35 protein-coding genes (1 of these 35 running past the window's edge) are annotated in these 57,671 nt (G+C 43.3%); 10 read left to right on the top strand and 25 right to left on the bottom strand.

Annotation, left to right across the window (positions count from 1 at the left end):
- On the top strand, positions 1–58 hold the end of the coding sequence (locus NDI42_RS09830; RefSeq protein WP_190423311.1) for an ABC transporter permease. The gene continues 911 nt to the left of window position 1, outside the view; only the last 58 of its 969 coding nucleotides appear in the window; its start codon lies beyond the left edge, outside the window; its stop codon occupies positions 56–58.
- Positions 59–158: 100 nt separating this feature from the next.
- Here NDI42_RS09830 and NDI42_RS09825 read toward each other — a convergent pair whose 3' ends face one another.
- The 9 genes from NDI42_RS09825 to NDI42_RS09785 form a co-directional block, all read right to left on the bottom strand.
- A complete protein-coding gene (locus NDI42_RS09825) occupies positions 159–2,153 on the bottom strand; it encodes an iron uptake porin (RefSeq protein WP_190454904.1) in 1,995 nt (664 codons plus the stop codon).
- A gap of 269 nt (positions 2,154–2,422) precedes the next feature.
- The gene (locus NDI42_RS09820) at positions 2,423–3,124 is read right to left on the bottom strand and encodes a cysteine hydrolase family protein (RefSeq protein ID WP_190454901.1); all 702 of its coding nucleotides are present in this window, start codon (positions 3,122–3,124) and stop codon (positions 2,423–2,425) included.
- A gap of 52 nt (positions 3,125–3,176) precedes the next feature.
- Complete coding sequence (locus tag NDI42_RS09815; protein ID WP_190423317.1) at positions 3,177–3,536, bottom strand: cupin domain-containing protein; 360 nt, start codon at positions 3,534–3,536, stop codon at positions 3,177–3,179.
- Between the two features lie 71 nt (positions 3,537–3,607).
- Positions 3,608–5,176: an ABC transporter ATP-binding protein gene (locus NDI42_RS09810; RefSeq protein WP_190454900.1), complete on the bottom strand. Its 1,569-nt coding sequence runs from the start codon at positions 5,174–5,176 to the stop codon at positions 3,608–3,610.
- A gap of 51 nt (positions 5,177–5,227) precedes the next feature.
- Complete coding sequence (gene biuH / locus NDI42_RS09805) at positions 5,228–5,911, bottom strand: biuret amidohydrolase (protein WP_190423329.1); 684 nt, start codon at positions 5,909–5,911, stop codon at positions 5,228–5,230.
- 162 nt (positions 5,912–6,073) lie between these two features.
- Positions 6,074–6,454 carry an allophanate hydrolase-related protein gene (locus NDI42_RS09800; protein WP_190423332.1) on the bottom strand — a complete coding sequence of 127 codons (381 nt, stop codon included), beginning with the start codon at positions 6,452–6,454 and terminating at the stop codon, positions 6,074–6,076.
- Positions 6,455–6,518: 64 nt separating this feature from the next.
- On the bottom strand, positions 6,519–7,439 hold the full coding sequence (locus NDI42_RS09795; protein ID WP_190454897.1) for an ABC transporter permease: 921 nt from the start codon (positions 7,437–7,439) through the stop codon (positions 6,519–6,521).
- Between the two features lie 57 nt (positions 7,440–7,496).
- Entirely contained in the window at positions 7,497–8,606 is a 1,110-nt protein-coding gene (locus NDI42_RS09790) for an ABC transporter permease (protein ID WP_190454894.1), read from the bottom strand.
- Positions 8,607–8,759: 153 nt separating this feature from the next.
- Positions 8,760–9,944 (bottom strand): BMP family ABC transporter substrate-binding protein, encoded by a 1,185-nt coding sequence (locus NDI42_RS09785; RefSeq protein WP_190454892.1) that lies wholly within the window; start codon positions 9,942–9,944, stop codon positions 8,760–8,762.
- Positions 9,945–10,343: 399 nt separating this feature from the next.
- Between NDI42_RS09785 and NDI42_RS09780 the strand changes: the two genes are divergently transcribed.
- Positions 10,344–14,210, top strand: coding sequence for a WD40 domain-containing protein (locus tag NDI42_RS09780; RefSeq protein WP_199311139.1), 3,867 nt, complete (start codon positions 10,344–10,346; stop codon positions 14,208–14,210).
- A 251-nt stretch (positions 14,211–14,461) separates the two neighbouring features.
- Here the strand turns inward: NDI42_RS09780 and NDI42_RS09775 are convergent, their stop codons facing one another.
- From NDI42_RS09775 to NDI42_RS09760, 4 genes are all read right to left on the bottom strand, one after another.
- Positions 14,462–16,183: a M23 family metallopeptidase gene (locus tag NDI42_RS09775; RefSeq protein ID WP_348231399.1), complete on the bottom strand. Its 1,722-nt coding sequence runs from the start codon at positions 16,181–16,183 to the stop codon at positions 14,462–14,464.
- Positions 16,184–16,281: 98 nt separating this feature from the next.
- The gene (locus NDI42_RS09770; RefSeq protein ID WP_190439297.1) at positions 16,282–16,719 is read right to left on the bottom strand and encodes a hypothetical protein; all 438 of its coding nucleotides are present in this window, start codon (positions 16,717–16,719) and stop codon (positions 16,282–16,284) included.
- A gap of 175 nt (positions 16,720–16,894) precedes the next feature.
- Positions 16,895–17,266, bottom strand: coding sequence for a hypothetical protein (locus NDI42_RS09765; protein WP_199311138.1), 372 nt, complete (start codon positions 17,264–17,266; stop codon positions 16,895–16,897).
- Between the two features lie 222 nt (positions 17,267–17,488).
- The gene (locus NDI42_RS09760; protein ID WP_190423345.1) at positions 17,489–17,680 is read right to left on the bottom strand and encodes a hypothetical protein; all 192 of its coding nucleotides are present in this window, start codon (positions 17,678–17,680) and stop codon (positions 17,489–17,491) included.
- Positions 17,681–17,915: 235 nt separating this feature from the next.
- Between NDI42_RS09760 and NDI42_RS09755 the strand changes: the two genes are divergently transcribed.
- On the top strand, positions 17,916–19,286 hold the full coding sequence (locus NDI42_RS09755) for an AAA-like domain-containing protein (protein WP_190454879.1): 1,371 nt from the start codon (positions 17,916–17,918) through the stop codon (positions 19,284–19,286).
- Complete coding sequence (locus NDI42_RS09750) at positions 19,273–21,195, top strand: AAA-like domain-containing protein (protein ID WP_206755921.1); 1,923 nt, start codon at positions 19,273–19,275, stop codon at positions 21,193–21,195. The genes NDI42_RS09755 and NDI42_RS09750 overlap by 14 nt, the downstream gene beginning before the upstream one ends.
- A 163-nt stretch (positions 21,196–21,358) precedes the next feature.
- On the opposite strand, the gene NDI42_RS09745 is transcribed toward NDI42_RS09750, so the two are convergent.
- Both NDI42_RS09745 and NDI42_RS09740 read right to left on the bottom strand, forming a co-directional pair.
- A complete protein-coding gene (locus NDI42_RS09745) occupies positions 21,359–28,573 on the bottom strand; it encodes an ATP-binding protein (protein ID WP_190454874.1) in 7,215 nt (2,404 codons plus the stop codon).
- 73 nt (positions 28,574–28,646) lie between these two features.
- Entirely contained in the window at positions 28,647–29,924 is a 1,278-nt protein-coding gene (locus tag NDI42_RS09740; protein ID WP_190439325.1) for a class I SAM-dependent methyltransferase, read from the bottom strand.
- A gap of 1,177 nt (positions 29,925–31,101) precedes the next feature.
- On the opposite strand from NDI42_RS09740, the gene NDI42_RS09735 reads away from it, so the two are divergent.
- Positions 31,102–33,114: an SBBP repeat-containing protein gene (locus NDI42_RS09735; RefSeq protein WP_190454872.1), complete on the top strand. Its 2,013-nt coding sequence runs from the start codon at positions 31,102–31,104 to the stop codon at positions 33,112–33,114.
- Between the two features lie 97 nt (positions 33,115–33,211).
- Here the strand turns inward: NDI42_RS09735 and NDI42_RS09730 are convergent, their stop codons facing one another.
- The 10 genes from NDI42_RS09730 to NDI42_RS09680 all read right to left on the bottom strand — a co-directional run bounded on the left by NDI42_RS09730 (position 33,212) and on the right by NDI42_RS09680 (position 50,488).
- A complete protein-coding gene (locus NDI42_RS09730; RefSeq protein WP_190454870.1) occupies positions 33,212–33,487 on the bottom strand; it encodes a hypothetical protein in 276 nt (91 codons plus the stop codon).
- Between the two features lie 84 nt (positions 33,488–33,571).
- Positions 33,572–34,072, bottom strand: coding sequence for a 3-hydroxyacyl-ACP dehydratase FabZ (fabZ, locus tag NDI42_RS09725; RefSeq protein ID WP_190423358.1), 501 nt, complete (start codon positions 34,070–34,072; stop codon positions 33,572–33,574).
- Positions 34,073–34,485: 413 nt separating this feature from the next.
- Positions 34,486–35,259: a class I SAM-dependent methyltransferase gene (locus NDI42_RS09715; RefSeq protein WP_199311137.1), complete on the bottom strand. Its 774-nt coding sequence runs from the start codon at positions 35,257–35,259 to the stop codon at positions 34,486–34,488.
- 260 nt (positions 35,260–35,519) lie between these two features.
- The gene (locus NDI42_RS09710; protein WP_190454863.1) at positions 35,520–36,773 is read right to left on the bottom strand and encodes a glycosyltransferase; all 1,254 of its coding nucleotides are present in this window, start codon (positions 36,771–36,773) and stop codon (positions 35,520–35,522) included.
- Between the two features lie 189 nt (positions 36,774–36,962).
- Positions 36,963–39,257 carry an SBBP repeat-containing protein gene (locus tag NDI42_RS09705; RefSeq protein WP_190423364.1) on the bottom strand — a complete coding sequence of 765 codons (2,295 nt, stop codon included), beginning with the start codon at positions 39,255–39,257 and terminating at the stop codon, positions 36,963–36,965.
- A gap of 107 nt (positions 39,258–39,364) precedes the next feature.
- Positions 39,365–45,334: a type I polyketide synthase gene (locus tag NDI42_RS09700; RefSeq protein ID WP_190454860.1), complete on the bottom strand. Its 5,970-nt coding sequence runs from the start codon at positions 45,332–45,334 to the stop codon at positions 39,365–39,367.
- Positions 45,335–45,451: 117 nt separating this feature from the next.
- A complete protein-coding gene (locus NDI42_RS09695; RefSeq protein WP_190454856.1) occupies positions 45,452–46,828 on the bottom strand; it encodes a hypothetical protein in 1,377 nt (458 codons plus the stop codon).
- A 102-nt stretch (positions 46,829–46,930) separates the two neighbouring features.
- Positions 46,931–47,245 carry a phosphopantetheine-binding protein gene (locus NDI42_RS09690; protein WP_190454989.1) on the bottom strand — a complete coding sequence of 105 codons (315 nt, stop codon included), beginning with the start codon at positions 47,243–47,245 and terminating at the stop codon, positions 46,931–46,933.
- Positions 47,246–47,701: 456 nt separating this feature from the next.
- Complete coding sequence (locus NDI42_RS09685; protein WP_190454854.1) at positions 47,702–48,499, bottom strand: response regulator transcription factor; 798 nt, start codon at positions 48,497–48,499, stop codon at positions 47,702–47,704.
- A gap of 150 nt (positions 48,500–48,649) precedes the next feature.
- Positions 48,650–50,488, bottom strand: coding sequence for a fatty acyl-AMP ligase (locus tag NDI42_RS09680; RefSeq protein WP_199311135.1), 1,839 nt, complete (start codon positions 50,486–50,488; stop codon positions 48,650–48,652).
- A 1,575-nt stretch (positions 50,489–52,063) separates the two neighbouring features.
- On the opposite strand from NDI42_RS09680, the gene NDI42_RS09675 reads away from it, so the two are divergent.
- The 5 genes from NDI42_RS09675 (at position 52,064) to NDI42_RS09655 (ending at position 57,551) form a co-directional block, all read left to right on the top strand.
- Positions 52,064–53,272: an ABC exporter membrane fusion protein gene (locus NDI42_RS09675; RefSeq protein WP_190454851.1), complete on the top strand. Its 1,209-nt coding sequence runs from the start codon at positions 52,064–52,066 to the stop codon at positions 53,270–53,272.
- A gap of 59 nt (positions 53,273–53,331) precedes the next feature.
- On the top strand, positions 53,332–54,483 hold the full coding sequence (devC, locus tag NDI42_RS09670) for an ABC transporter permease DevC (RefSeq protein WP_190454848.1): 1,152 nt from the start codon (positions 53,332–53,334) through the stop codon (positions 54,481–54,483).
- Between the two features lie 30 nt (positions 54,484–54,513).
- Complete coding sequence (locus tag NDI42_RS09665; RefSeq protein WP_190454844.1) at positions 54,514–55,212, top strand: DevA family ABC transporter ATP-binding protein; 699 nt, start codon at positions 54,514–54,516, stop codon at positions 55,210–55,212.
- Positions 55,213–55,333: 121 nt separating this feature from the next.
- Positions 55,334–56,635: a glycosyltransferase gene (locus NDI42_RS09660; protein ID WP_190454840.1), complete on the top strand. Its 1,302-nt coding sequence runs from the start codon at positions 55,334–55,336 to the stop codon at positions 56,633–56,635.
- 145 nt (positions 56,636–56,780) lie between these two features.
- Positions 56,781–57,551, top strand: coding sequence for a thioesterase II family protein (locus tag NDI42_RS09655; RefSeq protein ID WP_313931028.1), 771 nt, complete (start codon positions 56,781–56,783; stop codon positions 57,549–57,551).
- Positions 57,552–57,671 lie beyond the last annotated feature (120 nt).

Here is a 57,671-nt window from a genome sequence, read left to right as displayed (position 1 = left end):
CCCTCGCAGTGATGTTCCCGCTGCTTTGGGCGTGCCGTATTTTAAGGGGAAACGTTGACACTAGAAAAATTGTAGATTGGGTTTTGCGATCGCGAAACCCAACCTACTTGCTTGCGGGGTAGGATGCTTTTGTCAAAGGCAATAAGGAGTAAACAAAACTAGAAGCTAAATTGCGTTCGCAAGTTACCCACATAGATATTGGGGTTGTCGCTGAAGTTGTTCGGGTTGCCAATGAAATAAAAGGCGGGAACAATCGCTATATTCTGAGTTATGGGGAAGAAATATGCGGCTTCAACCTCATACTGAACGCCACCATCACCGCCACCAGCAGCCAAGAATCTACGACCATCCAATACGGAGAACGGTATCAGGTAAGATATTGTTGCCAACGCACCTCTTCTACCTAAATCGGGGAAAGCAAGCCCTAATTGCAAAGACTGGGCGTTAACATCTCCACCGCCACGACCTGGGGTTTTGGGGTCAATGTTGGTACTCCCGTAGCTATAGCGTCCAAAGACACCAATACCACGGGTAATTAACCAATCAAAGTTTAGTCCAAAGGTGTGCGCGATCGCATTATTAATCGAACCACCAAAACCATCATCAGCTACCCCATAAATTGGTTCTCCCGGCGCACCACCAATTCCAAACCCAGTGATGTTGCCGTTTTGGTCGAAAATTGGGAAAGACGGGTCGATATTGGAATAGTTGTAAATTAACCTGAGATTAATTCTCTCAGTAGGCGAGAAAGTTAACTCAGCAGTAGCGGTGTTAGTAGGACTAAATACACCTTTACGCGGGTCGGATGCGGTGTTAAATATCCCACTGGGTAAAAATTCATCACTCTCACCTAAATAAGCAACGCGCAGCTTGAACTGCCGATTAATATCCCACAAAACAGCTGCACCTGCACCCCGGTCAATGGTATTTAATAAAGTGCTGCCGTTAGAGTTAAAGGTAGTTGCACCCGTCAAGAAAAAGCTGAAAGCATTGTTGTCAAAGTAGCGATACCAGTTAATCCGAGGCCCTACCACTACCTGAATATTCTCCCTGAGAGGGAAGCTGTAAAACAATTCCCGCACGATGACATCATTGTTGTCTCCTTGGACACCCGCAGTTTGGTCAAGAAATGGTGTTCCAAATGTGTTATAAAGTCCCGCAGAAGCAAAGGCGTTAGCTGGTGAATCTCCATTACCCGCAGCTAACTGAGTAACCAAGCTATCTCTACCAGTAAAAGACGTTTCTAGCGTTAGCCATACCAAATTGCTAAGAGTGATATTAGGATCGTCTTTTATTTTTTGCTGAATTGGTCTAAATTTCGCATCTCGTCCGGGACTTCTGAGTACCAAAGGTGTAAGTGAACCTGCGGCTTCAACTGTAATATCATCACTAGCAGAGGCTCCAGTAACATTAAACCAGGCAAGTCCGCTGAGTTTAGTAGTAGTAGAAAACTGATTTTCTTCTAAGAATTTGGTGCGACCTTCCAAATTATCCACGCGAGTGCGTAGCGTTGCTAATTCTGTGCCAAATTCACTAATTAATCGTTGCAGTGTTGCTAAATCTTCTTTGGTGACAAAATCAGCCGTACTAACAGCAATTAATTTCTCAATTTGCTGCAAACAAGCATTTACACCAGCAGCAAATTCATAGCGACTTAAAGCTCTATTGCCGCGAAAGGTGCCATCAGGATATCCTGCTATACAACCGTAACGTTCTACAAGGCTTCGCAATGCTTCATACGCCCAATCTGTCGGTTGCACATCTCGCAATTGCGAAACATTGGTAACTTGTTCCATCGCCGCATCGATGTTTTCCGCTTCCGACTCCAAATTAAAATCGGTAGGGGAATTTACATCATCAATTGGCAATGGTTGGGCTACATTACCAGCAGGAGTAACCTCTTCTAATGCGGACTGCGATATTACAGTCTCTGAAATGTCTGTATCAATTTTTACTTCATTTATCGTAGGTTCGGCAACCGGGGTAACTTCATCAGTTGTTGATGCTTCCGGTGACACCCCAGCCTGTTGAACTTCACTTGCGATCGCTGGCGATGGCACGAAAGGCGTTACAGCGCTAGAAAGTAACAAACCCAACCAGAAATTACTTGCAAGCGATCGCAGGTAGTCACAGGTATTTGCAGCCTTAACCATAGTTCCTCACACCAATTCAACCTCCATATATTGTTATCAATTTTACAAATTTAATTATGTAACCTAAGTAACAATGCGTAAAAATAATAAGCGATCGCATATAGTTCAGAGAATATTGCAATCCTCGCTAGAGTTCAGATACCCGACTTCTTAAAGAAATCGGGTATCTTGCCTTCACGAATCATTTAGGACTGCTATAGCAAAGTTAGGAGTTATGAATTAATAACTCCTAATTCTTGACAAATTCCAAATCATTGTAAATAAATACGCTAACTCCTGATGCCTAACTTTTCACGCGGTTTCCACTTTTCCAAAGCTGGGAAAATATTCGCAGCAGGTGCAGTCCAACCAACAATTCCACCTTGAGCGCGAATCATTTCCAAAGTGGATTGTTTAAAATCAGGAAAGTAGCTTTCCGTCGCATCTTCTACCAGCAAACACTCATAACCTCGGTCATTCGCCTCGCGAATCGTCGTCTGAACGCAAACTTCAGTAGTTACCCCAGTAACCAACAGATGAGTAATCTTCTTTTCCCGCAGTAATAACTCCAAATTAGTATGATAAAAAGCACCCTTCCCTGGTTTTGGAATCACCGTTTCACCAGGTAAAGGCGACAATTCTGGAATAATTTCATTTCCTGGTTCTCCCAAAATTAAAATGCGCCCCATAGAAGCAACATCGCCAATTTTTAACTTACCTTGGCCTCGATGCAACTTCGATGGCGGACAATCAGATAAATCAGGTTTATGACCTTCAACCGTGTAAAAAATCGGCAGGTTTCGCGCCCGAAACGCGGACAATAATTCTCTTAAAATAGGGACAATTGCCTGTAGACGGCTGACATCATTTCCCAAAGCATCCCCAAAGCCCCCCGGTTCCAAAAAATCTCGCTGCATATCAATAATTAACAGCGCCAAACCATCAGAGGTAGGCAATTCATAATCGTAAGGTAAAGCAGAAATTAATACCATAATTGAAGGATTGCTAATTGAATGATTGCTAATAGGTAGTAGAAAAATCCCATTACCCATTAGCTACTAAAGAGACAGGCTTCTCCCAAATTGCCAAAACAATGCAACCAGACACGCTAATAACACTGTGATTACTGCTAGGTGGATTAATCACCAGAGTTCCCGCCTGATATTCGCCATTTTGGTCAGTTTGCGAACCAGATAAGACGAAGATGTGTTCAAACCCCGTGTGATCGTGTTTTGGAACACTTGCTCCCGGCTGATATCGAAGCAAAGCAGCAGCAGCGCCTTTACCATCTCCATAAAGTCGGTAAATATCAACACCAGGGTGGAAGGGTTCCCAAAGCAAATCATCCTGTCGCGTGGCGATATTGAGTAAATCCTTGAGGAGCAATTGGTTGTCATTGGTCATTGGAAATCGGGGATTAGGGATTGTTCAAAAGCTATTAGCCATCCAGACCTTAGCCAAAGATTAATAACTATTCAATGTCCTGCCATCCGCTTACCTAGTTCGCTAAAATCAGCATCTTTTGTCTCACTTTCATAAACAAATTTTCCTTCACTGACTACCACAATTCGGTCAGTTAATTTCAGCAATTCATCCAAATCTTCGCTCACCAACAACACCGCTACGCCGCGATTTCTCGCCTCAATTATTTGACCGTGAATGAACTCCACAGCCGCAAAATCCAGTCCAAAGCAGGGATTAGCAGCAATTAGCAACTTAATATGTTCAGCAGAAAGTTCCCTTGCTAAAACAGTGCGCTGCACGTTTCCCCCCGAAAGATTGCCAACAGGCGTTTCTGGCGAGGGTGTTTTCACTGAAAATTGACTAATTAAACTCTTAGCCGCATCTCGAATAGCGTCAAGGACAAGCAACACACCCCCTTTAGCTTGCGGCGCACGGTCAAACGTCCGCAGAGCCATATTTTCTGCTACGCTCATGTGAGGCACGCAGGCATTGCGTAACGGTTCTTCCGGTAACGCAAAAACTCGATGACGATACATTTGCGATCGCGTTGCGGTATAAACTTCCCCATTCACCAAAACTTTTCCTCCGGTAGCCTCCCGCTGTCCCGCCAGCACCTCCACCAGTTCCCCCTGACCATTACCAGAAATACCAGCAATACCCACAATTTCCCCACTGTGGACTGTCAGATTTACCCCTGCAACTGCCTCCAGTCCATTATCTTTATTAGCATGGATATCTTTAATTTCCAGAACTGGAGTTATAGAGGGGAATGCTATCTTTTCAACCTGTTGCGGTTCCCGCTTTTCACCCATCATCATCTCAGACATCTCTGAGATAGTTAAATCCTTCACTCCTCCAGAACCCACAAGTTTACCTTTACGCAGTACAGTTATTTCATCCGCAAAAGCCATCACTTCGCGGAATTTGTGGCTGATCATCAATACGCTTAACCGTTTCGCCGTCACTTCCTCCCGCAATAACCCCAAAACTTCATCAGCTTCTTGCGGAGTCAGCACAGAAGTAGGTTCGTCTAAAATCAAGATGCGACTCTGAAGATAAATTTGTTTGAGTATTTCTAATTTCTGTTTCTGTCCGGCGGCTAATTGAGTAATGGGGATGTCTAAAGGAACCTGAAAAGGAGCTTTTTGCATAAACGCATTTAAGCGATCGCGTTCTTGTTTCCACTTAATTAGGTTGGAATTATCGAAGCGAGATAAAACTAAATTTTCAGCTACAGTCATAGCAGGTACAGAGGTAAAGTGTTGGTAGACCATACCTATGCCATATTTGTGAGCATCGCGGGGGCTGTCGATGGTGCGAGTTTGTTTATCAATCAACACCTCGCCAGAAGTAGGAGTGTAGAAACCCATGATGCACTTAACTAGGGTACTTTTCCCCGCTCCATTTTCCCCCAGCAAGGCATGAAAAGTTCCCGGTTTTAGGTGCAGCGAGACGTTATCTAAAGCGGTAAAAGTACCAAATTGTTTGGTCATACTCACCACTTCTAGTTCGGGTGGCGGCTCAGAATATTGAAGTTTAGATTTTGAATTTTGGATTAAAGACTCTGTTGCTTCTGTCATTGCATGTACGCCTTATAGTTGGTTTTAGACTTGTTAATTAATAACTAATAACTATTCCTCGATTGCCTCGATAAATGCCCATGAATCTGCAACTGCTCCAAAAACGCCGCCTTGCATTTTAATCATCTTCAGCGCTGCTAAATGGTTGCCGTAGTCGGTGGCACCTGTACAATCAGATAACATGAGGCATTCATAACCCCGGTCGTTAGCGTCGCGCATCGTAGTATGAACGCAAACATCTGTGGTAATTCCTGCTAAGACAATATTTTGGATGTTTCGGCGTTTTAGTAATAGGTCTAAATCTGTGGCATAAAATGACCCTTTTCCCGGTTTATCGATAACAGCTTCTCCGGGAATTGGCGCGAGTTCAGGAATAATTTCCCAACCTGGTTCACCTCTTACTAAAATTTTTCCACAGGGGCCGGGGTCGCCAATTCCGGCTCCAATTTGGCGACTGCGCCACTGTTTATTTTCTGGCAAATCTGACAAGTCGGGTCGATGTCCCTCGCGGGTGTGCATTACGTGAAAACCTTTTGCACGCACCGTTTTTAAGACCCGTTTTATCGGCTCAATTGGTGCGCGAGTCAGGGATAAATCGTAGCCCATTTTGTCTACATAGCCGCCATGTCCACAGAAATCACTCTGCATATCGATGATTAGCAGAACGGTGTTTTCTGGGCGCAATTCGCCGTTGTAGGGATAGGGATAGGGGTCTGCTTCAACAAATTTGCCCATAATAGTATAAGAAGGAATAAACTGCATTAGCTCTCGCCATGCGCGTTAGCGATAGCGCTTAGAAAAGAGGAAGAAGAAAAACGAACCGCACAGATGCTCCCGGACGCAGAGAGAAGACAAGTTTTGACAGAAGCCGGATAAGCAATTTAATGTTTTTGCTTTTTACGTTTTTTTGTATTCCCGCCAACCGCCCCATTTAGTAATTTCTTGTCTGTTTTCGCATAGGTAAGGTTCTGCTAAGACTCCGAGAACTATTTCACCATCCCAAAGGTGGATTTTACCGATGCACAATCCGGGAGGTTCTTGTAATAAGATTGTGGACAGGCTAGGGATAGGAACTTCCCAAATTTCGAGCGCGATCGCGTTCCCTCCAGTCGTCACTCGCAGCATTGCTGGATAGCTGTCATCAATTGACCAAAGCCTATATGTTGGTTCTGTGATGGACTCTCTCACAAATGTTGCTCCAACTGCTAGGAGATTTCCATTTAACTCTAATCCCCTCATCAATGTTCCATTTACTGCCAAAGGTATAGCTTGTTGCATCCTATTTCCCTAAATGCTAATAGAATAATCAAGGGTTATTCTATTAGCCATCAGCCCTTAAAATTTATTGTCCTAATGCTCCTGGCGCACCCGTTAAAGTTCGTTTTGGCGAACAGGTGATGATCATAATTAGCAGTGTCAGAATGTAGGGAGAAGCATTGAATAAGTAGTAGTAAGAATTTATCCCGACTGATTGCAAAGCAGGGCCAATCGCTTGCGCTCCTCCAAACAACAAAGAAGCATACAAACATTGAACTGGGTTCCAACGGGCAAAGATTACCAGTGCTACGGCCATTAAACCTTGACCGCTAGAAATACGCTCGTTCCAACTACCAGGGTAGTAAAGTGATAGGTAAGCGCCACCAATTCCTGCTAAACAACTCCCGGCAATAATGCAGATCATTCGCACTTTGTTGATAGAAATTCCCATCGCTTTAGCCGCATCAGGACTATCGCCAACTGCGCGGATAAATAAACCCCAACGAGTTGATTTAAAAAACCATTGCATCAAAGGCGCGATCGCTACCCCAATCAAAAACAAAGGACTGATTTTTAAAGCTGATTGTATCGCTGAAATACTGCTCCAAGTTCCTAAATCTATAGTCGGTAATTGTGGTGCTGAAGGTTGAATAAACGATTTACCGAAGAAAAAGGCAATACCACTACCAAAAATAATCATCGCAATGCCAACAGCAACATCATTTACCCTTGGCTGTTGAGAAAGCCAAGCATGAATAAAACCGAGTACCATTCCCGCTAATCCTGCTACTAAAACCCCTAACCAAGGCGAACCAGTCAGATAAGAAATAGCATAAGCACTCATCGCACCTGTAAGTAGCGTTCCCTCAAGTCCCAAATTAATTTTCCCGCTTTTTTCCGTCAAACATTCGCCCAAAGATACAAACAGAAACGGAGCGCTTCCCCGCAAAGTTCCCGCTGCGATCGCTAACGGTACGCCCCACCAGCCTAATGCTTCTGTAGTCATTTCTAGATTCCTCCTACCTACTAAACCTTTGCGTTACGAGAGCGTTCAAAAATATCTTTAACTAGGAATCGGTGCTTGCGGATTCGGAATTGGAGGTAAAGAATCTGTTCCTTTCCCAGGTTCCCTTTCTTTGAAAATTGGCAACCGTCCATAAAGCGATTCGCTATACAGAACCACCAAAAAAACTAACCCTTGAAAAACCAAAACAGTTGCATCTGGTAAATTATGCGCTCGTTGCAAAATGCCGCCACTGGCAAGAATACCGCCGAGTAAAATTGCCACTAAACTTGCAGCTAACGGGTTATGTCGAGCAATAAATGCTACCAAAATCCCACCGTAACCATAGTTTGCATTTAGGGATTCGTTAGCTCTACCATGCACAGCAGCTACTTCCACCATCCCAGCTAACCCAGCACACGAACCAGCCAAAAAACAAATTGCCATAGTCAGCTTACCTACCGGGAGTCCAGCAATTCTAGCGGCGCGGATATTACCTCCGGCGGTGCGGGCGGCAAAACCGAAAGTGGTACGCTGAATCAGGAAATATGCGATCGCACACGCAATCAACCCATAAATCAAACCGTAGTGAACTCGCGTTCCCGGGATACTCCCAATCATGTTGATGTCAGCAATCGGGTAGCTGGAAGGCTTATTTAAGGAACTAGGATCGCGCATCGGGCCGCCGACTAGATGATTGAGGAGAGCGATCGCTATATAATTCAACAGCAAACTACTAATCGTTTCATTCACAGCTCGGTAGTGACGTAACGCTCCTACCGCCCCAATCCACAAACCACCGCAAATTATCCCAGCCAGCGCCATCGCAATTTGCACAATTGTTGGCGGTGCAGTAGACAAGGCTAAACCAGCAGCTACAGCCCCCAGTCCCCCAACTACCAGCGCCCCCTCATTACCAATAATCACCAGTCCCAAACGAGCCGGAAGCGCCGTACAAAGGGAACTTAGCATCAAAGGAGCCGCCCGTAGCAGAGAATTCTGAAAAGAACGCCAACTGCCAAAAGCTGCTTTGTAAATTGAAGCATAGACGGCGAAGGGATTAGCCCCCGCCAATGCACAAAAAATTCCAAACAGTAACAATGAAAAAAATAAGGCGGCGACCGGAATGCAAATTGCTTCTATCCCACGCCAATTGCGACGGTTAATCATAAACTCCTTCGCTAATTGCTGCTTACACTAATTCACTTTTTTACTGCTACGCTTTAGCTGTTTATTTCCCCCTTAAACAGAGGTTAGGGGGATTTCATCCGTACACTCACAAATAGGAAATGCTATTACAATTAACCATCTTGACCTAACCAGTTAACTGCTGACACTACCGAGAACTCCTTCCGCCAACCAATTCATCTTTTCTAGTTCCCCGTCCTGCTGTTTTAAATCCTTACCTGGGGGAATGACAACTTTGCCTGTATTGTCTTTAATTCCGCCCTTGTAAACCACCATGTTGCCCTCCATAAACTTCTCTTTAGCCGCATCAGCATCCTTTTTTGCATCCGCAGAGACGACAGAACCGTAAGGCGACAATTTTAAAAAGCCTTCCTTCAAACCACCGCGCACTAAATGCGGAATTCCCCCATTCATCAAAGTTTTGCCAGCCTTGATCATTTGGGCATAATCTGAATAAAGTTTCGCCCAGTCCCACTCCGCACCCGTCAAATATCCTTTAGGTGCTAACGTGGCTTGATTCGCGTGGTAGCCAGTACAGAAAATACTGCGTTTTTCAGCCGTTTCCATGACGACTTTTGGGCTATCTACGTGACAGGTGAGTACATCAATACCCTGGTCTGCCATACTATTAGCAGCTTCCGCTTCTTTAACGGGAACCGCCCAATCTCCGGTGAAAAGTACCTGGGTCGTAATCTTCGGATTGACGCTGCGTGCGCCTAATGCAAAGCTGTTAATATTGCGGAGTACCTGGGGAATTGGCTTAGCAGCAATAAAGCCTAATTTGCCAGATTTGGAAGTATGAGCAGCCACGATACCTGCTACATATTCAGCTTCATCAATGTAGCCATAATAGCTGCCAACGTTCTTGGGATGTTTCCCTTCTTCATAACGTCCGCCGCAGTGGAAAAATTGAACTTCTGGATACTCTTTGGCAAGTTTCAAGATATGCGGATCGTAGTAGCCAAAAGATGTTGGAAACACCACCGTTGCGCCATCCTGTTCAATCATGTTCCGCATCGTTTCTTCTACTGATGTAGTTTCCGGAACGCTGGCTTCTTCAACGGTTTTTACCCAATTTAATTTAGCAACGCCTGTTCTCCCTTCAGCATGAGCTTGGTTGTAGCCATAGTCATCTTTTGGCCCCACATAAATAAATCCCATGACTATTGGCTTGGCTTCTCCACTTGAGGTGGCTTGAGTTTCCGGTGCAGAAGAACTGCATCCAGTCCCAAATTTCGCTGTGATACCAAATGCTGTGGTGGCTAATATTCCGCGAATGACTTGACGGCGGGGTAGGTGGAAAGACTTTTTAGCGTTCACTGTTCTCTCCTGCGCGAATGTCTGTTGTCAGTTGTCCGTTGTTGCTTGCGTCGCTTACCAATGGCTGCTGACTAATAGGTTATTTTTGTTTAGTCTTGCTTTAAAAAAGAGTTTAGCAGCGTTCGTCAATTTTAAAGGTTCGGAAAAAGTTCGTTAAAGGTTACATCCCTCTGCGAAAAATGTAATCAAAGTAACAAAGGCCAGGTTAAGAAAACTCTAATATCTGCATCTAAGCAAAAAAACAAAGCATTTCCAGGGATAGTGCTAAATAATCAAGCAGGCTGCGGACAGATAAGGAAAATATTGAGGTGCCTCAATTTAAGACAGGTGCAAGATATAAATTCACTTTTGTGAAATAAAAACTGAATCAAAAATTACTTTTTTGCTTTTTTAAATTTTATGAATACTGAAGAAGCACTGCTATTTGTTGAAAAAGCCTTAAGCGAAGAACGTTTAAGCAAGCTGCAAGTAACGGTATTTCGGTATGCCTGGGAAGAACAATCATATCAGGACATTTCGAGGAAACTTGGCTATGAGGTTGGTTATCTCAAGCAGACGGGTTCCCAGTTATGGCAATTGCTTTCTAAGGCGTTTGGGGAAAAGGTGACTAAAAGTAATGTGCAGTTAATTCTGAAGCGGAAGGCGAGAGTGGGAGAGAAAGAGAAAACCAATTCCCAATTCCCAATCCCCAAAACTGACTGGGGTGATGCGACGGATGTATCAGTTTTGAGCGATCGCACTCAGGAACTGGCGACGCTGGAACGCTGGATTTTAAGCGAAAGCGTCCGCTTTATTGGTTTGTTTGGTATGGGTGGAATTGGCAAAACATCTTTATCGGTGAAGTTAGCCAAACAAATTCAGCACCAGTTTGAGTATGTTATCTGGCGCAGTCTCCGTAATGCGCCACCAATTTTAGATTTGTTGGCAGATTTGCTCCAGTTTCTTTCAAATCATCAGGAAACTGATTTGCCAGAAACTCTGGATGGTCGCATCTTGCGTCTTTTGGATTACTTACGCTTAAGTCGTTGTCTTCTGGTCTTAGATAACGGCGAGACGATTATGCAACCAGGCGATCGCAATAGTGGCTACCAAACTGGGTATGAAGGTTACGGTCAGCTGTTGCGATGCGTTGGGGAAACCAACCATAAAAGCGTTCTGGTGTTGACGAGTCGGGAAGAACCTAGAGGAATCGCTGCAAAAGTTGGGGAAATAAGCCAGATGCGATCGCTACGATTAACTGGTTTATCGACTTTTGGTGCACAAAATATATTTAATGTCAAGGGTAATTTCTCAGGTTCAGAGTCGCAATGGAAAATCTTAATCGGACACTATGCAGGCAACCCTTTAGCTTTAAAAATGGTAGCACCCGTCATCAAAGATTTCTTTGATGGCAGTATTGGCGATTTTCTCGAAGTTCTGGGCCAGGGAAGCTCAGTTTTTGGCGATATTCGGGATTTGTTAGCACGTCAGATCGAACGCCTGTCAGAATTAGAGCAACACGTGATGTATTGGCTGGCAATTGACCGGGAACCAGTTACTTTATCAGAATTACGGGCGAATTTCGTCCCCCAAGTATCGCTGGGTAACTTGCTGGAGGCGCTAACATCTCTGGAGAGGCGATCGCTTATTGAAAAATACCGCACCCAGTTTACCCTGCAACCAGTGGTAATGGAGTACATGAGCGATCGCTTAATCGAACAAATTTGCCAAGAAATCGGGGGTGGGGACTGGGGACTGGGAATTGGCGATTGGGGATTGGGGACTGGGGACAAGGAGGACAAGGAGGACAAGGAGGACAAGGAGGTCAAAGAAGCTTTTCCGAAGTCTACCCAATCCCTCTTCCCCAATCCCTCTTCCCCAATCGCCAATTCCCAATTACCCCTTAGCCTTTTCAAAAGCCATGCTTTAATCAAAGCTACGGCAAAAGACTATATTCGGGAAACTCAAATTCGCCTAATTCTCAAGCCAGTTGTAGATAAGCTGCTAAATGTCAACAACACTGGAAACTTGGAAGACAAATTTAGACAACTTTTATCTAACTTACGCGGCAAATCTCCCAAAGAAACAGGTTATGTCAGCGGTAATATCCTAAACCTACTTTGCCAAATTTCCTCAGACTTGAAAGATTGGGATTTTTCTCATCTGACAGTTTGGCAGGCATATCTATGTCACGTCAATCTGCATCAAGTTAACTTTGCTGGTGCGGATGTGTCTAAATCAGTTTTCACAGAAACCTTCAGCCAAATCTTATCTGTAGCTTTCAGTCCAGATGGCAAGTTATTAGCGACTGGCGATGTCAATCATGAAATTCACGTTTGGCAAGTAGAGAACAGCAAACAATTGCTAACCTGTAAAGTAGATTCTGGCTGGATTTGGTGCGTTGCATTTAGTCCCAACGGTCGTCTTTTGGCAAGCAGCGCCAATCGAATTGTCCAGCTGTGGGATGTGAGAACCGGGGAATGTCTATATACACTAGAAGGATATACCGACCGGGTGTTTTCTTTGGCATTCAGCCCCGATGGTCGTCTTCTCGCCAGTGGCAGCGAAGACCACTTAGTGCGAGTATGGGATGTGAAAAAGGGTGAACTCGTCAGCACTTTGTCAGGACACGCTGATGAAGTTCGTTCTGTTGCCTTTTCTCCACAAGCATACTCAAATACTCCCGCTTCAACTCAAAACTCAAGAGGCGATACATCGCGTCTCTACAATTCAAAACTCTTACTTGCCAGTGGAAGTTACGATTGTACCGTGCGATTGTGGGATGTGAGTACAGGTGAGTGTGTGAGAATTTTGCAGGGACACACTCAAAGAGTTTGGTCAGTTGCTTTCAGTCCCGATGGTTGTGTCTTAGCGAGTGGAAGTAGCGATCGCGCTGTCAAACTTTGGAATGTCAGCAACGGAAACCTTCTAAAATCCTTAGTAGGACACTCCAAACAAATCCGAACCGTAGCTTTTAGTGCTGATGGACAATTTCTCGCTAGTGGTAGCGATGACCAATCTGTACGACTCTGGAATCAGCGTACAGGTGAAGTCTTGCGAGTTCTCAAAGGTCACACTAGCTGGATTTCATCTGTCGCCTTCAGTCCCGATGGCGGTCTTTTGGCGAGTGGCAGCGAAGATCGGTCTGTGCGATTGTGGGATAGTCGCACCAATCTCTGTCTCAAGACTTTGCAGGGACATAGCAATGGAATTTGGTCTGTAGCTTTCAATCCTAACTCTCCTTACCAAGGGGAGTTAGGGGGGATGATTGCCAGTGGTAGCCAGGATCGGGGAATTCGGTTTTGGGACGTTAAAACTGGTAAATGTAGAGACGTTACAAGTAACATCTCTACACAAAGACACACCAGCTGGATCTGGTCTTTAGCTTTCAACCCTCAAGGTTCAATTCTTGCCAGTGGTAGTGAAGACCGGACAATTAAACTCTGGGACACCCGGACAGGAGAACATCTGCGAACTCTCAAAGGACATACAGATGCAGTATTTTCCGTCATCTTTAGTCCCGACGGGCAAACCCTTTTGAGTGGTAGTCTCGACGGAACCATCAAAATCTGGCATATCCCCCAAGGTTTCTGTCGCCAAACATTGCAGGGACACAATGGCGGCGTTTGGTCAATTTCCCTAAGTTTAGATGGGCAAATCCTCGTTAGTGGCAGTCAAGATCAAACCCTCAGACTTTGGGATGTCCGCACAAGTCGCTGCATCAGCACTTTGTCGGGACATAATAGTTGGATTCGTTCTTGTGCCATCAGTCCGGATGGACAAACCATCGCCAGCGGTAGTGCTGATGGAATTGTCAAACTTTGGCACGTCAATACAGGGAAATGTCGCCAAATTTCAGCACACACTGGCCCAGTTTTGTCAGTTGCTTTCGATCCTAATGGGAAAACCTTCGCCAGTACTGGTGCTGATGCAGTAGTGAAACTCTGGGATGTTTCGACTTTGCAGTGCTGCCATCTCCAAGGACATACTAAATGGGTTCGGTTTCTCGCCTATAATCCGGATGGGCAAATCCTCGCCAGCTGTAGCCAAGATGAAACAATTAAACTTTGGGATGTTAGCGATCGCTGGTCAAAAACAATTAACAACGGACAACGGACAACCAACAGTAAGTGCATTCAAACCCTACAAGTTCCTAGACCCTACGAGGCACTAAACATAACTGGCGTTACTGGTTTAACAGAAGCGCAGAGATCTACACTTAAAATGTTAGGGGCTATTGATGAAAGCCTTTTTGCTGATATTCCACAGCTTGCCACACTTAGCTAACTTTAAAAGCACTGTAGATAGTTGCCCTCTGTGTCGCTACTTATTAATAAATTAGACAGCAACATACTGTTTAGGGTTGCTCCTGCGCTGATTGTCTCACCGTTTCAACATCTAGCTCTAAAATCTCTGGTACTTGCTCCATACTTAATCCTTTTTGTAGTAGCCGGAGCATCATTTCTAACTTAGCTTGTAGCTGACCTTGCTCAAAACCCTCCTGGCGACCCTCTTCTAAGGTTCTTGATAAACTCTGGTTATTTATTAGATGGTTTAGGCGACTTTCCAGTTAACACCCATGATAATTGTCCTTTGTTGGGAGAGATTTTCTTACCCGTCTTCAAGTCGCGCACCTGGAAATGTAGATGCGGGCCAGTGCTGCGCCCTGAGTTACCAGTACCGCCGATAATTGACCCAGCATCGATTTTAATCTTAGGTCCATTGGTAATAGATTTGCACCAAGATAGGTGGAGAGCATCAAACTTCAAAGACGGGAAAGATGGAGAGGTCATCGTCGCCACCAGCCCCCCACCATTAGCATCTATCCAACACCACAAACCTGTTTTTGTTCCAGGTCTACCAATGGCATAAATCGGTGTATTCATGGGAGTTCCCAAGTCCACTCCGCCATGAAAATGTACTTTTCCAGTGACCGGGTGAACCCGTCTGCCATAAGAAGATGTTACTCCATAACCTGCAAGATAATCGCCTCTTTTGGGTGTCTTTTCCAGGTTTGGTGTCCACTGATCAATGCTGGAAAAAGTTGTATAATCTGTAACTTTTTGGGCGTTCGATTGTTGGGCGGGCGAGATAGGAACTTGTTCTACGAAAGGGTCAAATAGAAGTACAGACGAGTTATTTGCTGCGTTTTGCTCTTTGACGTTTAAATCTATCTGGTTTTCATCGGTAGCGATCGCATCTTCACTAGATACTATCGTCGATGCAATGGGAACCGCTTCCACAGCAGGTTCAAAGCTTAACGCTACAGAATTTGGATCGCTAGGCTGTTGTAAAGAAGGCGGGTTTACTGAAGATATCTTTTGGCGGCTGATATTATCGGAAGAACTCGCCGCTACACCACTTTTTTGTCTTTCTTCACTTTTGCCTTTTACAGCCTCCCTTTTTAAAGGAGGTTGGGGCGATCGTATTGTAGCCTTCTGAATGTTCTGCCTTAAAGCTTTGCTAACTATTTTGACTCGCCGTTCTTGATCCAGAGCAATGCAATTCCATCGCCAAGATTCTGAGTAGGGAGGATACCCGATAAGTCGGTTTCGATAGTAAGGTTCTCTAGTGCAGATACCAAATAGTCCACTAGCATCAAGAACTCCATTTTTCCTACGGAACGCTTCGACTCGTGCGTATGTATAGGCACGCCTTCCCGTCAGTCCTTTATTCAAAGCTTTCTGGTATGCTAAAGCAAACTTGGGGCCAGCAGAGTTAGATTGGTTCCACAAATCAGTTCCATTTACCAAAGCTTCAGTGTGGGCTGATGCGTCAATTGAGAGTGCTTTGAGTTTTCGTTCTGTGGATGCTCCTTGACGTTGCAGTGCCTTGAGACAACGCCGATTTGCCTCTTGCAAAGTTAGATTTTTGGCGCGATTCCAGCTGCAAAATCCCCTATTTACAACATGGTTGCCCGGATCTGTGTGACCAAAATACAAGGATGTGGTTTCGCCAGTCAGAGTGAAGTTGCCCTCTGCGGCTCCTATAGCGATGCTACCAGGAGATTTTTTAGTAGCAAATAGCTTTGATGCAGTTTTGGAAGCGATCGCATTTAAGTTCTCTGCATCATCACTTGTCGTATCAGTCTTAGCTGTAGGTTCAGTAGCCTCAACCCCAAAATCTAGGGTGACAGGCGTTGGGTTAAAAGCAACACTTTCTGACATCTCCTCAGATAGCACCTTTAAACCTACAGCAGCTTGACTTCCCAGCAGCAACATTAAGAAACTGCCGATCAATTTAGCAAAATGAAATTTCATAGCCCTGTGTAATTAATTAGCGAAATTAGTCAATATGCAACTTGAACAAAGCCCCCAATTTATGGGCAGTTGGGGAATCAAACGTTACTGACATTGACTTACCGCAACAACATTTGCTCGATAATCTTCTTAGAAGGCTCAACCAAAGCCCAGCGACCATCCGGTTGCCGTGTTAGCACCGCAATCTGCAACTCTTTACCACTACCGATAGTGTCACCTGCACTGAGGAAACCAAAATTAAGCGATCGCAACCCACACAAGCGAAACAAATAAACTGGAATTTCCTCACTGGAAAAAATCACGCAACTTGAGTTGTGGGGTTGCACCCGACCATCAAACGGCGCATACACCGCATCCCCCTTCAAAGCAATGGATAAATCACCCAAACCGCTAACCACCGCATGCCCCCCCACAACTTGACCCGGTTGCAGTTCCCAGTTTTGGTAAAGCTTGATCTCCCTAGGCGCTTCCGTAGGAGGTTTTTTTGTGCAACCAACAATCAAAAGTAATATTGATGCGTAGCGAAGCGACTGCATTAGCAGTATCGCTACCCAACACCTCTGGGTTAAAGCTTTATCTCCCCTGGCCCCCCTTAAAAAGGCGAGAGAAAAGCCCCCCTTAAAAAGGGGGGTTGGGGGGATCTCCTGAGACGGGGTTGGGGGGATCTCCTGAGATTGAACATTACTAGCCCAGAAGTATTGAATCGCCACCCTAAAAACGTTTAAATCCATAGCCTACGTAAGTTTGTCCCTCATAGAGAACAAGTAGCGATGTCTGCGGGTCAAACGACAACGGATAAAGCTCCCGTTCAGTCGTCGCCCCCACACGAATACTCAAACCCGGCAACCTGCAATAAGGCTGCTTGACAATCTCCTGCACCTTGCTGCGTTGACTGCGTTCAGGCACAGTCATCAATTGCGCCAACTGCTCCCGCGATAGCACCGCCTTCGGCTCTACAATCTCAGAACATAAGAGGCTGCGCTCTTTGGTGTTAGGTTTTGGCACAGAAGACGGTAAATTGAACGGCAAACCGAAAGCAGCTAACAGATAGCCACCGGCCAGCAGACTACCACCGACCACCACATATATTGGTTTGAATGATGGCGCTTGAAGCGGCTGGCGACCCGACGCGCCTTGAAGTGGCATATTAGGGAAGGTTTTCATTCCAAAAACGCGAAAATCACGCCCAAAACACAGCAAACTAAGCTTTTAAAGACCAACCATTTATCCTCGTTCCCAAGCTGGCTCTGGGAATGAAAGCTGGGAGAAGCCTCCCATTCTTCCCAATGCTGCAAAATATAAAACTTACGCACCATTTCCAGTTTCCGGAACCCAACCCCTTCCAATCCCCTTAAACGTAGAGGTTGGCTTTCTCAACGGCACCCCTTCAATCTCGTTAGACTGTTTAATAGTTCCCTCTTGCAGAGTGTTGCTTTCGGCATTCCGAACCCAACCATACCTACAAGACGCTTTCATGGTGCAGAACAAAAAATCCATCGTTTCCTCTGTGAAACCATCGTGGAGTTGATAACTCTATTCATAAACAAAATCCGGGAAAATTACCTTAGTTCATTACTTCATTTTGGCGACGCATTAAAGCAATCATTGAAGCAATCAGAGGTATTAATAAAGCATAATTTTCAAAATTTGAAGCATTACCTGAAGCATTAGTATAAAAAATTTTAATTTAAGCCATTTACAATAGTTTAAGTGAAATATCCGCTCAAAGCTTATGCCCACCCCGAAAGCCATAAAACCCTTAACCACTGAAGAAGAAGAATATTGGAAAATTTTGGAAAATGAATTAATAGATGGCAAAGGAAGTGCCTATCTAAGTCAAAATGACTTTGCCCAACTTTGCCAAAAAAATGCCCTTAATTGTTCCACTGCCACAGCTCGAAGAAAACTCCTGAGACTTCAGGAAGTCGGGCGCATTTCTATGGAGCGTCAAGGTAAAGGTAACAATCCCTATAAAATTACTTGGTTAGAATACAGTCATTACAAAAAAGTTGATGAAACAAAGCAAATTGCTCCTCTGACAGGAATTGTCCCTCTTGATTCCCCACTATATTTGAAACGAGAAGCAGATGAAATTTGTATCCAAAATTTGAAACTCGGCGCAAGTAGAGAAGGCTCTAGACCCTTTATCAGAATTAGAGCGCCTAAGCAGATGGGGAAATCTTCCCTACTACGGCGAATCCAATACTTTTTAGAAAAGCAACAAAATCATATAGTTGGCTTTGTAGATTTAGGAGGAGACGAATATTTTTATACAGATGTATTCAACGACCTAGATACACTCTTGTATCAGTTCACAAGTGCGCTCATCAAAACCTTTAGCGATGCACTGCAAAGACGCGGACTCAACGATTTAAAAAATTTGCCCGATTTAAAAGAGCATTGGAACGCAAATTTAACCCCACAACTAAACTGTGCTAACTATTTGCACGACCATATTTTTTTACCCATAAAACAGCCGAAAACTTTACTAATAGATGGCATAGATGAAGTTTTAGGCAAACCTACTCAAGACCCATTCCTAAAATTTTTGCGCTCTTGGAATGAAAAAAGGATGAAAGTCGTAAGTCAAGCCCCAATTATTTGGCCTAGTATTGTGATTGCCTACTCCACAGAACCATACTCTATCCTGGGAATCAGAGGCTCAGTTCTTCAAAATGTAGGCACAGTAGTAGAGTTAAAAGAATTTAGCCAAGAGCAAATAGTAGACCTTTCTACAAAATACAACTTATCCACTCCTTTAACAAAACCGGAAGTTGAGTTCCTGATGAAGCTGACGGGAGGACATCCGGCTTTAATCAATCAAGCACTTTATCAAATTAGTCAAGGAATGACTTTTGCACAACTAGAAAACAAAGCAACTCAAACAGATGGCCCTTTTTGGGATTACTTATCTAGAGCATCAGAACTTTTGGAAAATAATAAAAACCTTTTCCATTGCTTTCAAAAGATTCTCAAGGGCGATAACTGTAATGACGACCTCGCTAAATATCAACTAACCAAAGCAGGATTGCTTAAAATTGATGAGGATGCTGTAAAGGTTATTGAACTATATCAAAAATACTTTAATAATGGACATATTTGAAACTTTACCAACAATCTTTAGGTGGCTAATGGGCATTAATGGAATAGACAGCTTTTATCGGATTGAGGCAGGTGGTATCCCGCTAACAGAACAGACTTATGTGGAGAGAGATGCAGATGAGAAACTGCGTCAATTTACCCAACTAAATCGCGTAAACAGCCGAATGTGTTTTATCCTAGCTCCCCGCCAAACCGGGAAGACTAGCTTGATGGTAAAGACAATTGGACAGTTGCCTGATGAGGAATTTATCTGTATCCAACTTGACTTTCAAGAGTTCAGTAGTAGTGCAGAATCTGACGAAACCCTTTATTACAGCCTTCTTAATCAAATCTGCCGCCAAATATCTGATATAGACGCAGATAACTATTGGGTTAAATTACTCAATGCTACTTGGAATGAAACCCCAGACCTCGATCCAAAACTAAGATTTAAAAATTTTCTAATTGAACATATCCTCAAAAAGAAAGATGACAAAAAGCTAATTATTTTTATTGACGAAATTCAAAACATAATTGGTTACAAACAGCAGAACAGTTTTATCGGGTTTATTAAGTCTCTTTCCCAAAGCGATCGCCCAGTTGCTCTCCGGAGACTGGCGTTTGTTCTGCTTGGCGTTGCCAGACCTACAGACCTGGTAACTGATTATAAGGTTGCTTTGAATTTGGGAGAGCGCATTGAACTAGGAGGACTGCAAGAAAGCAATTGTAACCCGCTTTGGCAAGGACTCGAAGACGTTACCGACGACCCGCAAACAGTCCTCTCCTACATCTTAGATTGGACGGGAGGGCAACCATTTCTTACTCAGGCTCTTTGTCACTTAGTTGCCGTGGGACGTAAAATACAAGACAGCACTGATATAGAAGAGTACATTGAAAAGCTAGTAATAAGTAATGTTATCAAAGATTGGAGGCGGCAAGATAGACTCTATAGATTATCCCACCTAGAAGAAATTGAAAATTGGTTTATCCGAGTTGATTCTAGCCAGAAGTTAGAAAAGCTGGCAGCTTTGAGTCTTTATAGAAAAATTCTAAACAAAGACAAAATTAGGTTTGAACAGAACGATCCTAAGCATTGGGATTTGCTAATATCAGGATTAGTGGCTAGAAATAATGATGATTTTCTGAAAGTTAGTAACCGGATTTACGAGCAAGTATTTACTTTAAATTGGGTTAACGAAAAAGAAGAAGCTTTACAGGAGGGCATGATGGCAGAGCCACTAAGTCGAATTTATAACAGAGATGTATTCATGTTAATTGACCAGAGTGCATCGACTCTAAAAAAAGATGGAGGTGAAAAGACACGTTGGAAGCTTTTGGAAGAGTTAATCACAGGTCATGTGGCGACGATTTTAGAAAGAGATGATGGCAGCGACGCACAGGTTAAAATCTGCGAACAAGTTTATGCAACTACGTTTAATTTGAATAAATATAGAGGCAATTTCTATATGATTTCAGATGCAGATAATGTAGAAGATATATTCTTAGAAAATCGCCCGGATGCCAATAGTTTTGTAGTGCCTACTCTGCGTCACTGCTTTGATATGTGGCTCAATGGACGGGAGAAAGTTACCCTTAAAGACATTAAAGACGGGAATGAAAAAGGAGCTTTCTTTATCATCTACACCGATGGACAATTTGACGACCCTCTTGCTTTTGAGCAGTTTATAACCGAAAGCACTCTGAAAGTTGAGGATCACCGGATTATAAAAATCCTAATTATTGGGTTAGGTAAAGGCGTTAATGTCAAATATTTTGATAATCTTGATACCCGGAGATACAAAGATGCTAAAGGCGATGATTGTAATATTGTTGTTTTCGATTTAGCTGAAGATTTAGATGAAGGCATCATTGAATTGATGCAGCGGCAACTTAGAGATTCTTCCAAAATGAGAAAGGGCTTTAGTCTGTAAGTCTGTCGGGTGCTGTAGCTTTTTTTAACAAGATAAAATTGGACTGACTAAACGCGCGATCGCTAGTATTGCCGCATTAGCATTGCTGGCAGTACAAGCATTCAAAAACAAGAAACAAATTAGTAGTTTCCAACCTTTACACCAATGCGAGGAATTCATTTTATTAGAGGCAGTTTTGTCGAATAGGAACGATAATGATAAACTCTGTTCCTCTCCCTGGTGTAGACAGACACTCTATTTGACCACCGTGCTTGTCCACCACAATTTGATAACTGATAGACAACCCTAGCCCTGTACCTTTCCCTACAGGTTTAGTCGTAAAGAAGGGGTCAAATATTCGCTGCTGTACTTCCGGAGGAATCCCTAACCCATTGTCGGCAATACGGATCGCTATTTGATCGCCTTCTAAAACTTCGGTACAAATCCGAATCTCCCGATTTTTAATTTCGGCTTGGTTTTTGGGGAGATTAATTATTCCTAAAACATCGCCTGATTTTGAAGCAATTTTGGGGGAGATTGACGAGGGATTTGAGGGATGACTGGTTATTCCTCCAACCTCCGGTTTTTCCCAAAACATCCCCTGATTTTGGATTGCAAATTCCCCATTGCTCATTTCCCAGCCCTCACCCACCATTTCCAAAGCATCAATCGCATTAGTAAGCAGATTCATAAACACCTGATTTAATTGTCCGGCGTAGCAATACACAGGGGGCAAATCACCATACTCTTTGATAATTTGAATCTCAGGCTGTCCGGGTCTTTCTTTCAGGCGACTTTGCAAAATAACCAAACTACTATCAATCCCAGAATGAATATCAACTGCCTTCATTTCGGCTTGATCTAGCCTGGAGAAATTTCGCAAAGATAGCACAATCTGATTAATGCGCTCAGCTCCCATCTCCATTGAGTTGATAATTTTTGGCAAATCTTCTTTCAAATATTCCAGCTCAATTTCCTCCACCTGGGAAACAATTTCTGGCACAGGATTGGGATAATGTTGCTGATAGAGTTCCAAGAGTTTAAGTAAGTCTTGAGCATAGCTATTTGCATGGCTGAGATTACCGTAAATGAAGTTTACAGGATTGTTAATTTCGTGAGCTACTCCTGCTACCAGTTGCCCAAGAGCAGACATTTTTTCTGCTTGAATTAGTTGAGATTGAGTACGTTGTAATTCCCGTAAAGTAAGTTCTAACTGTTGCGCTTTCTCCCGCTCTCTCTCTTCAGATTGTTGCAGTGCCTCCAAATTAGCCAGTTGAAGATGAATGTTAATTCGCGCTAAAAGTTCATTTTTTGAGATAGGTTTAGTTAAATAATCATTAGCCCCTGAGTTGAATCCTTCCACTAAATCTGATACTTGATTTTTTGCGGTCAACATTAATATAGGCAGTTCTGATGGTGAAAACTGTTCGCGGATTTTTTGACAAACTTCATACCCTGTCATTCGCGGCATCATTACATCTAGTAATATCATGTCGGGTCTTAAGCCGTTCTCAATCATTGATAAGGCTTCTATGCCATTTGAGGCTTGGGTAAGTATGTAGTTTTGCTCGGAAAGGTAGTTAACTAAAACTTGTATATTTATAGGCTCATCATCTACTATTAATATTTTAAAATCTCCTTCATTCGTCTTGATCTCTGTTAAACTTTGCTGGGTGGTATTGCCTTGAATATTAAGTTTCGACTTAGAGATTTCCGGTAACTCTTTAAATTTTGTGAGTGAGGGAGTTTTCTGTAAGGATGTTGTTGGTATCTCTACATTTTGCGAAAGTGGCAGAGTAAAGCTAAACCGGGAGCCTTTACCAACGGTGGACTCAACGCAAATTTTACTGCCATGCAATTCTACCAGTTGTTTAGTGATGGCAAGACCAAGACCAGTTCCTCCGTAAACTCTGGCGGTTGTGCCATCAGCTTGTTCAAAAGATTCAAAAATTCTGTCTAATGAATCTGCGGGGATACCAATGCCAGTATCAGACACTGAAATCTCTAAGCAAGGGGTAAGAGATTTTTGAGTTGAAGAGTTTAGATTTAACTCTTCACTTTCTATGCTAGATTCTATTAACTTAGCCGACACTTCGACTACACCAGTATCTGTAAATTTAATCGCATTTCCAACCAAATTGGAGAGTATCTGTTGCAAGCGATCTTCATCAGCATCAACGGGGGGAGTTAAGGAATCGATTGAGTTTCGCAGTTGCAAAGGTTTTGTACCGATGAGAGGCTGGCTGAGGGTAAGCACGACGTTAGCGATCGCGTCCATTGCTACTGGCTTGATTTGCAGCGCTAAATTCCGGTGTTTCAGTTTGGCAAAATCGAGGATGTCGTTGACTAAGTTAGACAATCTTCTACCACTTGATACCACCATTGCTAGGTTAGAAATGGTTTTTTCAGGTAGTTTTCCAGTTGCACCATCAATTAGAGATTCGGCAATACCAATAATGCCATTAAGTGGGGTGCGGAGTTCATGAGAAGTGTTAGCTAAAAATTCGTCTTTAAGTTCTTCCATCCGCTTGCGATCGTTAATGTCAAAGAACGCACTGAGCATCGCTCGTTCGCCATTAAATGTAATTGGTTGAATAGATAGATTAATCCAAAACAGCGTTCCGTCTAGCTTCTTTGCCAGTAATTCGTAGTTGTGAACGTAGCCATTCTGAGCAAGTATTTTTACAATTTTTTGCCGCTCGGTGGGGTAGTATTGAAAGTCGGGAGCCTTGCGACCAATTAACTCTTTAGTTGATACACCCAAACTGGAACTACAAACATCGTTTGCGTAAAGAACTAAACCATCGGTTATGCGGGTGATGATTAACGGGATTGGAGTTGTTTCGGCAATAATCCGGAACCTTTCTTCGCTATCGCTTAACTGCGCTTCTGCTTGCTTGCGTTCACTGATTTCTTGCTTGAGATCCGCATTTAAGGCAGTCATCTCATCATATAATTTGGCATTTTCCAGAGAAATCGCAATTTGAGAAGATAAAATTTCTAAAACTTCCAGCCGTTTTGGAGTGAAGGCATTTGTCGTTAAATTGTTTTCTAGATAAAGCAGACCGAGCAGTTGCGTTTGTTTAATAATCGGTGTACATAATATAGATTTAGGTTGATGTTGTAATACATAAATATCTGACTTAAATAAACCTTCGTTAACGGCATCGTTTAAAACCAAATTTTCTTTTGTTCTCTTGACATAATTAGCAATCGCTATTGAAACTTTTTGGCTAGATTCTATGGGAGTATATTGCAGAACACTTATCTCATTTTGATCAACTGCCCCTTCAGCAGCAATAACTAAATTGCCAGATTCTTCTAAAATGAGAAAGCCTTTCTGCGCTCCTGCATTTTCTATGACAATTTTCATTAATTTTTCTAGCAGCTTGCTCAGAACAATTTCACCAGCCAAGGCTTGAGAAGCTTTAACAATCGTTGTCAAATCTAACGCTCCCGCTTCCCCGCTAGTAGAGGCTACACTGCCAGCTTTAGCTTCTTTAGTGTTTGTTATGGAAGTGGCAGAATAGAACTGGGAATATTTTTCTTCTAAAGCTTTTGCTTTAGCGATCGCGCCCCATTTTAGATAGCTATAACGTGCTTCTGTAAAGTAGGCTTTGGCAATCAAATCAAATCCTTTCGCCAAATAGAACTTCGCCGCTAATTCATTAGCAACAGCTTCATTTTGAATGTAATCATTTTCTTGTGCTGATTTGATTGCCCTTTCATATAAATTCATAGCCTCTTGAGGTTTGTCAGTAATTCGAGCCAACTCAGCTGACATCAGTAAGTATTTATGAAAAAAGTTTTGCGGACACGACTCAGCCCACTTTCTCATCGTTTCTGTATTAGCCAACATATTTTCCATTGCTGGCTCTTTCTCCATATCTGACAAACCCGGATACAGATTTGCTTGAATTAAAGTGTAGTAAAAATAATGTTCCGGCACTAAAATTGATGCAAACACAGCCGACACCAATTTTTCAGCTTCTCTTGCCATTACCACGGCATCGGCATAATTTTCATATAGATAGAGTCTCTGAGACTCAAAAATACAATAAGTAATCTGAATTCCGGCAAGCTTTTTTATTTCGTTTATATGCTTCTCTCGTTCAAAACTCTCATCCTTTATCGTCTCACCCTGTAATATACAGATAATTTCTTGCGTCAACTTTAAAAAATCATAAAAAGCTCCAGACTTCTGCCTTAAGAATTCATTATATTTTTGATATTCTTGATATAAACTATCTAAAGCCTCTCCTTTCATGAAAAGCTTTACTACCAAGTAAAAAACCAGGTAAGTAGCCCATTGAAAATCACCTACTTCAATTGCAGTCTCAAACCCATGCTTCAGATATTTATAATCAGTTTTTAAATGATTTTTCCAATGATTAATATAGTTACTAAATACTGAATAAAGCCGTGGCTTCAAAGCTAAGTTATTAAACTTATCGTTAAGCTTTAAAGCTAGAGAGCCAAATTCATAAGCAGTTTCAAATTCATCAATCCCTGCCAGCGCTAATCCATAAGACATATAGGCAAAAGATGTTACATTTGAATTGCCATAGGTTAAAGATATATTTACGGTTTTTAAGATTACTACATACGCTAAATCTTTATTTACAAAGCGAGCAGGCATAATCGTGTTTGTGAGCAATTTTGTTAAAATGATTTGCTCTGGATCAGTCATCTCAGGGGCGTTAATTAATTCTGTAACTTTCTTGTTTTTAATATTTAGTTTTAAAATTTCGTTTTCCCGATCTATTAGACTTTTTAATTTTGTTTCATTATCGGGAATGTCAATGCCAAACAGCCTCAAACCTTCCTTGCTAATTTTAACAGCTTCTTGCGGCTTGACCAGCGCAGTTTTAATAATAACTTTACTAATATATACGTTAGCTTTTTCTATTTTTGAAGTTGCTTTATTTAGAATTATTTCAAAAAACTTTTCAGATTCTTCAATATTTCCATTCAGATATTCACAGTCGGCACGCTCCATGTGAAGAGATAGAGTCAGATCATATTGGGTTTCCCAGCTATGTTCTACTAGCAGCTCCATACCAGCAGTAATGTATTTCAAAGCTGGTTCAAATGCACTAGATAATTTTGCTTTACTGCCAGCGTTGAGATTTAATTTTGCTAAGAAATATTTTTCTTCTTGAGAAGCAATTAAGTTCTTACCTAGATTTAATTGATTAACAATATCAAAAATTTTGTCTTCTAACTCTGAAGCACTAGCATTTATAATAATCAACTGTCCAACTTTGAGATGAACCTGTTGTTTATCTGCTTCTGGTATTAAAGAATAAACGGCTTGCTGTACGCGATCGTGTAAAAATCTGTAGGAAACTACTATCTCCTGATTAGTATTATTACCATCAGCATCATCTACATAAGATTGAATATATTTATAGGCATCACCTATTGGTAAAATTAGTCCTTCTTTTACCGCTTCTTGGAGAGTATCGGAGGTTTCTATCTGTGGCTTTTCATTGACAATAGAAAGTATTTTTAAATTAAACTCATTACCGATACAAGCTGCCAGCTTCATCACATTTTGTGTAGTCTGGCCAAGTTTTTGAATTTTCTTAACCATTAATTCGACCACATTATCTGTGATCTCCATTGTCTGAATCTGCTCTAGATTCCACTGCCAGTAACTACTATCTAAGTTAAAAGTTACTAAATTTTCTTCATAAAGCGACTTTAAAAACTGGGTTAAAAAAAAGGGATTGCCGTGGGTTTTATGAAATATTAATTCTGCTAAAAAGGTTGTTTTTTCTATTGAGCAATGAAGAGTATCAGCAACTAATTGATTGACATATTTTATACTTAAAGGTTGAAGGGCAATATTATTTATAACAGTTCTATAAGCCTCAATTTCATTCAAAGCCAGCATCAAAGGATGAGTTGCATTGACTTCATTATCTCGATAAGCACCAATCATTAATAAATATTGGCTATTCGGAGTAGTCATCAGTAGCTGAAGCAACTTTAAAGAAGGAGAATCAGCCCATTGTAGATCATCCAGAAATAGAACTAGCGGATGTTCTTTAGTAGTAAAGACACTAATAAATTTTTGAAAAACTAAGTTAAAGCGATTTCGTGATTCTGCGGGTTCTAGTTCAGGAACAGGAGGCTGTTTGCCAATAATAAGTTCTACCTCAGGAATGACTTCAATGATTACCTGACCGTTGGAGCTGAGAGATTTTAAAAGTTTCCTTCTCCAGACAAATATCTGTTCCTCAGTTTCTGTTAACAACTGCCTCATTAATTTCTGAAAAGCTTGAATTAAAGAATCATAAGGAACGTTTCGCTTAAACTGGTCAAACTTACCACTAATAAAGTAACCTCTTTGCCGCACAATTGGCTTATGAATTTCATTTACCAATGCGGATTTACCAATACCAGAAAAGCCGGAAACTAGCACGATTTCAGTTGTGCCTAGACTAACTCTTTCAAAAGCATTCATTAGTACCGCAATTTCAGCTTCCCGACCGTAGAGTTTTTGGGAAACTTGAAATTTATCGGAAATATCATATTTACTTAGTAAAAAGTTTTCAATTCTTCCAGTATTATTTAGCTGATTTAGACAACATTCCAGGTCAGCTTTTATTCCAAAAGCGCTTTGATAGCGGTCTTCAGCAGTTTTAGATAATAGCTTCATTACCAGCGCTGATAGTGCTTGCGGAATGTCTTTATTCAGAGCATGGGGTATTTCTGGTTGTTTAGCAATGTGGCAGTGGATCAATTCCATCGGGTCGCTAGATTGGAAAGGTAACTGACCCGTCAGCATTTCATAAAAGGTGACACCTAAAGAATAGAAGTCTGTGCGGTAATCAATTGAGCGATTCATTCTCCCAGTTTGCTCTGGTGACATATAGGCAAGAGTGCCTTCGAGCAAATTGGGATTACTAATTGTTTGGTTCTCGACAGACAATAGGGATGAAATGCTAAAGTCAGTAATTTTTACTAGACCAGTTTCAGGGTTAATGATAATATTTTGAGGTTTAATATCTTTGTGTATAATTTTATATTTATGGATTTGACCAATTGTTTCTGAAAGTTGAATAGCTATTTGCAGGAAATCCAGTAGTTCTATCCTTTGAGATGTAATATTATCTTTTAGGCTTTCTCCGCCAAAATCTTCAAATATTAAAACCAAAAAGTTTTTGTGCTTTTGTAATTTTATTGGTTTAACTATTCCTGGTAAATTCAGATTTTTTGTAATTTCATATTGATGTGTGAATTTGGCAACATCCGTTAAATCGGGATACTCTTTCCGAAGAAATTTAGCGATAATCGGTTGCCGATCGCGATCGCTATATCCCCGGTATACAACTGTTTTTGAACTTTCGTGAATTTTTATTAAATTTTTGTAGCCAGGAATGGTAAGCATAATCTTAAATTTATAGAAACTTAAATTAATCAATATTTAGGATAGATGCAACCCCGTAGCTTTATCAAAGCACTCAACATAACCAATCCTTACGAGTAAGAGGCAAATTCCATTCTTTATCAGCCTGCCGTCGCAGTAACATTTGATAGACTGCCAGATAGTTCTGTTCAAAGGATTGGGCAAAACCAGTCAGATAAAGCCGCCATAATCGCGCTTTCGGTTCTCCGATTAAAGCGATCGCTTGCTCCATCGCTACCTCTAGGTTAGCAGCCCAACATCTGAAAGTTTTGCCGTAGTGCGATCGCCAAGTTTCAACATCGACAATTTCCCATCCCCTTTCCTCTGCGGCAGCTAAATTGGTAGACAGATTGGACAATTTTCCATCCGGAAAAATGTAACGCTCAATAAAACGATCGTTAAGACTAGAACCATCCGATTGTTCCATCGCAGTCATGCCGTGGTTAAGGAACAAACCTCCAGGCTTCAAAGCAGATAAAGTATTCTGAAAATATATTGGATAGTTATTAACTCCTACGTGTTCAACCATACCAATAGAAACAATTTTGTCGAAAGTTGGCTGCTTGGGTAAGTCTCGATAGTCTAAAAGCTCAACTTGCATCTGTTCGCCCAAACCTTCTTTTTCAATTATTCTCTGATTAAAATCCAGTTGTTCTTTGCTCAGAGTAATGCCATAACCTTTCACTCCGTAATGGCTTATAGCCCAGCGTAGCAAAGCACCCCAGCCACAGCCAATGTCTAGTAAATACTCTCCTGATTTCAGCCGCAGCTTACGACAAATTCTATCAAGTTTAGCTTCCTGAGCTTCTTTGAGGCTCATCTGTTCACTTTCAAAATAAGCACATGAGTAAATAAGCAAAGGATCGAGCCAAAGGCGGTAAAAATCATTGCCGACATCATAGTGATGTTGAATAACTGCTTGGTCACGTTCTTTAGTGCCAAATTTAAGTTTTTGCCAAGGTGAATTTTCTTGAAGCGATACAGGTAACTGGGGTAAAGTCAGGGCTTCAGTCCAAGACTTGATTAATTTGCTGCGTTTGATGTGGGAGTAGGAAATATTCTCTAATCGTAGTAGGTCGTTGATGTCACCTGAAAAGTCCACGAAGCCCTGAAGATAGGCTTCACCTAACACCAAAATATCTTGAGTGAGAATGAGAATCCTGATTACTCCGGGATGATGAATCTGCAATGTGAATTTAGAAAGATGGTTATTAGTGCTTGTGGATGATAGTTGCTCTGTACCCCAGCAATCAATGCACAATTGCAGAGGTAGTGTAGACAACACTTCAAGCAAGATTTCGCGGATACTGGAAGGAAGAGTAGGGTAAGGCATTGATATTGAGTAATTCGTAATTATATTGCAGCTATTGAGCGATTATAGCCATGATTTAGGAATGGTATTACTTACAATGCACACTTGTATATAATTTATCGGGCGCGGATACCCTGTGTCTTCCAGATCCAGGTTACGAGAGCAAGGTGTTAGTGGTTGAGTGAGCTTGTCAAAGCGATCGCATAACGTGGTGTCCGCTGTTCAGCTTGCTTTAACCGTTTTCATAACCCCAACTTGTTAGAGATTCTGGCGCGGGTGATACAAATCCAAAATTTCCCGCCTGGTTTCTGCTCCCTCAAGTTCCGCATATTATCGCGATTATCGTGAAGACAAACTGGGAAATTGGGGTGACATCAGGCTGGATACCCTGGGCACCCCAATTGACAATTGTAGGTTTTGGATTTTTAACTTCTTCGGGAACCGTATTGGGTTAGGTTTGCCTTATCCCAGAAGTATTGACGCTAGAACGCTTTAGCCTACCGGAAGGGATGTTTAGAGCCTCAAACGCTGAAAGTCAATCCCAGCAAGCATTTAACAAATTCGCTGGCAAATATTTTCCCAAAATTCCTCTAAAGCCAACAGATTTTTTCCTTATTTCAACCATGAGGATCGATCCGTAGGCACTCCCCAGCCCCTAGTCCCCCATTGCCTGCCATTTCGATAAAGTTTTTGTAAATGGAAAATTACCTCTATCTTAAGTATTATTCGTAAAAGTTATTAGATGTGATCTGGTTTACAGCCGATTAGGATAGATATTTACACTAATGGCACGGAAGTTCTGAATATGTTTTTTCGGTAAAGATACCGGGGAACTATGGACATATTCATCGTGGTAATGCCAAGATGCGCTGAGACAAAGAGTTACAGCGGCTTACGAGATTAAGCACCTAAGTAATCCTACTAGGTTGCTTGGTATTTTATTTACAAAATTACAATTCTCTTTCAGCTGCGCTGGAGTTGGGGGTACTGTGCGTTCCTGACATCTCCATGCGCCCTGAAAGCAGAGTGATGCAAGCCAAAACCGACTTGCAGCAGCTTTTAGTGTCAATTAGCAGGCAGTTGGAGTTTTTTTTTACGAAGACTCTTGCAGTTGCTAGTAAACCTCAACTTCAGCACAAAAGCGCGTGTTTCGATTCGTTGAAGTCCTATTCAATTGCCTTTGAGGAGATCAAATAAAGTGGCTGAATCGTTCTTTACCCTTCAAACATACACACCTAACAGCGACGTTGCCGTAGGTTTTAAACTAAACCAACTCATCTATAGCCGCGCTGGAAACGATACTCTACTTGGTTATCAACCTCTTACACCTAATCTCAATCAACCACAGATTGATTTTTTTATTGGCGATCTAGCAATAGAAGATCCCACTTTTCGTTCGTGGAGCGACACATTTATTCTTGGGGATTGGAGCCGGCCCTACTATGCCAACGGCGACCCAGATGTCCCCTTAGGTGTAAACGACTTTGGTTTAGTTATTGACTTCAACTCTGGGCAGGATTTCGTTCAGTTATTCGGCACCGCAAACGATTACCAGCTGGTAGACCTGGGGATTGGGTCGGCGCTACTCAAGCAACAGCAAACTGGACTTGATGTCGTCGGCTTTTTGCTTGGTAGTTCTAATTTGAATCTAGGAGGTAAGTATTTCCAATTCCGAGGTTCCACCCCACCACCAGGACCAGTCCTACCACAGGCTAAGCAATTGGGGACTCCGGGTTTTGATGTAACTCCTGTCACCGCCACCGATACTTCCGGCAATGTGTATGTAGCAGGAGGAACCACTGGTTCTCTAGGAGGAGCCAATAACGGAGATTCTCGCGATCCGGTAATAGTGAAGTATGACAGCAATGGCAATCAATTGCAGACTATACAGTTTGGCTCTGCCAATTTTGATACAATTTATGGTATCAAAGTTGACCCTGAAGGCAACATATACGTAGGCGGAACGACTGAAGGTAATTTGGGGGGACCCAAGCAAGCAGAAGGTGCTGATGCCTTCGTAGCTAAGTTTGACAGCAATGGAAACCAGCAGTGGATTCAGCAGTTTGGACGTGAGCTAATTAATTCCGCCTTTAGCCTCGATATTGACGAAGATAGCAATGTCTACCTATCGGGAATAACTGTTAGGTCATCTCCAGATTTTGTTACAGATGATTTCTGGGTGACTAAGTATGACACTAATGGCAGCCGCCAGTGGTTTACAGAGTTTGGAAGTCCCGCTTTTGACGAACCTTACGCCGTTGCTGTCAGCAACGATGGCAGTGTTTATGCTGGTGGATGGACTCTAGGCGATTTTGGGGGAACCAATGCCGGACTTTATGATGCTGCCTTAGCCAAGCTAGACAATGATGGTAACGTTGAGTGGACTAAACAGTTTGGGACTGCTGATTTTGACTGGATTTGGGGTGTAGACACCGACACTCAGGGCAATGTTTACGCTGGAGGATGGACTCTGGGTGACTTAGCAGCAGAGAGTGCCGGGTCTTACGATCCCTTCTTAGCTAAGTATGACAGCGACGGAAACCAGCTGTGGATTAAACAATTTGGCTCTGCTGGTGACGATCAAACTTTCCGCCTAAACATCGACAATGACGACAATATCTTCCTGACAGGATATACCAACGGCAACTTGGGAGGAACCAATGCTGGGTCTTTTGATGCCTGGGTGTCTCGGTTTGACACTGATGGTAATCAAGTGTGGATTCAACAGTATGGAACCCCCGAATTTGATCAAGGCTATGGTATTAGCACTGATAACGCCGGGAACCTCTACGCTACAGGTATTACTCAGGGTTCTTTTGGGGGTACTAATGCTGGATCTTTTGATGGTTGGGTGGCTAAGATCGACAAAACGTCGGGAAACTTGCAAAACTTTAACGGTACTCCACAGTCTGTTAATCCCTTTCCATCGCTAAACTTGTTTGCTAGTAACGTAGGTTCACCCCAAATCACTGGCCAGCAGATAGACTATCTGACAAACTTTTTTGAGGAGTTTCTTTCTTCTACAGGTATCGGGACGGATGGATCGGGGTTAGCAAATCTTATTCGTAACCCTTACGTTCTCGAACCTACCCCTGTACCTGAAGCATCTTCTGGAATTGGTTTATTGATGTTTGCTGCTGTCTCATGTGTCGATGCTATGCTGCGAGGGCGTAAAATAAGTCCGAGCAAGTCTAGAATATCGATTGAGTAATTACCAGCAAGGTTGTCGAGTAACATACTTGTCGTCTTCCCATATATCATGGTTCCGTAAAAGCGACATTAATTTGGTAATGACGACAAACAATTTGTTACTCGACAGGATGGGTAGGAGCGAGATCGCGTTCTAAACTCCCAATACCAAACAAATTATCAACCAGGCTCCCAAAAAAGTTAGTCATCACACCAGTGCTGAAATCATCCATCATAGTATTAACCACAGCTTTTATAAGCAATAAAAATACTATATCCAGCGCTCCACTAAGTACACCTCCGGTATAGGTGGCGGCAGTTTCATCGGGAATTTGCTCCCATAACGAAGATTCAGGAAGGATGTTAGTTTGTTCGTTAATTATCTGGTCTTTCATACACAACTCCCAAAGATGGAAATGAGCTTGCTAGTAACCTAATACTACTTAGGAAAACTCCGAGGGGTTTTATTTCCACTGTTGTTAATCCACTAGAGAAAATGTCAGTTCGCCTTCAGTAGCCAACTTGCCATCAACTTCAGCACGCGCTTGCATCTTACCGAAACGTCGCTGTTTAATCCACAATAATTCGACTGTCATTACCAGCTGATCGCCTGGTATCACTTGACGGCGGAACCGGACTTTATCAATACCAGCAAATACAAATAGTCCGCTTTTCGACTCTAGCATCTGGGTCAGCACCACACCGCCAACTTGGGCCATTGCTTCTACAATCAGTACCCCAGGCATAATCGGTTTACCTGGAAAATGTCCTTGAAAATGAGGTTCGTTGAAGGTGACATTTTTAATTCCCACAATTCGTTCGCCTGGAACATATTCAATAATTTTGTCTACAAGTAAAAAGGGGTAGCGGTGGGGCAATATTTTCTGAAGTTCTTCGACTGTGAGAATTGGGTTAGTTGTCAAAGCAACCGGATTAGGGGCAGAAGAATTGGTTGAATTAACGTCGAGTACAGTTGTCATGAGTAAATTTTGATTAGGGATTTGGTTGGAATGAGTTATAAATCAGTCGATAAGCTGAGCAACGGATTTAATTTTTAAAAATGTAATCAGCAAGATGCTCACAAAACTTTTTTTAGATTCTTTAATCCTAACAAGCATTAAAGAATCTAAAGTACCAAGGTGACATTGTGAACTGCGAAACTAAAGGAATTAGAAAGAGAAACTTCTACCCGTTGAGTTGGGCAAAGCTGGGGAACATAATCAAGATCACAAGCTGAATCGGGATTCTTTAGATTTATTGTGGGAGTAATTGCATCTATCAGAGTAATCAAACCAATGCCCTGTACCCCCCAGGCAGTTTTTTCCAGTATTCTTTTACTGGGTTTCTTACAAGGCTAATTGCTCCCAGCCCTGTGACTACTACTTGTTTAAATTCAAGTGGCATTAGTATCACCTCCAGTTTTGCGGAACGCGATCGCCATCTCAGTTTTGAAACTAAGCCAATAGCCAAAAATCGCGTAGAACATGAATTTGTAAGAAGTCAGCGCTTTCCATAGTTTTATTGGTTCAAAAATAACGTTGATCGTGCCGTCAAAGAGGCGTTGATACTCATTCCAAGCACGAGAGTTTGTGCCGAACCAGCGTGTATCGTGATAAGGTTGGTCAAAGAAATCTACCGGCTCCCAGCCTTGGTGACACCCCAAGGATTCAATAGATTTGCGAGTATAAAGATGAAGGTGATAGGGAACATGAACCGGATTATAGTAATCGGAAACATTGGGCTGGGTTAGGTCGATATTTGCTGCGTTTGGCGTGCCAATCAGAATATGACCGCCAGGGGCGAGAAGGGCATCCAACTCGCACAATAGTGCTTTGGGATCTTCAACGTGTTCGATTACATCTTGGAGCAAAATGTAATCGAAAGGGCCTCGCTGGAGAGTTGCGCGATCGCCAAATCCTTCCTTTGGGGCATAAGGGTCATATCCGTGGCAATTTGCAAAGCCGTTTTGTCGCAGATACTGTACAAACATACCGTTGGCGCAGCCATAATCGAGCAGCGAATGAGCTTTAGAAAACCCCTGCTTTGTCAGTTGTCGGCATAGATTCCCATAGGATAAGCGCAATGGTAATTTAAGTACGGTTTGGGCAAAAGGGTATTTTGCATAGTAGTGTGCGAGATGAACGACATCTAAACAATGAATCGTCATGCAACCTGGGCATCGCCAAACCTTGAATATCTCATCTCCAAAAGCTTTGACGTTACAAGAAAACGTTACGAACGCAGATTCGTCATTCGGATCAATGCGATGATTGCAGATCAAACAGTCAAGGCGCTGTTTGTTTTTTCTTGGCTTATAAAATACGGACAAGGCAGAATTTTCAAGATAGTTAGGATTTGAGTTAAACTCAATCATGTCAGTTTCACCTAACAAATGTTCTTAAATGTTGAAAAAGTATCTAAGTTCCCTCACATCCTACTTAGACTTTTCAAATTTTTATAATCCTTACTCACCCCTAATAGTTTCTGATAGTAATTGCTAAGATTTTGACATCCTTGGTCGAGAGAAAACTGCTTCGCATCTCGCGAGGCGTGTTGAATAACTTCTGTGTTATTGATGGATAATACTCGGTGAATGCCATTCGCTAATCCATCAACATCATTAGCTGGGACAAGATACCCATTGACACCATCGAATATATACTCTGACACCGCGCCGCTATTAACAGTGACAACGGGAATACCTGAAGCCATTGCTTCCACGATTGTTCGCCCAAAAGTTTCGTAAGGTGAAGGGCTACAAAATACATCACATGAAGCTAATACATTAGCCTTTGTTTCTCCCAGCAGAAACCCTGTAAAGTGGATATCGGGAACTTGTTGGGCAAGACGTTTTAATTGGTTAACGACATTCTCAGGCCCATCACCAGCAATTATTAGAGAATAATTAGGGTATTGGCGTTTTAATTTCCCAAAAGCTTCGATTAGTAAATCGGCTCGTTTCTCGAAGCCAAGACGGCCCAGAAATAGTAATACTTTGTTGTCTTTCTCTTTAGCGCTTAACCACGGTTCTAACCATTTCCGGTTCCGACGACTGGGGCTATATGTGGAAACATCAATTCCTAAAAAGGGAATTGTATTAACCTTGGGAATTCCCAATTCTTGACAGCTTTGGCTTGCCGATGTACTAGCGCATACTGTCATATCGATTTGACGATATAAATAACTTGCTAACTGAGAACTACGCGCAGCATTTCGCAACCATTGCCAACCCGGATAAGCTGCTGAAAAATTGTACAGGTCGGTATGATATTCGGCTATGTACGGAATATGATACTTTCTGGCATAGCGTCTACCTGGTAACTGCCATGTGCTTAATAAGAAAAAGCGTTCTACATCCGTTATTATAATCAAATCAGGTTGGTAGTAAGCTAGCTTTTTTCTGATTTCCTGTGCTGCGCTAAACTTGGGAACATGAGTCAATTTATAAGGTAGCCAAGGCTTTGACGGATAACGTTCAATAATCAACTTTCCTTTTAAATTTAATGGTGCTAATGGGGTATCTAGCGCATTTTGCCAATCGGGTGCAAATACAACCACACGATACATCTCCTGCTTGGCAAACCATAAAGCGCGTTCCCAGTTGAAGTGAGAAACACCACTCACGTCAGGAGGAAAGCCGGTTACAAGAAAAGCTAGGGTGTACATTTTAGAGGAGTCCATTAAATTCAATCCTCATATTTATTCAAAACAAGCAGAAATTTACAAAAGAGAATTAATTTTGTATTCAGAGAAGACAGCTTATATCAAATCCGTTTGTACAATAATTGTTTTTAGTCACACATTCAGGAAGTAAACCTCTCCGAGGAGCCAGTGGTTTTTATGCGATCGCATAAAAACCACTGGCGGATGTCAGACAATAAAATTGTCGGCGCTTAAGTTACTGGCAGTAAAGTTCTCCAGGGTGACTAGCGTCCGGAAAGTATCGCGAGCATCGCCGACTGGGTTGATTTGAACCGCCGTACTAGAACCCAGTTGAACCAGCTGCACGTAGTCATCAAATGGCTCTGTGCTTCTGTAATTTGGGCTGGCGAAGATGGGACTAAGGTCGATGAAATCCTCATTGGCTGAAAAATCAGTTATAGTGTCGCCCCCGTCTTTGTAGCTGTTGTAGACAAAAATATCGCTGCCATCAAGACCAGTGATAATATCCCGACCTTTGGCACTAATAATCCGATCGTCGCCATTAGTGCCAGTAACATTCTTTCCACTTGGTTTATTGTTAGCAGTACCTGTAAAGCTTTGCAGGCTTCCGGAGTTTGCATCCAATTTGGCTACCCAGCTATCGACACTTCCAGCAGGGCTATCCCCAAAAGAACTCTCAGTAGCGCCTGTAACGTAGAGGCTACCAGTAATGTCATCAATGCTAACACCGAGAGCCTGATCGAGATTAGGAGTGCCAAACTGTTGAGTCCACTTCCGGTTTCCATTGGTGTCGTACTTGACCACCCAGGCATCAAAAGACCCGGCATTGGTTCCTTTCAAGCTCTTATCGGTATATCCTACAACATAGATATTGCCAGCTAAGTCAGTCTCCACGCCAAAGGCTTCATCATCACCACTCGTACCAAACTGCTTAAGCCACTTCTGGTTTCCATCGCTGTCATACTTGACTAACCAAGCATCATAAAGCCCAGCATTCTTTCCCCCCAAGTCTCCTAGAGTCCATCCTACAGCGTAGGCATTGCCCTGAGTATCGGTATCCACATCCCAGGAGAATTCATAAGTCGAAGTCCCAAACTGTTTAACCCACTCTTGGTTCCCATTGGTGTCATATTTGCCTACCCAGGCATCATAAAGCCCAGCATTCTTTCCCGCCAAGTTGCCGAGAGTCCATCCTGAAGCGTAGACATTGCCATCGCCAGTGACTGCAACGCCGTAAGCTTCGTCGAAATCAAGATCGCTGGGATTAGCGCTAGTACTATCAAACTCCTTAAACCACTGGCGCTTGCCATTGGTGTCATACTTTGTTACCCAGTAATCGTCCGTAGCCGGAAGCGTTCCTCCTGGTTCGCCTGACTTAACAGTTATTCCCGCTACATAGACATTGCCATCGTCGTCAACATCGACATCAAAGGACTGATTAATAATGTCAGTTCCGAACTGGTCAATCCATAACCGTTTGCCACTGCGGTCATACTTGGCTACCCAGGCATCAGTAGACGTTCCTTGCTTGGGTTCCGCCAAATTGCCTGCGGTAATTCCTGTTAAGTAAACGTTGCCTTGGCTATCAGTAGCCATACCATAAACAGTGTCAGCACGGGAAGAACCAAACTGTTTAATAAACGTCTGGTTGCCATCGCTGTCATACTTGACCAATAAGGCATCGCGCTCCCCAGCATTGGCTCCTCCCAAAGAACCACTGGTTCCTCCTGCGGTGTACACATTACCAAAGGCATCCGCAACTACACTAGCAGTGATGTCAAAACGGGAGGTTCCCAATTGCTCAGCCTGCTTTACTACTGGCTTATTAGGTGGGGTGTTCCCTTTTCCCTCATACCGGAAATAGCCACCCTTTAAACTCAGATCGTAAACAAAAGGCAAAAAGCCAATAAATTCAGATGTACCTTTTTTCGGCTGATAGTATATCTCTGTTCCCAGACCCGATTCTGCCAGTAGGTAGTCTTGTCGAGAACCGTGTAGTTGAATGATATCCTGGCTGGGGTTGAAGTCTAAAATTAGAGCAAAGTCCTTGAAACCGCCATCTACGTAGTAAGGCTGTTTTGAATCACCAAGAACAAATCTGTCTGTCCAATCACGCGGATTGGGCGGCTGTATTATTGGCAAGTCGCCGATTAAAATATCAATTTGAACTTGACCGGCTTTATTATTAAAAGGGTCAAGCCCAATCAGGGTATCGTTGCCATCGCGAGCATAAATGACTTGATTTTTTGCGGTCGCTGCGGCAAGGTCGCTGCCAGGAGTGTAAACTTGAATCGTAAATTCTGGGATAGTGACTTCATTGCTAACCCTGGAGATTTCACTTTCTCGGAATCCTTCGGGAAGGTTCTTTTTAGGGTTCTTCTTAGACTCCGGGATATCCACTCCAGACTTACCCGAAAACAGGTCTTTAACCTTTTTGCTAATACTCCCGCCTGGTTTGATTCCTTCAGCTAAAATCTGATCGTAAAACTTCTGCTTGTCCACAAGTTACTCCTCCGATATTAGTTGCTAATCATTAATTGCTAATGATTAGTAATTCCCCTCACAGCAAACATTCAAACTAAATGAACAGTTTATCAATCAACTGGTACTCATGCCCGCACTTTTGGTGCATTTAGAAATCCACTACGATTGAAGTATGAGAAATAGGTTTTCAGCAGTTTAGAGTCTACGCGAGGACAAGCGATCGCAGAATCTGCAAGCTTGGTTACTGTATCTTGACAGTTGAGTTTGACTCTTCGTTGTCCTAGTCCGGCGAAGGTCAGTTGTTCATCAGACCATCTCCGCAGAAAGAAAGGTAAAAGACCGCTTAAAGCATTGTCTTTAGAACCAACTGTTTCTATTAACTCTGCTTCCCATTCTTCATAGGAAATCTGTCGCACTGGATAGCCCAAATCATCGATCCAATTTGCTACTTCATCCCAACTCGAAAAGTTAGGATTATTTAAGTGAAAAGCTTTTCCGATTGATTCTTTCTGCCTTGATAGATAGACAACCGCTTGGCTGACATAATCCACAGGCACAATAGTTATGCCACAGTTCATATTTGGCATACTACCCATTTGGATACAGCCTTTAAGAAATCGGCAGGTAAAATCATCTGTATTCCAAATTCCTGTTTTGCTGTCTCCGGCAATTAAAGGCGGTCTGTAGATAGAAACTGGAAGTCCGCGATCGCGTGCTATGGTAACTAACTTTTCCGCTACCCATTTTGTTTGGGTATAACCAAGGTCTATTCCCTCAATATGAATAGTTGGCTCTGATTCTTTCACCTCCTTTCCGTAATAACCAGATGAATCAAAAACGGCATCAGTTGAAACATAATGCAGGGGTTTGACTTTAAATTGACAAGCTAACCTGAGGATTTCTTGCGTACCCAAAACATTAGTTGGCTTTAATGCTGAATAAGGATAAACAAAATTCAAAGTTGCCGCATTGTGATAAATAATATCAATTGTGCGGGCAAGATTTTTAAATTGTTCTGTTGAAAGCCCCAACCGTGGCTGAGATAAATTTCCAGCAATTGAAATAATTCTCGAATTGTACTTCTCCTTCCATAGGTCGTAAGATTTCAGATTGTTTCGGATTTTCAGCTTGCCTACTTCAGCATCAGCAGCCCGTACTAAGCAATAGATGTTTGTGTCAGTCTGTTCGAGGAGTTCTTTAAGCAAAAAGGCTCCTAAAAATCCACTGGCACCAGTTAGGAGAATCGAAGCTGCTCCCGTCTGCTCATTTGCTGTGTTGGGATTAATTGCCTCATCTAAGACAGCTTCATCGTAGAGATTTAAGACATTTACTGTCACATCTACTGTAGAAATATCTGGTGTCAGTTGCTTAAGCAATAGGGCTGCCAGGAGGGTAATGTTTGATGCTTCTAGAAACTCCCTGACAGGTAATTCGATTTGTAATTGAGAGCGAATCAAACTGACAACCTCAACTGCCATGAGAGAGTCCATTCCTAGATCAAATAGACCTTGCTGCGGATCTGGCAATTGAGGTAAGCGCAGCACTTTTGCAACTTCACTTTGGAGGTGAGTTATTAACAGAGAGTGGTGATCGCTTACAGGAGTTGTCTCCAATCGTTGTAGAATCTCCGATCGTTGCACCGACTGTTGTGGCGTTTCGGGAGATCGCACCTCAAGCAGTTCTAATAGCGATCGCTTTCCTCTGGCTTCATAAAGGTCTTTGAATAAAGTCCAATCGACATTCGCCACTGTTGTCTGAACGCAACCTGCTCCTAGAAGATATCCCAAGGCGGAAAGTGCTTGCTGTGGTTGCAATGCTTCCACTCCCATCCGCGTCAAGAATGTCTGGAATTCTTCTAGCGCCATACCGCCGCCAGCCCAAGGGCCCCAATTTACACTTAAAGCTGGTAGCCCAAGTCCAAGACGATAATGTGCCAACATATCTAGGAAATGGTTCGCCGCCGCATAGTGCGCTTGTCCTTTAGAACCCCACACCGCAGATATTGAGGAGAAGCTAACGAAAAAGTCAAGCTTAATTTCTTGGGTAAGTTTATGCAGAATCCAAGTTCCTACTAACTTCGGACGCAACACAGAGTTAAGGGCGTTTAAATCCATATCTGCGATCGCTTCATATCGAGAAACCCCAGCAGCATGAATAACCCCTCGTAGGGGTGGCATTGAGGCTTCAACTTCCTCAAGCACTCTGAGCATATCCCCCCCATTGCAGACATCTGCCTGAGCAACTAAAATCTCGGCTCCTGCTTGCTCCATCTGGGTAATAACTTCCCGCGCCTGGCTGGAAACTGCACTGCGTCCAGTTAGTACCAAGTGTTTAGCGCCCTGTTCCAGCATCCACTGGGCAACTTTCAGCCCCAAGGCTCCCAAACCCCCAGTAATCAGGTAAGTGCTATCAGCATTTAACGCCACGCCTTGAGATTCTGGTAGTTCCTTTTGCACCAAACGGGCGACATAACGCTGTCCATCCCGGAAGGCGAGATGGTCTTCCCCTTGTGCATTCTCAATTTCTGCTAACAGCTTCGCGGCTTCATCTTCAGTTGCTTCAGGGGCTAAATCGAGCATTCCACCCCACAATTCCCGGTGTTCCAGAGCCACGACTTTGCCCAGTCCCCATAAGGGTGCTTGAGCAACTCCCGGAAGCGAACCACCAACTGGTACTGCACCCCGCGTTACTAACCACAACTTGGGTTGGGAATTGGAAATTGAGAATTGATTTTCTTTCCCAGTCAGAGTTTGCAGTAAATTTAGTACACTAGCAACGCCTAGAGTTTGTGCATTTTCTAGAGAGGGAATTGTTAACTTATCTGCCAATCCCGCCTCTAAACTCCACAGGTGGAGGATTCCCTGTAAAGGTGGATTCCCTATTTCTTGGAATAAACGCTCAAAGTCGGCTGGATTGGAAGGGTTGATGGTGTAAGTTCCGGGTTCTGTGGTTTGATAGGTGTCTCCCGGATAGACCAGAATACAGTTGCAGCGATCGCGCAAAATCGCTAAATTTTCCCCTACACCCCCCAAGTCTGCAAAAATCAGCCAACGGCCAGACCTCTCCCCTAGCCCCTCCCCTCGCAGGGGAGGGGAACTGGACTCAGGAGCCTGAATCGTTTGGTTTTCCGTCAACTGACGCGGTTTAAGTTGCCACTCTATCTCATACAGCCAATCTTTGATAGATGCTGCTGTTAGCGGCTGTTTATTTTGCTTAACTAATAATTCCAGCAGCTTCGGCAATAATTTCAACTCATCTTCTGAAAGTTTCCCTATGGTTTCTAACTGCTGAATTAGCTGTTGAGTATCCCCCTGGTTCAGAAGCTTAACCATTGGGGTGAGAGGCTTTTCGTTTGAGTGACCATTTTCAGAGAACTCTACCCAATACCGCTGTCGCTGGAATGGATAAGTTGGTAGTTGCAGACGGCGACGGGGGTAATCTTGGTCAAAGCCAGACCAGTCTACAGCCACTCCACGCACATATAGTTCTGCTAAACTCTGGAGGATTTGCTGCCAATCTGAACACTCTGGACGCAAACTTGGTAAAGATGCGAATGTCTCTGCATCTGGCAAGCAGTAGCGTCCCATCCCCAACAAAATCGGCTTCGGACCGATCTCGACAAATACCTTATAACCCTTCTGATAAAGGGTTTCCATGCTCTTGGCAAATCTGACTGGCTCAAGCACATGACGACACCAATACTCAGGGGTGGCGATCGCATCTGTTGCTAGTTCCCCAGTAACATTGGAAACTAACTTGACTTTTGGCGAAGAATATGGAATTTCTGCGGCGACTCTCTCAAAATCTGCCAGCATGGGCGACATTAAGGGAGAGTGGAAGGCATGGGAAACGGTCAACTTTTTCGTCTTGATGCCTTCAGCTTGCAAAGATGCGATCGCTTGTCCGACAGCCTCAGCCTGACCAGAAATAACAATACTCTTTGGGCCATTAATGGCTGCGATCGCAACCTCTTGGATATATGGTTGGATGACTGCTTGCACTTTGCTTTCCGAAGCAAACACCGCCACCATCTCACCACCTGCGGGCAAAGCCTGCATCAAACGGGCGCGTTCGGCAATCAATTTTAGACCATCTTCCAGGCTGAATACCCCCGAAACACAGGCGGCGACATATTCCCCTACACTATGACCCATGACAACATCCGGAGTTAGACCCCAAGATTTCCATAACTGGAAGAGTGCATATTCCAGTGCAAATAATGCAGGTTGCGTGTATGCGGTTTCATTTAAAGGGGAATTCATCCCAGATTCGGGATATAGAACTGATAGTAAGGGTTGTTCTAAATAAGGACGCAGAATGCGATCGCAACCATCAAGTGCTTGGCGGAAAATAGGTTGCGTTGCGTAGAGTTCGCGTCCCATCCCCACATACTGCGAACCTTGACCAGTAAATAAAAATGCTATTTTCGGGCGCTTATTGCTTTTTACCGGGTTGCTGACCAGTCCGACAGTTTCTTTACCAGCAGCAAAAGCCGTTAACTGCTCTTGCAACTGCACAGTAGATTCAGCTGTTACAGCAAAACGATGGTCAAAATGCGATCGCGCTGTATTTGCAGTAAAGCAAACATCCTCCAGGGATGCTTCAGGATGCGTCGCGAAGAAATTTGCATAACGTTGTGCCAATTCCCTCAAAGCGTTCTCAGTCTTTGCCGAAAGGGTAAGAAGATGCAGAGGACGTTCGAGAGTTGTGATATCATCCGTTGGCTGATCGCACGTCACCCCCAACCCCTCTAAACTTGCCCAGATGGGAGCGGTAGCAGGAGGCGGGGTAAGGTTCTGCGGTGCTTCCTCCAAAATTGCATGGCAATTCGTCCCCCCGAAACCAAACGCACTAATCCCAGCTAAGCGTCTCTGTGTACCAACATCCCAAGCTTGAGACTCAGCAGGAATAGCAAAGGTCGTCCCTTCCAAAGAAATATAAGGATTCAGCTGCTTGAGATGCAAGTGCGGTGGAATTTCTTTATGTTGTAGCGAAAGTACCACCTTGATGACACTAGCCATCCCAGAAGCAGCTTCCAAATGACCAATATTAGTTTTAACCGAGCCAATCCAACAAGGTTGATCTGGCTCGCGATTCTGCATTAGCACAGCTTTTAGAGATTTAAATTCGATGGGATCTCCTAAAGATGTGCCAGTACCATGAGCTTCAACATAGCTAATCTGCGTTGCTTGCACATCAGCATTTTCCAAAGCTTGACGGATCACCGCTTGCTGAGAAGGGCCATTCGGTGCTGTGAGTCCATTGCTTAGGCCATCTTGGTTAACAGCCGAACCTTTGATAACTGCTTTAATGTTGTCTCCATCTCGGAGAGCATCCGAAAGACGCTTGAGGACTACAACACCGCATCCTTCTCCCCGGACATAACCATCCGCACTGGCATCAAAAGTCTTACAGCGACCGTCCGCCGCCATCATCCGCGCATGGGAGTAGGTAATAAATGGCTCCGGAGACAGCATCAAACTGACTCCACCTACCAAGCACAAATTAGACTCTCCACTCTCCAAACTTCGGCAAGCATAATGCAATGCAACCAGAGAAGAAGAACAGGCAGTTTCAATTACCACACTTGGCCCGCGCAGATTCAGAATGTACGATAGACGATTGGCGGTAATAGAGAGGGTATTGCCAGTGCCATCGTAAGCGTTAACCAGGTTTAAATCTTTGGTTAGCAATCTGCAATAGTCATAGTTGCCGATTGCCATGAAAACCCCTGTTTGAGTGCCACTCAGCTTTGATGGCACGATTGCGGCATTTTCCAGGGCTTCCCAAGCTACTTCCAACGCCAGCCTTTGCTGGGGGTCCATTCGCTCCACCTCGCGGGGAGCAATCCCAAAGAAGCTGGGTTCAAATTGATCCACTTGTTCCAAGAAGCCACCCCAGCGGGTACTCATTTTTCCCGGCTTACCTGGTTCTGGGTCATAGAATGCGTCAATATCCCATCGCTCTTTTGGCACTTGCGCGATCGCATCCACACCGTTACTCAATAGTTGCCAGAAGGCTTCCGGATCGTTAGCTCCCGGAAAACGACAACCAAGACCAATAATTGCTATAGGTTCCACTGCAAAGCCTCTCATGGTCAATTTTCAGGTCGGGATTACTGTCGGGAAACCCAACCATTTATCCAGTTGACAGGACACGAATGGTTGAGTACCGAAGACCCAACCTACACCGCACTTTCTTAGGCGACAGACTTAGGCGACAGATCGGGATAACTCGTCAAAAGCCTTAATATTAGTTTTGATAGCCCGCTCAATCGAGCCTCCTGTAGCCATCAGGCGCATTTCACGGTTGACAGGCCAAAGGTAATCCATCTCCTCAAAAAACCTACGCAAATCTATCAGCAGGCGTTGGTGATACTTGAGATTTATATAGAAACCCTCGTGTTCTTGACACAAACACTTCTCAACCCACTGGAGTGCTTCTTGGGAGGACATATTAAATACAGGAGACTGAAGCAACTTGTAAAACGAGAGCATGAAAGAAGCATCAGTTCTAAATATCCCCGGTAGTCCCCCAGAAAGACCGCTCAAACCGACACTTTGCGCCCGATAGATCGTTACATTAGCGATGAATTTCTCATATGCTGTTGGCTTCGAGAAATCCTTATACAAATCTTGAGCGATTAGCTCGCTCGTTGTAGTGTGAAAAGATTCATCCATCAGATGGTTATAGGAGACAGCTGTCGGGGCTGGGATAAACTCGCCTTGCCTCTCTAAGTCCCTGTAGTATTGGACATAGCGGTATTCATAGTTCTTGAGCAACATATTGGCTAAAAACCGCGTGACGTAGAACACGCAAGCCAAGAAGGGCGAACTGCCACAGTTTAAGGTAAAAAACTGTAACATCGGTTTTGGCGCTATTTGCCCCAACAAGCCAGTCGTTTGTGCTGGAATAAACTCGCCTTTTTGCTCCAATTCTCTCAAATAGTGGGAATAATACTGTGCTTGGTTCTTCAGCATCACCTTATTGGTGATAAAGCGAAAGGCGGTGTCCTGAAACGCCGACATCGGCGAACTTTGCAAGTTAAAGCTGAAAAGTTGTGGTTGATTTTTGTTCAATTGGTTTGACTTCCCTTGCTTAGGCGCACTAAATGCTGTCTTCCCTAGCAGGGCTTTTTTTGTTTTATAACCAATTGTGTGAAAAGCATGAATGTGATGACGTTCCTGTTCTGTTTCTAGGTCTAGTTCTTGGCAGAGTGTTGTGTAATCACTCATCTGAGAAAAAACGCCAGCAGTCACCTGATTGTAAAGTACGGCATTAGCTTCGGTAGCAGCAGTTTGGTTATACTGCGTTGCCCAATAAACGTGATTTAGAGCTTTCTTTTGGGAGTCGGAGGCTTGTTCATAAAGTGGGGTGCCGTAAAGCATTGAAAGCTCCGGCTGACTCCAATAATAATCGCTGTTGCTGCTGTAGTTGAAGTTTTTGTCTAATTCCTCGATTTTCTCAGTGTAGTCGGAATCAGTGTTCCGACGATAGTTGATTTCGGTGATTTTGATATGCTTTTTTACCTTCTCCTCCGATAAACTTGAAGATTCAAATTTTAAAGCTGGTGTTGCTGTATCTACCATAATTAACCTTTTCCTAAAAGCGTAAGAGTGCAAATGTTGATTCTTCTTTCACTAGGAATTTCTTATTTCCAGTTCCCAGTTTCCAGCCCCCAGTCCCCAGCCTTACACTTTGATTTTTAATTCCTCAGCCAAATGCCTAGCCAAACCCTGAATAGTAGGGTAATCGTACAGTAGGGTTGGATCGAGTTTTCTTCCCATCCAATCTTCCATGTCCCCGGTCATACCAACTGCTGCTGAAGAGTCTAGACCGTATTGGTCAAAGGGAATCGTGACATTAACTTCATCCGGCTCGATTTCTAGTAGTTCAGCTAGATAGGAGACAATCCACGCTTGAATTTCTGGTGCCGTCGGGGCTTCTTTGATAATCATTCCCGAAGCCGTAGACATATTTGTGGCTTGAAGATTCTGGATTTGCATTGTTTCAACCTTCAGGGGTTCAAGTGCTGTTTTTTGCTGACTGTCAGTTGTACTGATGGCTAAGAAATGAGTGCCATAAATGTAGGTAAAGCTGCTGTTTAGACTCCAGCACAACTGATATAAATTCTCAAAATTTCCTGTGCCTTTGGTTCAAGCCGTATTAGCTTTATTTGCGGTTGAACTAATGACCAAGCTGACAAAAATTGGCTTCAGGTTGCCATTATGACAAAAAGATATTTTTTAAAGACAACCTGATATCGACGATTTCTTCTCGCTTATCGTGCGAAATGGTGCCTGAGAGCTAAAAAGTTCTCATTGATCTAATCTCCTCTTTGTTTACTCTTCCCCAAGAATATTAAAGAGGCTGCTACAAGAAGCTTAGAAAATGTTTGATGCTATTACAATGATTAATTTGTCGATCTGACTAACAATTCTTTCGATCTTGTTTGTGTCGATCTAGCTGCGATTGGTGTTTCTCCAAGCTTGGGGAGTTGTGCCGTGGAATTGGCGAAACTGGCGGAAGAAATGAACCGCATTGTGATAGCCCACTTTAGGAGCAATATGCTCTACTGCCTGGTCAGTCTCTAGAAGTAAGGAACGGGCTGCTGCCATCCGGCGCTGGATTATCCAGCGTTGCACGGTTTGTCCGGTCTGTCGTCGGGTCAGGTTAGTTAAGTAAGCTGGGGAGTAACCAACTGCTTGAGCGACATCGCCGAGAGCGATCGCGCGATGATAATTAGCCTCGATGAAACGAAATACCTCACTCAAGGGAGGGTTGCAGGGAAAAGTTAAGTCCGCGGCAGTTGTTATTGTTATAGTGGCAGTTTCTGTGGATGATGCTGCTGGGACTGGCGGAGATGGTTGGGAGTATAACTGCCGAAGGACGGTCTGTTTTTCCAATTGGGCAGCGATCGCTCGGTGTAATTCTTCTAAACTACAGGGTTTGGTGAGATAGTCATCCGCTCCCAGTTCCATAGCTTTGCGAAGATCGTTCCGAGTCAGCTTGGCAGTGACAAAAATGAAGGGGATAATCGCTGTCACTGGGTTAGAGCGCACCGCCGTCAGAACATCGTAACCATCGAGTTCCGACATCATAATGCCGGAAATTATCACATCGGGTAAATTCTCCTGTGCCAGATGAACCCCAACTCGACCGTTATCAGCACTGATAGTGTAGAAACCTTTAGCTTTAAGACCTTTGAGAAAACGGTTTCGGGTAGGGGTTTGCTGTTCAATTACTAGAATTTTTTTCATCACATCTGCTCCCATACACACCCTTATCCACAAAGAAAATAAGGAAAATAGCTACTCTGTTGTCAGTTGCCGTTATAAGGTTGGAAAGTTGCTAGAACAGAACTTCGTTTCAACTTGACAGCTCTTAAGATGACGACTGGCTAAGGCGTGTCAGCTTAGCTGTTTGCCTGTGGATAATTTCTGTAATACGGATTCGACCTCAGCCTGTAGATTGAGAAACTTAGATTTGCCCTGAGGATTCTCACTCCAATCCTCGATGACATTCAAACTTCCACTGAGAAACCCAGACCGACAAGCATGGCGTTGAATTTTACCACTCGAAGTCTTGGGGATACTGCCAGTTTTCACCAGCACTGTTGCATAAATCTGTAGAGCGTGTTCCGCCGCCACAGCCTGGCGAATAGCCCCTACTACTTCATTCACATCCAGCTTCCGCAGGTAAGTTCGCTCAACTTCCTGAACGATTACCAGTCGTTCGCCTTTTAATTCCACCGCAAACGCTGCCCCACAACCAGGCCGCAGTGCTGGATGGCTCTTTTCTACTGTCAGTTCAATATCCTGGGGATAATGGTTTTGCCCCCGGATGATAATCACATCTTTAATCCGCCCGGTGATAAACAATTCGCCATCCTGCAAAAATCCCAAGTCCCCTGTACGCAGAAATGGCCCTTCTTTCGTATCTGCTAGATAGGCGTGGAAAGTTTTTTCTGTTTCCTCTGGTCGGTTCCAATAGCCGTCAGCTACACTCGGCCCGGATACCCAAATCTCTCCGATTTGGGTATCTAGACACGGGGTTAAAGACTCAGGATCGACAATCAGGATTTTCTGGTCTAACCAAGTCTGACCGCAACCGACAATTGTCCGGGTGCTTTCCGACTTGCCAACAGATGCCACTACGCGGTTTCGCTCAAGGGCTGCGCCATCAACCTGACGAATAATCGGTGGAGCTTTTTTCAATCCTCCCGAAACAATCAGGGTTGTTTCCGCCATTCCGTAGCAGGGGTGAAATGCTTCTTTGCGGAAACCACAATCAGCGAAGGTGCTGGCAAACTGCTCTAGGGTTTCGGCGCGGACGGGTTCAGCTCCGGTGAAAGCTACTTCCCAGCTACTCAGGTCAAGAGTTGCTCGTTGTTCTGGGGTAATTTTACGAATACAAAGGTCATAAGCAAAATTAGGCCCGCCGCTAGTAGTCGCTTTATAGCGGGAAATAGCTTCTAGCCAGCGGAAGGGTCTTTGCATAAACGCTACTGCTGGCATCAAAACCATCGGCGCGCCAACATATAGGGGTTGCAGCACTCCCCCAATTAATCCCATATCGTGGTAGGACGGCAGCCAGGTTACGCCCTGAGAGTTGGGCGTATCAGCGAAACTCTGATGGATCAAGGCGGAGTTGTGCCACAGGTTGCCGTGAGTGATCATGACTCCTTTGGGCGTACCCGTAGAGCCTGATGTGTATTGAATAAAAGCTAGGGTACTCTGGCCCAAGCCTGGTTTCTGCCATGTCTGGGCTTGGTCGCTGTTGATGTTATCTGTGGCTAGCCACTGCAATCTGCCGAATTCTGCATCTTCGGTAAAGCGATCTTCTATGCTGCCAGACAAGGATATGGTTGTGAGGGCTATTGTTGCTTGGCAAGAAGATGCGATCGCTTGCAATCGGGACATATTCTGATTGCGCCTTGGTGGATATGCTGGGACAGCTACAACAGAGGCATATAAACACCCAAAGAAGGCAGCAATGAACTCTAAACCTGGTGGATAAAGCAGCAAAGCACGAGAACCTGGGGCATCCAGGCTCTGAAGTTGAGATGCGATCGCTCGCGCTTGTCGATCCAATTCTTTGTATGTCAGCGTAACAGCTTCTGTTTCTCCGTCCTGCAAAAAGGTATAAGCTGTAGAGTCTGGCTGATTTTTCGCTCTGTAGTCCAGCAGGTCTACCAAAGTCGAAAATTCATGCCCGATGTCCGTCGAATAATCTAAACAAGTAGTCATTCCGTACTCCTAAGAATATCTTCAAATACCTGCTTCCCTATGGATATCAGTTCATTTCCTTTAGGGACAATTCACCGAATCAACCTAATTTTCTATTGAAAAAACCGTAACTTTGTTTACTCTCCTGTCAGGTTATCCCAAAAATTCAGTAAATATTTATTTGTTCAATAAATATACTTTATCCAAGTTTCTATAAAAACTAATTCATTCAGCTCTTTACTTCGCTGAAGCTAGATTTTTATAGTTTATATTTGTTACCTGTACAGACAGATAACAGTGGAAATCAAAAAGCTTTCGACCTTTGAACGATTCTCAAAAAAACATTTTCTAGATAGACTTTCTTGAGAAACATACTGTAAATCTCATCAAATATGTAACCCTTGATACCCAAGATGAAAGCCAGACACTTGGTATTTTTTGCTTGTTCATAAGTCTGCAATACTCGACATTACTAAGGTTTCAGATATTTTTACAATCAAAAACATCTCATGTAGAGTTGCAAGTTTTGGCGGTTAGAGAAAAGTTTATTTGCCCTCTCTCAGGCTCGGAACACTTTGTTGAAAATGGATCTTTTGGCGATTTTCTAACGGAAAGCTAGCATACTTTTCATAAATATGTCTAGTTGTTTTTCGCAACTTCATCAAAACAACATAAATGACTACGTGTTTCTACTGGATCAGCCCAAAGGCATACTCAATGTTAAATAAGTATGTTGTTATGGATACATCAGAGTACTAGAGAAAGGATAGAAGTGTTTAACAGCAAAGTTTGTAACTAACTATCTGGAGAAAGAAAAAAGCTAAAAACTAGCTTCGAGGAGAGCATAAGGTTCGGAGTTTCAGCAAAAATTATTATTTGCATCATCCTTTTGATATATTTTCATTCATTTGGCAAGTAGGTTTTCGGCTTTTTTATCAACTTCATCTGAAAAAAGTAGCAAAGACTACTTGAAAAAACTAAATTGGCATTCTAGTATAGAACTCAACGATGAGCTATAAATCCCCAAAATTCCCCAAGAATAAGCAATTGCGCGGCTAACTCACTTACCTGGAGCGCTACTATATCGGTCATTCGTCCAATCTCCATCTTGTAAAGACTAGCCTGATAAAATCACGCAGTAAGTCATAGTAATGTATGTCACTTGCCTGGATAAAAGCCTCATTGAACGAGTGAGTTGCATCAATTAATCTTTGAACCGCAAAATCTCATGAGTCAATGAAGCTGAATATGGCTATAAACACCTGACAAATAAAGTCAAGGGCGAACAAACTCTCGCCGTGACTAGCAGGCTATGTCTTAAGTCCGCCTCAGCGGACGATAGGTGTCGTCTCACTCTTGAGGGTGTGGGTGACAAAAGCGGGATGCACTTTTCCACAGAATTATAGATACGTTTACCTTGAGTTTTGTGAAGTGTTCTCTTGTTCGTCTAGAGGTCTGTCTTTATGAACGATAACCACACATCGGATATTTCCTGAATTGACTCATTCCAATTAAGACAATAAGCTTCTGGCGGTTTAAGATGAGTTTCGCGCCAGGGTTGAGAAATTGGAGCAATGGAGAAGCAGTCAATAAACTATGAAGCCTGATTCTATTTCAAAAAATAAACCCTTTTTGAAGCCTTCAGGACGATGGACTATCATTGCTACAGTTGTCACAGCTTTAGCCCTTAGCGGAGCTGCTTTACAATATGTATTGAGATTCCAACGCAGTGAGTCCGCCTCCTTATCAAATCCTGTAGCGATCGCTCCCACAAATAAAGCCGTTTCTGCTTTAGGACATTTAAGACCAGAAGGGGAAGTAGTTTACTTGTCTGCGCCTACTGCTCTTAATGGATTGGGAGCAAGTCGAGTTGCCAAACTTTTAGTCAAGGAAGGCGATAAAGTTACAACAGGACAAGCGATCGCTATTTTGGATAGCCTGGAAAATCTCCAAACATCTGTAAAACTGGCTTTAGAAGATGTCAAAGTCGCTCAAGCCAATCTTGCTAAAGTAAAGGCTGGAGCCAAAACAGGAGAATTGGAAGCTCAAAAAGCGACTATTGAAGGCTTAGAAGCCGAATTGGCTGGACAACAAGCCGCTCAAGACCAAGCGATCGCGCGGCTTTTGGCTCAGTTTAACAACGCTCGAATCGAGTACCAACGTTATGATAAATTGTTCCAAAGCGGTGCAGTTACAGCTTCACAATTAGATAGCAAGCAGCTGCTCATGAAAACGACACAAGAGCAGCTAAATGAAGCCCAAGTTAATCAAAACCGGATTCAATCAACTTTTCAACAGCAAATAAAAGCTGCTCAAGCAACTCTAAATCAAATGGCTGAGATTCGTCCTACAGATGTGCAAGCTGCTCAAGCTGAAATTGATAGAGCGCTTGCCAATGTGAAGAAAGCTAAAGCAGATTCAGAGCTAGCCTATATTCGAGCGCCTATAGAGGGAAAAATTTTAAAAATTAATACCAGACCCGGAGAGACAGCTGGTAATAAAGGCATTGTTGCTTTGGGACAAACAGATCAGATGAATGTAATTGCAGAGGTTTATGAATTAGATGTTAGCAAAGTAAAAGTTGGGCAAAAAGCTACTATTACTAGCCATGCTTTCCCAGGCAATTTATCCGGAACAGTCACTCAAATCGGGCTACAGGTTAATCCACAAGATGTCTTAAGTACCGACCCCACCGCCGACGTGAATCGGAGAATTGTTGAGGTAAAAATTAGTCTAAACCCAGCGGATAGCCAAAGAGTTTCAGCTTTAACCAATTTACAGGTTAATGTAGTAATTGATATGTAGATGCCCCTGAAAACAATAAAACTATTAATAAATTTTCCTCTTAATAAACCAGAGCAATAATGTTTGATATACCTTTAGCATGGCTGCAACTAACTAGAGAAAAACTTCGTCTGCTGGTTGCTTTAGCAGGCATTGCTTTTGCCGTTATTCTCATGTTTATGCAATTAGGATTTCAAGCTGCTCTCTATGATAGCGCTACACGACTACATCAGAGTTTGCAAGGCGACTTAGTTTTGCTCAGCACTCGTTCTAAGTCTCTGGGTTATACGAGAACTTTTTCTTGGCGACGTTTATATCAAGTTTTGAGCTTTGATGGCGTTGAATCTATTAGCCCTATATATGTTGGCTTTCGAGATTGGAGAAATCCTGAAGATGGAACCTTTCGAGCCATATATGTCTATGGCTTTCGACCAGGAGATTCTGTTTTTAAATTGCCGGAAGTCGCCCAGAATATAGATAAGCTTAAACTTAGTGAAAATATTTTGTTCGATCGAGCTTCTCGTCAAGAGTATGGATCTATTGCTCCAGAATTTGAGCAGGGTAAACTCATTACTACCGAATTAGGCGGGAGAAGAGTCAACGTTGTTGGTTTATTTACACTAGGTCCTTCTTTTGGAGCTGATGGAAATGTAATCGTGAATGATTTAAATTTTTTGGATCTATTTAGAGATCGTAAATTAGGAGAAATCGATATTGGACTTATTCAGCTTAAACCTAATGCTGATGCTCAAAAAATTCTTAAGCAGATAGAAGCTACTTTACCTAAAGATGTTAGAGTTTTAACCCATCAAGGTTTTGTAGATTTTGAGAAAAGCTACTGGAAAACAAGTACACCAATTGGTTTTATCTTTACTTTAGGTGTAGGAATGGGATTCATTGTTGGTACAGTTATAGTTTATCAAATTCTTTATACAGATGTTTCCGATCACCTTTCAGAATACGCGACTTTAAAAGCGATGGGATATAAAAACTTATATTTAGAATTAGTTGTTTTCCAAGAAGCCATTATTCTTGCAGTTTTAGGTTATATCCCTGGATTTGCTCTTTCACTAGGGCTGTACGATTTAACTAAAAATGCTACATTTTTACCTATTGCAATGACCTATGACCGAGCTTTAATAGTATTGCTATTGACAATAGTGATGTGTGCTATTTCTGGTTTTATTGCTGTCCGGAGACTGCGTAGTACAGATCCAGCAGATATTTTTTAAAGATTTACGCATACAAACTCTAGAAAGCTAATGGATCAAAAATCTATTGTCTCTATTAAGTATCTCAATCATTACTTTGGTAATGGAGCATTACGCAAACGAGTTTTGTCTAATATCAATTTAGAAGTCAAAACCGGAGAAATAGTTATTTTATCGGGGCCCTCTGGTTCGGGAAAAACAACCTTATTGACTTTGATTGGGGGGTTGCGCTCTGTTGATGAAGGAAGCCTTAAAGTTCTTGACCAAGAGATTCGGGGAGCCAGTGATGCACAACTCATCAAAATCCGTCGCCATATTGGTTATATTTTCCAATCTCACAATTTGCTGCGCTCATTAACAGCTCAACAAAATGTACAAATGTCTATTAAATTACATGAAAATGTTCCTATTCTCGAAGCACGTAGAAAATCAGCAGATGCACTTGAGGCTGTTGGGTTGGGGAACCGGATTAATTACTATCCAGAAAATCTATCAGGAGGACAAAAACAGCGGGTAGCGATCGCACGCGCTTTAGTGTGTCATCCCAAGCTGGTTCTAGCTGATGAACCTACTGCCGCTTTGGATAGTAAATCGGGTCGAGACGTAGTGACACTCATGCAGCAATTGGTTAAGGAACAGGGGTGTGCTGTTCTCATGGTGACTCACGATAATCGCATTCTTGATATTGCTGACCGTATTGTTCATATGGAAGATGGTCAACTCGTTACGATCAACAGCACGACTCACTAGTTTTATAAAAATTCAGTAATTATGACGGAGGTGTTTTAGATGTGTTGACTAACTCAATCTTATTTAAGGAGCAACCGTAATTGTCCCAGTGTCCCAACCGTGCTAATAACTAGGAGGAAATATGCACATCACGATTTTGACAATTGGTTCGCGTGGTGATGTACAACCTTACGTAGCTCTAGGGCTGGGGTTGCAAGCGGCAGGTCATAAAGTTTGTTTGGCCACCCATGCCATCTTTGAGAATTTTGTGCGTAGCCAGGGGCTAGACTTCGCCCCCTTGGCTGGCAATCTCAAGGAATTGTTTGCAACAGAAGAGGGGCAAGTCATTTTTTCAGAATCCGGTCGCAACACCATTCGCTTCACACGCAACTTTATCGGTAACTTCATCGGCCCGATCATGGAAGACTTACTAGCTGACTCGTGGCGTGCCTGTCAGGGAGCGGAAGCGATTATCAGTATGCCACTGGCGATCGCGGGCTACCATATCGCGGAAAAATTGGGCGTGCCATTTTACAGCGCATGGACTAATCCAGCAACCCAGACTCGTGCTTTCCCCATTCCTTGGGCCCCGACCGGGCTGCGTTTGGGCGGCACCTACAACTGGCTAACCTACATCTTGTTTCAGCAACTTGTCTGGCAATCCATTCGGTCTTCGGTTAACCAGTGGCGGCAAAAAACATTGAATCTGCCCCCCATGCCGCTCACAGTCCCTAGTTGGTTCTATAAGTCGCCCACTTTCTACTGCTACAGCCCTGCCGTGCTTCCCAAGCCGCCGGACTGGCCCGATTGGGTGTACGTTACCGGCTACTGGTTTCTGGATCGCCCACCGGACTGGCAGCCCTCAGCCGATCTCGTTGATTTCCTAGCTGCTGGTTCACCCCCGGTGTATGTCACCTTCGGCAGTATAATTGACCGTAACCCGGAAGCGCTGACAAAGTTGGTGCTGGAAGCAATAGCTCTTACGGGAGTGCGGGCAATCTTGGATATGGGGTGGGGGGGTCTGAGCAATCCTGAATTGTCAGATCAGGTGTTGTGTGTCACATCGGACTCGGCTCCCCATGACTGGCTCTTACCGCAAATGGCGGCTATGGTTCATCATGGCGGTTCGGGGACAACGTTTGCTGGTCTGCGTGCTGGTTTACCCTCAATCATCGTACCCTCCTTTGGTGAAACCTTCTTTTGGGGGCAGCGGGTTGCTGATTTAGGGGTAGGACCGCCACCGATTCCGAAAAAACAGCTGACTGTAGAGCGGTTAGCAGACGCTATCCATACCGCTACCAGTGACAAGACCATGCAGGCTCGCGTGGCTGCCTTGAGCCAGCAGATTCGGTCAGAAGACGGTGTGGCGCGGGCAGTTGAGGGCTTTCAGAACTCTATTGCCAAAAATTTTTCAAGCACTATCTGTAGCGATGCTATAAATTGAAATACCACGACAAATAGTATTTTTGCAAGTTTTTACAACAGAACCCTGCTCAGCAGTCCAGCGATAGCCGCAGTTAAGTCGCAGCGACTATAAAGCGATCGCTCCGTTCTAGTGGCTTGGAGACGTATCTGTAACACCGCCAATTGTGACTACACCAACTTTTAATTCTTGGGTTAGATGTCCTAATCCGAATCCACAAGCATACTTTCGCTTATTCTGCTTCCCGTATGCTGGAGGCGCTGCTTCAATTTTTCGCACATGGTCGAATAGCTTACCATCGTACATAGAAGTTTGTACTATTCAACTCCCTGGTCGAGAAGATCGGCTTAAGGAAGCACCCTTTACTCATCTCTCACCTCTGGTCGAGACACTAACAGAAATTATCCATCCCTATTTGGATATTCCCTTCGCTTTTTTCGGTCACAGTATGGGTGCGCTGATCGGGTTTGAACTGGCTCGTAAACTCCGCTCCGAGCAAGCGCCAACCCCAAATCATCTCTTCATTTCGGGTCGCCGTGCGCCTCAGATACCCGATCGAAATCCTTTAATTCATACGCTACCAGAACCTGAATTTTTGTCAGAGCTACGTCAATTGAATGGTACACCCAAACAGGTGCTAGAACATTATGAATTGATGCAACTGTTAATGCCCATCTTGCGAGCCGATTTTTCAATCTGTGGAACATATACTTACCTAACTGAACCTCCCCTTGATTGTTTTATCTCTGCCTTTGGTGGAATAGAAGATTCCGGAGAGACACCAGAAATGATTGAAAGCTGGAGTGTGCAAACAAGTTCTTTATTTTCCCTAGAAATGCTTCCCGGCGACCACTTTTTTATTAACAGTAGTCGGCCGCTACTTCTAGAAATGGTTGCTAAAAAAATAGAGCAACTTATGGTACTAGGATTTGTGTGAAATCTTTTATAGAACCCATTTGACATCTTTAGGGGACTGAATTAAGCTACACCCAACCCTTGAATCTAAGCAGTATGAAGTATTCCAGCAGCCTCACTGATGCAGAATGGGAAATTCTTG

The sequence above is a fragment of the Funiculus sociatus GB2-C1 genome (genome assembly GCF_039962115.1).
GTDB classification, from domain to species: Bacteria; Cyanobacteriota; Cyanobacteriia; order Cyanobacteriales; family FACHB-T130; genus Funiculus; species Funiculus sociatus.
This window is presented reverse-complemented; position numbering and strand designations above follow the sequence as displayed.

Coding starts and splice junctions, on each gene's coding strand:
- NDI42_RS09825 (WP_190454904.1), bottom strand. CDS start 2,153: ATGGTTAAGGCTGCAAATACCTGTGACTACCTGCGATCGCTTGCAAGT.
- NDI42_RS09820 (WP_190454901.1), bottom strand. CDS start 3,124: ATGGTATTAATTTCTGCTTTACCTTACGATTATGAATTGCCTACCTCT.
- NDI42_RS09815 (WP_190423317.1), bottom strand. CDS start 3,536: ATGACCAATGACAACCAATTGCTCCTCAAGGATTTACTCAATATCGCC.
- NDI42_RS09810 (WP_190454900.1), bottom strand. CDS start 5,176: ATGACAGAAGCAACAGAGTCTTTAATCCAAAATTCAAAATCTAAACTT.
- biuH (WP_190423329.1), bottom strand. CDS start 5,911: ATGGGCAAATTTGTTGAAGCAGACCCCTATCCCTATCCCTACAACGGC.
- NDI42_RS09800 (WP_190423332.1), bottom strand. CDS start 6,454: ATGCAACAAGCTATACCTTTGGCAGTAAATGGAACATTGATGAGGGGA.
- NDI42_RS09795 (WP_190454897.1), bottom strand. CDS start 7,439: ATGACTACAGAAGCATTAGGCTGGTGGGGCGTACCGTTAGCGATCGCA.
- NDI42_RS09790 (WP_190454894.1), bottom strand. CDS start 8,606: ATGATTAACCGTCGCAATTGGCGTGGGATAGAAGCAATTTGCATTCCG.
- NDI42_RS09780 (WP_199311139.1), top strand. CDS start 10,344: ATGAATACTGAAGAAGCACTGCTATTTGTTGAAAAAGCCTTAAGCGAA.
- NDI42_RS09775 (WP_348231399.1), bottom strand. CDS start 16,183: ATGAAATTTCATTTTGCTAAATTGATCGGCAGTTTCTTAATGTTGCTG.
- NDI42_RS09770 (WP_190439297.1), bottom strand. CDS start 16,719: ATGCAGTCGCTTCGCTACGCATCAATATTACTTTTGATTGTTGGTTGC.
- NDI42_RS09760 (WP_190423345.1), bottom strand. CDS start 17,680: ATGGATTTTTTGTTCTGCACCATGAAAGCGTCTTGTAGGTATGGTTGG.
- NDI42_RS09755 (WP_190454879.1), top strand. CDS start 17,916: ATGCCCACCCCGAAAGCCATAAAACCCTTAACCACTGAAGAAGAAGAA.
- NDI42_RS09750 (WP_206755921.1), top strand. CDS start 19,273: ATGGACATATTTGAAACTTTACCAACAATCTTTAGGTGGCTAATGGGC.
- NDI42_RS09745 (WP_190454874.1), bottom strand. CDS start 28,573: ATGCTTACCATTCCTGGCTACAAAAATTTAATAAAAATTCACGAAAGT.
- NDI42_RS09740 (WP_190439325.1), bottom strand. CDS start 29,924: ATGCCTTACCCTACTCTTCCTTCCAGTATCCGCGAAATCTTGCTTGAA.
- NDI42_RS09730 (WP_190454870.1), bottom strand. CDS start 33,487: ATGAAAGACCAGATAATTAACGAACAAACTAACATCCTTCCTGAATCT.
- fabZ (WP_190423358.1), bottom strand. CDS start 34,072: ATGACAACTGTACTCGACGTTAATTCAACCAATTCTTCTGCCCCTAAT.
- NDI42_RS09715 (WP_199311137.1), bottom strand. CDS start 35,259: ATGACGATTCATTGTTTAGATGTCGTTCATCTCGCACACTACTATGCA.
- NDI42_RS09710 (WP_190454863.1), bottom strand. CDS start 36,773: ATGGACTCCTCTAAAATGTACACCCTAGCTTTTCTTGTAACCGGCTTT.
- NDI42_RS09700 (WP_190454860.1), bottom strand. CDS start 45,334: ATGAGAGGCTTTGCAGTGGAACCTATAGCAATTATTGGTCTTGGTTGT.
- NDI42_RS09695 (WP_190454856.1), bottom strand. CDS start 46,828: ATGGTAGATACAGCAACACCAGCTTTAAAATTTGAATCTTCAAGTTTA.
- NDI42_RS09690 (WP_190454989.1), bottom strand. CDS start 47,245: ATGCAAATCCAGAATCTTCAAGCCACAAATATGTCTACGGCTTCGGGA.
- NDI42_RS09685 (WP_190454854.1), bottom strand. CDS start 48,499: ATGAAAAAAATTCTAGTAATTGAACAGCAAACCCCTACCCGAAACCGT.
- NDI42_RS09680 (WP_199311135.1), bottom strand. CDS start 50,488: ATGACTACTTGTTTAGATTATTCGACGGACATCGGGCATGAATTTTCG.
- NDI42_RS09675 (WP_190454851.1), top strand. CDS start 52,064: ATGAAGCCTGATTCTATTTCAAAAAATAAACCCTTTTTGAAGCCTTCA.
- devC (WP_190454848.1), top strand. CDS start 53,332: ATGTTTGATATACCTTTAGCATGGCTGCAACTAACTAGAGAAAAACTT.
- NDI42_RS09665 (WP_190454844.1), top strand. CDS start 54,514: ATGGATCAAAAATCTATTGTCTCTATTAAGTATCTCAATCATTACTTT.
- NDI42_RS09660 (WP_190454840.1), top strand. CDS start 55,334: ATGCACATCACGATTTTGACAATTGGTTCGCGTGGTGATGTACAACCT.